This is a genomic window from Thalassospira sp. NFXS8 (assembly GCF_040148805.1).
Classification (GTDB): Bacteria; Pseudomonadota; Alphaproteobacteria; order Rhodospirillales; family Thalassospiraceae; genus Thalassospira.
Genome location: NZ_JAGEMF010000003.1, coordinates 519,044 through 573,785 on the forward strand (window position 1 = coordinate 519,044; position 54,742 = coordinate 573,785).

Genomic DNA, 54,742 nt, shown 5'->3' on the forward strand with positions numbered 1-54,742 from the left:
TGTCGGGTTATACTGCAACTGGCACCGAAGGACGATTGCGCATTAAATCGGTGCGGGTTAATCCGGTCGTTAATGGCAAGGTTGGAACTGCGGAAACACTGCCATGTGATTGCCTGTTAATGTCGGGCGGCTGGACCCCATCCTTGCATTTGTTTTCCCATACCAAGGGGGCACTTGCCTGGAATGACGACATGCAAACCTTTTTGCCCGACCGTAAAACCGAAGATTGCGAAATTGCCGGGGCAGGTCGTGGTCTTTGGGGTATTGCGGCAGCCTTGAATGACGGCGCACAGATGGGGGCGACTGTCGCCCGCCACCTGGAAAAGGAAGCCAGTGCCAATGAATTTGGTGTTGAAGGCGACCGTCCCGGAACCGGTGTTAGCCACAAGGAACTGCCAACCGACCTGAACCCGGGCAAGGCCCGCGCCTTTGTTGATTACCAGAACGATGTCACCGCCAAGGATTTGCGCCTGGCTGTACGCGAAGGTATGCATTCGATTGAGCATGTCAAACGCTATACCACCAATGGCATGGCGACCGATCAGGGGAAAATGTCTAACATTAACGGGTTGAACATTGCCGCCGATGCCTTGGGCAAACCGCAACCCAAAGTGGGGCTGACAACATTTCGCCCGCCTTATACGCCCACAACATTCGGGGCCTTTGTCGGCTATCATCGCGGTGATCATTTTGAAATTACGCGCAAAACCCCGATCGATAGCTGGGCCGAAGAAAACGGTGCGATCTTTGAACCCGTCAGCCTGTGGCGCCGGGCGTGGTATTTCCCTAAAAACGGCGAGGATATGGAAGCCGCCGTGTCACGGGAATGCAAAACAACCCGATCTGCCGTTGGTATGTTTGATGCATCAACACTGGGCAAGATCGAGGTGGTTGGTCCTGATGCGGTTGAATTTATGAACCGCATGTATACCAATCCCTGGACCAAACTGGCACCGGGCCGCACCCGCTATGGCCTGTTGTTAGGGGATGATGGCTACATTCGCGATGATGGTGTTATTGGCCGCCTGAGCGATGACCGGTTCCATGTCACAACGACAACGGGTGGGGCCGCCCGTGTGATGAACATGATGGAAGATTACCTTCAGACCGAATGGCCGGATCTGAAAGTATGGCTGACATCAACAACGGAACAATGGGCAACAATTGCGCTTAACGGCCCGAATGCCCGCAAGTTGCTGGAACCGTTTGTGGAAGGTCAGGACTTATCTGACGAAGCCTTTCCGCACATGTCGATTGTCGAATGCACAGTCGCCGGTTTCCCCGCCCGTTTGTTCCGTGTCAGCTTTACCGGCGAGCTTGGCTTTGAAGTAAACGTCCCCGCCTGTCATGGCCGCGAACTTTGGGAAATTTTGTGGGAAGCCGGCCAGAAGCATGGCATTTGTGCCTATGGTACGGAAACCATGCATGTCCTGCGTGCTGAAAAAGGTTACATCATTGTCGGCCAGGATACGGACGGCACAGTAACCCCGCATGACGCCGGGATAAGCTGGGCAATTGGCAAAAACAAACCCGATTTTGTGGGTAAGCGCGGGCTGGAACGGCCCGACCTGGTCGCCGAAGGGCGCAAGCAGCTTGTTGGCCTGTTAACGCAAGATGGCAAAACAAAGCTTGAAGAAGGGGCGCAACTGGTGCTGGACCCGAACCAACCCATTCCCATGAAAATGGTCGGCCATGTCACGTCGTCCTATCACAGTGATGCTGTTGGCAGGCCGATTGCCTTTGCCTTGCTGGAGGGAGGACACAGCCGCATGGGCGAAACAATTTATATTCCCATGCCCGACGGCGTGATTAACGCCGAAGTTACCGGGACCGTATTTTACGATCCCAAAGGCGCACGACTGAAACTTTAACCCCGGGGACTATTTGATGATGGCACTTACACCTGCATTTACGCCGGGGCCGCTGGTTTCAGGCAATGTTGTTTCAGTTGCATTAATGGCACCGGCGGGGCGGCTTTCGCTACGCCTTGGGCAGGCAGATATACCTGTTATATCCGCCGCCATCGGCATTGAATTGCCCACCCGGATTGGGACACGCGCCAAGAACGGGCCGGTAGATGTTATTTGTCTGGGCCCTGATGAATGGCAAATTCAAACTGACGCAACCGATACGCAGCGATTGACAGATGCCTGCGCCGCTGTGTATGCGCAGGCCCCCCATAGCCTGACCGACGTTTCAGCCCGCGAAATCACCGTGCAGATCGAAGGACCGGGAGCCACGGACCTTTTAACGATTGGCTGCCCCCGCGACATAGACAAAATTGCCATAGGCGAGGGATGCCGTACCATCGTTGACGGGGTATCCGCGGTTTTGTGGCGGGATGGTGCAAACAGCTTCCGACTTGATATATGGCGGTCCTTTGCGCCACATGTGATCGGTCTTCTTCAAACCGGCGGTGCCGAACTGGCTGCGGAATAACCCGGGTTTTGCCCCGTACGATGGAAAAGGAAATACAAATGTCTGACTCTATGGTCACTGCGGCGATTTCGGATACAGCAATTGCCGAGGCAATTGCCCATGAACTGGACCGCCAGCAAAATCAGATTGAACTGATTGCATCAGAAAACATCGTTTCCAAAGATGTATTGGCGGCACAGGGATCGGTTTTGACCAATAAATATGCCGAAGGGTATCCAGGTCGTCGTTATTATGGCGGCTGCGAACATGTTGACGTGGTTGAAACCATCGCCATAGATCGGATCAAACAGCTTTTTGGCGCCGAATTTGCCAATGTACAGCCCCATTCCGGCGCGCAGGCAAATCAGGCGGTTTTTCTGGCGTTGTTGCAACCGGGCGACCGGATTATGGGCATGTCGCTGGCGCATGGCGGGCATTTAACCCATGGTTCTCCGGTTACCATGTCGGGTAAATGGTTTGATGTGGTTTCCTACGAGGTTGAAGAAGATACTCACCTGATTGATATGGAAGCCGTACGACGTGTTGCACTGGAAACCAAACCAAAACTGATTGTGGCCGGAGCGTCGGCCTATCCGCGCCCGATTGATTTTGCCGCATTCCGGGCCATTGCCGACGAGGTTGGCGCATATTTAATGGTCGATATGGCCCATTATGCCGGTCTGGTTGCGGCAGGCGAATATCCAAACCCCGTTCCTCATGCCCATGTGGTAACATCGACCACTCACAAAACCTTGCGTGGCCCTCGTGGCGGGTTCATTTTGACCAATGATGAAGCGCTGGCAAAAAAATTCAATTCTGCGGTATTCCCCGGCAATCAGGGGGGGCCGCTTATGCATGTAATTGCCGCCAAGGCGGTGGCGTTTGGCGAAGCATTGCAACCGTCGTTCAAGGATTATGCCAAACAGGTGATTGAAAATGCGCGTGCCCTGTCTGACGTTTTAATCAAAGGGGGCGTCGATATTGTTTCGGGTGGTACGGATTGCCACATGGTCCTGGTCGATTTGCGGCCCAAAGGTGTAACCGGCAAGGCAAGTGAGGCCGCGCTGGAACGGGCGGGCCTGACATGCAACAAAAACGCCATTCCTTTTGATCCGGAAAAGCCGTTTGTGACCTCGGGCGTGCGTCTGGGAACATCGGCCGGAACGACCCGTGGCTTTAAAGCTGCCGAATTTCGTAAAATTGGCGAATTGATTATTCAAGTTATTGACGCCCTTGCCGCGAACCCCGATGGCAATGCCGAAATTGAAGCCGCTGTACTTGCCGAAGTTCGCAGTCTGTGCGCTGCCTATCCCATCTATTCGGCTTGATCCATCTTTGAAATTATGACGGCCCCATACAGTGAAATGTATGGGGCCGTTTTTGTTTGGGCACATTTCATTAAAGAAACGGGGCAGACCTTGCGGTCTGCCCCGTTTAACTTTTAAGACTAAAACGCAGCCGGTTAACTACGGGGTTTCAGATTTTCCGGGTCATAAAGTGGTTTGTAACCAACACCTGCGACTTCGACGGGATAAATTTCGTCAAAATAGGAAATGGTCAGTTTGCGGCCTTCCTGGCAATAAGCGTGCGGCAAATAGGCCAGGGCGATGTTTTTACCAATGCTCGGGCCATAGGCAATTGAGGTGGTATAAGACCGACGGCCCAACTCATCGATCAGGGTTTGGCCGGTTTCCGGGTCCATGACGGGCAAAGATCCCAGCGGGTAGCGGGCTACGCCCTGATGATCGATATTATCGGTCATAACAAGGGTGCACAGCATGGCGGGCTGGTGGTCACGGTTGCGATATTCTTCGTGCTTTGCTTTACCACGGAAATCTGCTTCTTTGACCTTTGGACGGGCCAAAGCGGCTTCGAGCAGATTATACTGGGTGTGCAGATCGGCATTTTGCAAACGCAAGGATTTTTCCAGCCGACGGGAGTTGGCATAGGTTTCCACCCCAACCGCCATCACGCCAATTGCGCGTAGCGCATCCCAAACGGCAAGGCCATCTTCGTAGCGCATATGCAGTTCCCAGCCTTGTTCTCCGACATAGGAAATGCGAAAGGCGGTAACGGTTTTACCCGCAATCTTGATTTGGCGAATTGCGGCAAATGGAAAGTTTTCAAGGCTGAGGGCGTCCGGGTCTTCGACCACTTTTTGCAGGTTAACACGGGCATTTGGCCCCCAGATACCGACGGTGGTGAAATTTTCGGTCACATCGGTAATGGTGACGTCAAACCCTTTGTCCTGGGCAACGCGGCGCATATAGGTGATGTCGCGTGGGCCAGCATCGGCCCCGTTAACCATGCGGCAGCGATCTTCCATGCGAAATACCGTGAAGTCGGCACGGACATTGCCGTCATCATCGAGCATATGGGTATAAATACCTTTGCCAATATTGGCATCGCCACCAATTTTTGCGGCACATAACCATTCCATCAGGGCCACATGGTCTGGCCCTTCAATATCGGTCATATGAAAGTGCGACAGGTTGATGATGCCGCAATTCGCGCTCATTTCCAATTGCTCGGCGTTGGACACACGCCAGAAATGACGGGTATCCCATTCGTTTTCACGTATCGGCACCTGATCGGCGTATTTTTCAAGCAGGTGTTCGTTGGCGGCATAGCCATGCGCGCGTTCCCAGCCACCCAGTTCCATGAAATAGCCGCCCAGTTCGACTTCCCGATCATAAAACGGGGAACGGCGAATGTTACGGGCATTGCCAAAGGGTTCGCGGGGATGGACCGGCGGGTTATAGATTTTTTTCGCCGTTTCCCAGCAACGATCATAAATATATTGTTCGTTTAACTGAAATTCGTTGAACCGGGAAAAATCAATGGCGTGATGGTCAATATGGGTACGGTCATGGGTCATCCAGTCGGCAAGTAATTTGCCCATGCCCGGCCCGTCTTTGATCCAGATGCCCACAGCATACCACAAGCCACGTAATTTGCGGCTTTCGCCCATTGACGGCCCCCCGTCAACCGATGCCTGCAACAGACCGTTAAAGGAATGGCTTTCATTAAAACCAAGTTCCGTCAGGATCGGGGTCAGTTCCATTGCCCGTTCCAGCGGTTCAATCACATCTTCGAGTTCCAAATCGCGTTGCGAGGGCGATAAACGGGCCTGATGTTTTTCAAGGATGTCGCGTGGATGCACCAGACGCGGGTTTTCTTCGTAATAATAACCCCACTCGATTTGGCCACCTTCGGTGCTTTTGGGGTCGCCCGTGTCGCGCATATAGGCCGAATTGCCCTGATCGCGCAAAAGAGGCATTCCGATTTCAACGCCGGTGCCTTCAAATTCGTTATACGGGCCAAAAAATGTCAGCGGGTGGTCAACCGGCATTACGGGCAGGTCTTCGCCTGCCATTTCGGCAATCAGACGGCCCCAAAGCCCGGCACAAACCACAACATAATCGGCGTGGATGGTGCCACGTTCGGTAACAACGCCGGTGATACGACCGTTTTCGCTGATCAGTTCCAGGGCTGATGTGTTGCCAAAGGCATTAAGTTTGCCTGATGCAATTGCCTGATCGACCAGCTTGCCGGCAACAGTTTGCGAACGCGGGGTAACAAGGCCGGCGTCCGGGTCCCACATGGCACCCTGTATTTGGTCTTCTTCAAGAAGGGGGAATTTTTCCTTGGCTTCGGCCGCACTGATGATTTTGACATTGGTGCCAAATGCCTTGCCGGAATCAACCCTGCGCTTAAGTTCGGCCATGCGTTCGTCATCGCCAACACGGGCCACTTCAATGCCGCCAATGCGGGCGTAATGCCCCATCTTTTCATAAAAATCGATGGAATACATCGTGGTCCAGCACGATAAAAGATCGTGGCTGGTGGCAAAGCAAAAATCAGACGCATGCGCCGTTGATCCAATATCGGTAGGGATACCGGATTTGTCGATACCAACAATATCGTCCCAGCCATTTTCAATGAGGTGATGTACCACCGAGGCACCCACGATACCGCCGAGGCCAACGATTACGACTTTAGCCTTGTTGGGAAATGCGGCCATTTCGCTCATTCCTTCTTTTCGAGATGATTTTATGTTTTTGGCAGGGAAAGACTACATATTGTGCGGCTTTCCGGGAACGACAGACGGGGACCGGTATACCGGTCCCCTGTGATGGCAAAAGCGTTATGACGTGAAAACCACTGTTCGATGATTATTCAGCATGACGCGCCCTTCAAGATGATATTTTACCCCCCGGGCCAAAACACGGGCCTCGATATCGCGGCCGGTTGCCACAAAATCATCGGCCGACATGGCATGGTTCACCCGTTCGGTTTCCTGTTCGATAATCGGGCCTTCATCCAGATCGGGGGTAACGTAATGGGCGGTCGCCCCAATCAGTTTCACCCCGCGTTCATACGCCTGATGATAGGGCTTTGCGCCTTTGAATGACGGCAGGAACGAATGGTGGATGTTAATGATCATGCCAAAGAATTTGTTGGAAAATTCGTTGGTTAACACCTGCATATAACGTGCAAGCACAATCAGTTCTGCATTGGTTTCTTTCACCAGGTCGGCGAGGGCGGCTTCCTGTTCTGCCTTGGTTTCCTTATTCACCGGCATATAGTGAAAAGGGATGCCTTCCTGATCCGCAATTTTACGGGCGTCTTCGTGGTTAGACACAATCGCGGCGACTTCGGCGTCAAGCCAGCCAACCTTGATTTGGTACAAAAGATGCAACATCGCGTGATCGAATTTCGACACCATGATGATGATCTTTGGTCGACGGGATGTGTCCTGAACCTTTAACTTCATGTTGAAGCGGTCAACAGCCGGGCTCAGGGTAATTTCGACCTGTGATTTGTCAAAATCCTCGGGCGTGCTTGTTGCGATACGCAAGAAGAACTGGTTTGTCTGGCGGTCCCAGAACTGGTTGGATTCAATAATATTTGCGTTGCGTGCCGCCAGTGCCGAGGTTACAGCGGCAACGATCCCGGGCCGGTCATCACAGGCAATGCGCAGTATGTATGAAGAATCGCTCACTGGATCTGTTCCATTTCAACAAGATGAAAAACGTATCAGAGCTGACGCTCCATTTCGGGAAGAATTTCAAACAGGTCACCAACAATGCCGTAATCCGCGACCTGAAAGATCGGGGCATCTTCATCGGTATTGATGGCGACGATCACCTTTGAATCTTTCATACCTGCCAAGTGCTGAATGGCACCGGAAATACCGCACGCAATGTAAAGATCGGGTGCGACAACCTTACCGGTTTGGCCAACTTGCAGATCATTGGCGGCATAACCCGCATCAACAGCAGCGCGCGAAGCCCCGACAGCAGCCCCCAGTTTATCGGCCAGCGGTGTGATGACTTCCTGAAATTTCTGTTCGGAGCCCAGGGCACGGCCACCTGAAACAATAATTTTGGCGGAGTTAAGTTCAGGCCGGTCATTTGCCGACAAAATGTTTTCCACAAACCGCGACAGACCACCGTCCGCACCATCATGATCAATAACCGTGACCGATGCTGGCGTATCACCGTCTGGCGCAACCGCGAAACTTGATGTACGGATTGTCAGTACTTTTATGGCATCGGATGCCTGGACAACCTCGATCGCGTTACCGGCATAAATCGGATGTTTAAAGGTATCGGGTGCGACCACCTCGGTCACGTCGGAAACCTGCATGACGTCAAGCAGGGCGGCAACACGTGGCAACACGTTTTTGCCCGTTGTGGTGGCCGGGGCAAGGATGGTGTCGTAATTACTGGCAAGACCGACAATAACAGCGGCGGTTGGTTCGGCCAGCTGGTTTTCAAGCAAGTCGCCCTGCACCAGAAGCACAGTGCGCACGCCCGCCAGTTTGGCGGCCTGTTCTGCTGCCGGGCTGGCATTTTTACCCGCGATCAACACATCAATATCGATGCCAATTTGGGTGGCGGCGGTTAATGCCTTCGCTGTCTGTTCGGACAGGGACAGATTGTCATGTTCTGCAAATAGAAGAATGGCCATTTAAAAAGTCTCCCCTTAACCCTGTCAGATAACGCTGGCTTCGGCTTTAAGCTTGTCGATCAGCGCGGCCACATTGGCAACCTTGACCCCGGCCTGACGAACCGATGGTTCCTCCACCCGAATTACGGTTAACCGGGATGACACCGTTACGTCGAAATCGTCGGGTGTTTTTTTATCCAGCGGCTTTTTCTTGGCCTTCATAATATTGGGTAGAGACGCATAGCGCGGTTCATTTAACCGCAAATCGGCTGTGACAATGGCCGGAAGGGTCACGTTAATTGCCTGAAGCCCGCCATCAACCTCGCGGGTGACAGTGGCCTGACCTGCATCGAGTTCAAGGGCTGATGCAAAGGTTGCCTGCGGCCAGTTCAAAAGGGCGGCAAGCATTTGCCCGGTCTGATTGGCATCATCATCAATGGCCTGTTTGCCCAGAATGACCAGATCGGGTTTTTCATCTTCGACCACAGCCTTTAACACCTTGGCGACGCTTAAGGGTTCAATCCTGCCATCAACAGTAACAAGAACGGCGCGGTCGGCCCCCATGGCAAGGGCTGTACGAAGGGTATCCTGTGCCAATGCCGGGCCAATAGAAACAACGACGATTTCGTCGGCTTTACCTGCTTCCTTTAACCGGACAGCTTCTTCAACCGCAATTTCGTCAAACGGGTTCATCGACATTTTAACATTGGCAAGATCAACGCCTGAACCATCCGCCTTAACGCGGATCTTCACGTTGTAATCAACCACGCGTTTGACAGGTACAAGAACCTTCATATTTTTCCCCTTTGTCGCCCCCGCCAGGATGCCTGTTTTAAAATTCGGAAAACCACTTTGCCGCAGCAAGTACTTCCGGGGCACCTTCAATTAACAGCCAGTTTTCATGACCATATTTACGGGTTCGTCATTTTGCCAAATCACCTGATGGCGCGAATCTTCTGTTCGGTCGCCTTTACAGCCTTGCAATTTTTTGCACCACACAAGTAATGATTACCCTGCGTGGGATAGGCTGGTTTTTAGTATCTTGATAAATAATCTGGCGACTTTGCGCGCCGAAAAATAGAATGTTTGCGTCAAAGTGAGATTACCGCTACGACAAATGCAGCAACCTTGTTTGTATCGGAGGTCCAATGGCCGTTCGTTCCGAATTTCACAGCCCCAATACGCTGTCAAACCAGACATCCGCGACGCGGACATTAAAGCCAAAACCCGAAGCTCCGCGCCTGTCGGTTGGCTTTATTCTGGCGAACCGTTTCACGCTTTGTGCATTTGCAAATTTCGTTGATGTTTTGCGACTGGCCGCGGACGAGGGGGACCGGAGCAGACCGATTCTATGCAAATGGACTATTTTGTCCGACACGATGGACCCCGTACCATCAAGCAGTGGCATTATCGTTCAGCCAAAGGAACGGCTGGGTGACCCCCGGCGATTTAATTACATTGTGGTCGTCGGCGGACTGATGGATGAAACGCCGAACCTAAGCAAAGCCTATCATCATTTTTTGCAGGAAGCCGCCGCCGCAGGCGTGCCTCTGGTAGGGGTATGTACCGGCGCTTTCTTACTACACCAGGCAGGCCTGCTTGACGGATATCGTTGCTGTGTCAGCTGGTTTCACCATTCCGACTTTATGGAACAGTTCGATGGCCTTGATCCGGTTGCAGATCAGATTTTTGTTGTCGACCGGGATCGATTAACCTGCTCTGGCGGGGTGAGTTCAGCGCATTTGGCCGCTTATCTGGTTGATAAACATGTTGGACGCGCACAGGCCAATAAAAGCCTGCACATCATGATCATAGATGACGCGCTACAGGCGGAAAAACCACAACCGGGCATTCCCCTTGATCTTAAAACCCGCGACCCGATCGTGCAGCGCGCCTTGTTGATCATGCAGCAAAACATAGACACGCCAATATCAGTACAGGAGATTGCCCGCCGCATGGGCAACAGTAAACGCCAGGTCGAACGCCATTTCAGGCTTAGCCTTGATACATCGCCGCAGGTCGCTTTTTTAAATATCCGCCTTGATCTGGCCCATCACCTGATTGAAAAAAGCCAGAAATCGGTTGCACAAATTGCCGTTGATTGCGGTTTTTGTGACTCATCTCATCTTAGCCGCATGTTTCGCCGCCGCTATGGCGGCACCCCACAAGCCTTGCGCCATACCACCACGATCCCGGAAGAATAACGGTTAGTTCAAAGCAAACGAAGCAGCGACAGAAACAGACAGAACAAAAATTTACATCGCCCGACACGATAATGCCGGGCGATGTTTTAGCAGTATGCTGTATCCGGTATGGGTCAAGACCTGCAAAAGACGGTCACAAGCCCGGCGTTATGTTATGACACCACCGCGACAGGATCATTTTTCTGTGGTGGCATTTCCTGCATATCAATCATAGCCCCTGCAAGCTGACGGAAGTCAACGCTGCCCAATCGTTGACCCGCGGACGACACCACAGTCCCCGCACCATCTGCCGTGTTTGCCAGCACGCGCATGGCATCCTCGATTGTCGTACCCGCGACAATTGCCGGGCGGGCAGGGCTTGTTTCGGGTGCAAGGGGCATCATGACGGCTTCGACATGCACAACGCGACCGCGGTTAACCTCCTTGACGAAGTTGGCGACATACTCATCTGCGGGCCGTAGAACAATATCCTGGCTGGTACCTTGCTGGATGATCTCGCCGTCACGCAAGATCGCGATCTGATCACCCAGGCGCAGAGCTTCGTCAAGATCGTGGGTGATGAAAATGATCGTCTTTTTGATTTCTTTCTGAATATCAAGAAGAACAGTCTGCATATCCATGCGGATCAACGGATCGAGCGCCGAAAAGGCTTCGTCCATTAATAGAACAGGTGCATCATTGGCAAGTGCCCGCGCCAAACCGACACGCTGTTGCATCCCGCCGGAAAGCTGATTGGGATATTTTTCCTCGAACCCTTTCAAGCCAACACGCTCAAGCCAGCGCATGGCAACATCAACTGCTTTGGCGCGGTCCAAACCTTGCACCTCAAGCCCGAAAACGGTGTTGTCAAGCACACTGCGATGAGGGAGGAGGGCAAATTTCTGAAACACCATTGCGGTCTGATGCCGACGAAATGCCCGTAACTCATCCCGGTTCATTTTGACAACATCAACACCATCAACCAGAACCTCGCCGACGGTTGGATCGACGAGACGGTTAATGTGACGGATAAGGGTTGATTTTCCCGATCCTGAAAGGCCCATAATCACCTGGATACGGCCCGACGGGATTTCAATATTAATGTCGCGCAATCCAAGGATATGACCAAATTTTTCGTTCAGTTCGGTCTTGGTCATACCCTTTTGAACGGCATCAACATGAAGTTTCGGATTATGACCGAAAATCTTGTAGAGATGACGGACTTGAATACCGCCAAACTGATGATCAGCCATGGAATATCTCCCGATGCTTCTGGAGCTTTTTGCCATAGGCCTGGCTTACCCGGTCAAAAATAATCGCGATACCGACAATGGCCAGGCCATTGAACATGCCCAATGTGAAATACTGATTGGCAATCGCTTTAAGAACCGGCTGACCAAGCCCCTGAACACCAATCATTGCGGCCACAACGACCATGGCAAGCGCCATCATGATGGTTTGGTTTATACCGGCCATGATTGTCGGCAGGGCCAGCGGAAGCTGGACCTTGAACAGCTTTTGCCAACCCGATGTTCCAAAGGCATCTGCCGCTTCAAGCACATCCTTGTCGACCAGTCGAATACCAAGGTTGGTTAGACGGATCATTGGCGGAATAGCATAAATAACAACAGCGATCAGACCGGGCACCTTGCCAATCCCAAGCAGCATCACAACCGGGATAAGATAGACAAAACTTGGCATCGTTTGCATGACGTCGAGGATCGGATTGACGATTTTCTGAATACGATCCGAACGCGCCATCAAAATACCAATGGGGATACCAATGGCGATGGAAAGCACGGTACAGACAAAAATGATGGCGACCGTCCGCATCGTGTCTTCCCACATGTCGAAATAACCGATGAGAAGCAACGTCACCAGACAACCCAAAACAGTTTTCACGCTGCGGCTGGCAAACCACGCAATAATCAGGATGATCGCGGTAATAATCGGCCACGGGGTATGGGTCATAAAGTGATCGGCAGCGATCAGAAATTGCTTTACCGGATAAAAAAGGCTTTCAATTGTCCCGCCAAAGGTGCGGGTGAAATTCCTGAAACTTTCGTCGATTGCCTTTTTCAGGTTACGCAGGACAGTGTCGTCCATATGCGGGAATTTATAAAACCATTCCATTAAATTCCACCTTTTCAAGGGGTGCGACACGTCTTTTTGATTTTATCGGCGCATGGAAGGCGGTGCGTCAAAAGCGCACCGCCCGACTTGATACATTTGCTTACAAGGCAGCTTCGATTTTTTCCGCTGCTTCGGGTGTCACCCACTTGGTCCAGATGTCTTTATTCTCTCTCAGGAAATGTTTGGCTCCGTCTTCACCGCTGGCCTGGTTATCGGTCATCCAGGCCATTAATTTACCAACGGTTTCGTTGCTCCAGGACCGTTTCTCAAGGTATTCCAATACCTCTGGCCCTGCTTTTTCGTGGAACGGTTTGGCAACGAGCGTTGCAATCGTATCAACCGGCCATTCATTTGGTTTGGGGTCCGGGCAATCTTCTACTGTATTGCAGCGTTTCCATTCTGCGGCATCATGCGGGACACCGAAGCCAAGCTTGACCATCGGATATTTGCCAAGCAACGCTGTCGGCGCCCAGTAGTATCCCATCCAGGCCTCTTTTTTTTCATATGCCTTGGCAATCGACCCGTCCAGCCCTGCCGATGAACCGGTATCAACCAGCTTGAAACCTGCATCCTGCGCTTTATAAGCCCAGTAAAGTTGCGAGGTTACAACGGTGCCACCCCATCCCTGAGGACCGTTAAAAATCGCCCCCTTGCTGGGGTCTTCATCATAGGGGAAAAGTTCCGGGTGTTTTAATGCATCCGGAATGGTTTTGATATCGGGATGGGCATCAGCAAAATATTTCGGGATCCACCAGCCTTGCTGCCCGCCGTCAGGCAGGGGAGACCCGACTTTAACGATACGGCCTTCTTCGGTGCCCTTTTTTACAACTTCCGGCAACAGGTCAATCCAGGCTTCCGGCGCGATGTCCGGTTCGCCTGTTTCAGTCATAGAGGTAATGGTGGGTACCGTGTCACCGATGGTGACCTCGGCGTCACACCCATATCCTTCACTAAGAATGATTTTATCAAGGTTGGAGAGAACCTCGGCACTTTGCCAGTTCATGCTGGCAATCGTAACGCTGCCGCAATCTGCGGCTTGAGCCGCAATGGTTCCTCCGAAAAAACTTAACGACAGGCATCCTGATACAAGTAGTTTTTTCATTTTATTTCCCTGTTTTACACGGCTGACCGTTACCGGGCGAGGGCACCGCATCTCCTCGCACCAGTGGCCCTAAAAGGGGCGTCTCCCATTGTTTTTTTTCAGATTTCGACTTCAATATCGGATAGCGGCGTTGAGCAGCAGATCAGAATTTTGCCCTGATCAATTTCGCGCTGCCGAATACCGCCACCGTGTTGCATGTCGACTTCACCTGTAATCAGCTTTGATTTACAAGTGCCGCAAATACCACGCTGGCACGAAGACATCGGCATAAGCCCAGCCTCACGCGCAGCGGACAGGATCGTCATGCCAGGGCCACATTCAACCACATGGCCCGTTTTCGAGAAGGTAACGCGGAAAAGCTGATCACTGATTTCCGGCGCGACCGAGGCTGGTTCTTCAAGTGTTCCAGCTGTTTCCGCCCCAAAATCAAAACTTTCCTCGTAATACTTCTCCATGTTGAAACCGGCCTGTTTCAACATGTTGCGCACCCCTTCCATAAACATGGCCGGGCCACAGCAAAAAATTTTGCGTTCCATGAAATCCGGAGACATCAGGGAAAGCATAGGGAGGCTAAGGCGCCCTGTATAGCCGCTCCAGCTATGGCTGGCTGACGAGGTTTCACAGGTAAAGGCAAGTTTCAGCGAAGGGTTTTGTGCAGCAAGCAGGGCCAGTTCGTCGCGGAAAATAATGTCAGAGGGCGTCCGCGCTCCATGAATGAAATGCAGATCGGACGGTTCTGACAAATCGCAGGCCGTGCGTGTCATTGACATCATAGGGGTAATGCCGCTGCCTGCGGACAGGAACAGAAGTTTTTCTTCCGAGGTGGCGTCTGTTGTAAATTCGCCAGACGGGCCGGAAACCGTAACTTCCTTGCCCGGAACCATATAATCATGAAGCCAGTTGGACCCCGGCCCCCCAGGCACACGCTTAACCGTGATTTCAATACGGTAGGGGCGGGCCGCCGATGCCGAGATCGTATAACTGCGCGTGACCATCCCTTCGACCGGAAGTTCAAAGGTCATATATTGCCCGGGATAAAACCGAAATGCGCGTGGCTCCCGCCCGGAAAAGACAAATGTTTTTACATCGTGCGTTTCCTGGCGTACCTGCCGACAAACAAGCACGTCGTCCTGCTCGGGGTCCCATGTCGGCACTCGCGTTATTTCGGTATATTTGTCTTCGGCTTGCAAGGCACGGTTTTGCTCGGCCTCGGCTGGGGTGTTACGGCTCATACGGCTTCGGTTCCCGTCTTACTGGCAGCGAAATGATCTTTTAGCCGGTTAATATACCAGTCGCAGAACGCTTCAACATGCGGTTCCGTAAAGGTAGAGTAGGGGCCGGGCTCGTACGCGGGCTGTTCACTGCCAAGCTGGGCAAGGCGCACAAGCATAGCGTCTTGCAAGTTGGTCATGGTCCATACCTGGGTCAGGTTATCCAGCGAGTAATCCTCGCCCTCGATCGCATCTTTATGAACCAGCCAGGTTGTTCGCACCAATGTGCGGTCGGGTGAAATTGGCAGAACAGAAAAAGTGACAATGTGGTCACTCATGAAATGATGCCAGGAATTGGGATGTGTCCAGAAACTTAACCCGCCCAGTTTTGGGTCAGTGAAATTGCCCAATAATTTCTTCGATGCAACCTTGGTATCAAGTGTATGGGATTCACCGGCCCACATCAGGGGCAGGCGCATGGTACGGAATCCCGTTACATTCGAAAGGTGTTCTGCCTCGGCTGAGGGCAAACCACACGATTCCCAATGTTTATGGTCACGTTCGATTGAATCGGTGTATTTTTTAACATCAGCCGAGCGCCGTTCGTCCAACTCGTCAGGCGAGAACCCAAAGCCAAATTCAGACAACGGAACCGTTAATTGCGGATGGTTTCCCTCGCAGTGATAACACTCGCGATTGTTTTCCATCGTCAGCTTCCAGTTGCCTTCCTCGATCAGTTCCGAGCTATGGGCGATTTTGCAATTTGCCAGATCATGCGGTGCCAGATATGGCTCCATCACCCGCGCCATTTCTTCAATGTCGGCAGGTGCATTTTCAGCCAGACAGATAAAAATCAACCCTGCAATTGAACGCACATGGACAGGTTTAAGGCCATGACAGCTTTTGTCAAAGCCAGCCCCCATATGTTCAGCCAGGATAAGATCGCCATCTTCGTTATATGTCCAACCGTGATAGCGACAAACGATATTGCCAATGGTGGTTGTACGTTCATCAATCAAACGTGCCCCACGATGGCGACATACGTTATGGAACGCGCGCACCTCCATATCGTCCCCACGCAGGATAAGAATAGAGGCACGCCCCACCTCAACCGTCACACAGTCGCCAGGCTCGGGCAATTCCGGTTCGACAGCAACAAAAATCCAGTGCTGACCAAATATCGCGCTTATATCAAGCTCAAGTATTTCCGAAGAATGATAAAATGGCGCTTCCAGGCTTTTGTCTTTTTCGCGGCGATTGACAAGTTTTTGAAGATCAGAAGAAGAACGCATGTTCGGATACCTCGGCTTCTACGGGGTGCCTGGCGCATAGACCCTTGTTCGATCCGGTTCGTATTGCATTACCAATAACAAAACCTGAAAATAACGGGACATTTGCAGTGGTTTGCAGGCGGGTCATTGTCAGAGGCGAACCCCCGTTACCACGCCTGATGCGAGGTGTAGCCAATGTCTGATTTCCAATGCGGAAACAAACCCGGCGTAAATGTTCAGGATGGGGTTGATGCGATATACGCACCCGGTCGATAGCGAAATCTGTTTCTGGTCGGGGACCCGCGCGCAATTTGCCATTTCCTTTGCCAGCAAGGCAATAAGACCGGCTGATATTCAGGCCATTACCCAAATATATATGATCAGTCCCGCACACAGCACGGGCTGTATTATGGGCTGTCAATTGCACCCGAAGTCTCCCTCTGTAAATCGTTGGCAGATTGTCTGCTCTTGGTGCGCCTTGTATGAAAACCGGCGATTGGAAAATCTATTGCGGATTGAACTGCATTTGGCAGAAATGTTAAGTCAAATAGGCAGTAGAAATGCGACGACGTTACGCAAGAGCTGTAAACCGGGGGTTTTCAAGGCTTTTTCGAGGGTTCAGGGCCTCAATTTATGGCATAATAATTCCTGTGTCCGGCCCCGGTATAAATCCATGGAAAATTCATGCAATACCGTTGGACGACGCCTTTTTGCATTCATGCTGCATGGATGTATCTTTGGCACGGTTAACAAGGCAACTGGTCGAACTTTAAAACCATAAACCCAAATGGAACAATTGCAGCTTTAAAATTACCCGGCAAGACCGGCAGTCAAGCACCCCGTCCTTACCCATTGTTATCATTTTTCATTTGATCCACTGCCCGAATACCACCCGCACAAAAACTGACAATCGTCTCACGGTACGCAATCGGTAATGGTGGAATTACATCTGTTCCTGCCAAACCGGCAATGCGTGACCGACTGGCAACGATGGACAATAGACTTGCCACGCTAAGCGTTAGCAATGTGGCGAGTGTTTCCCGGCTAAGACCAGGGCTTAGCGGCAACAATGCATCCAGAAATTCAATCGCAACCGGATCGTAAAGTTCCCGAATGTGAGGATAGTACCGGTCGTCCGATGCAATCCGGGCGATTAATTTAGCATATGCCCGCCATTGCGCATCGCCGCCAGACGCATATTCCAGATAGGGCGCCACATAAGCATCAACAATCGCCTCGATCGTCATGCTGTCAGACGTTTCTTTCAATTTTTGTAACCGGCTCTGTCGTGCAGCATTCAGGGTTTCAACCCGTCTTGCCAGTACAGTGCGAAACAATTCATTCTTCGAACCCCCATGGAATCCGACCACACCCAATGTCACGCCTGCTTCTGTTGCGACCTGACGGATCGAAATACCGTCAAAGCCGTCCTGGGCGAAACATCGCTCCGCCGCATCCAGAACGCGATCCCGTGTGGCTTCTCCCCGCAGCAATCTGCCATCCACGGTAGGGACCGGTTTTTGCGATGTTGCGGCAGGTTCTTTTGTTTCTCTTGACATTTTATACATACGTCCAGATAGTTTTGTTGTCAGAACAAGTTTGCCCAAAGTTTCTTGCTGACGCAATGGGAGGAAAAAATAATGCAACGAACACCAATACGTGCCGCAATTGCGGCACTTGCTTTCACCTTGATGCCGACAATTTCCTACGCCGAAGAAATTAATGTCACAACGGTTGCCGGTCATCCTCCGGTTTTCCTATGGGTCAAGACTCTGTCGGAAACATTTATTCCCTCGGTCAATGCCGCCTTGGAAGGCACCGATTATACAATCAACTGGAACGAGGCCTATGGCGGCACCCTCGCCAAACCAGGGGGTGCACTTGAAACAATTGAATTTGGCCTGGCCCAGGTTGGCATTGTTTCAACTCTGTTTGAACCATCCAACCTTTCGCTACAAAACGTAACCTATGTTACCCCGTTCGGCTCAGATGACGTTGACCTTGTCTTAAAAACCGTCGACCAGATGCATGATGAAATTCCGGGAATGCGTACCCTTTGGGAAAACCATGATCTGGAATATCTTGGTGGTGCCTTTGGCCTTGAAGATTACCTTTTAATGACGAAATTTCCCGTCACGTCGTTGAAAGATATGGAAGGCAAGAAAATCAATGCTCCCGGTTCTGCCGTTACCTGGTTGGAAAATACCGGTGCAGTCGGAGTTTCGGGCAACCTGACCACCTATTATAACGATATTCAAACCGGCGTTGCCGATGGCGTCATTGTGTTTCCCACTGCCGCCTCTGCTGCCAAACTTTACGAAGTGGCCCCTTATGTCACGCGCACCCATTTCGGCGCCCAATATGCCGGTGGTATTGCCGTTAGCAAAAGCTGGTTTGAAAGCCAGCCAGAGCCTGTACAGGCTGCCTTTCGCACAGGGGTCAAGGCTTTCGCCGCGGCCTATCGGACCGGGTTGGAGGAACGCGTTAAAAACGCTTTTGCCACGATGGAAAAAGGGGGGGCGACAATTACCGAACTTCCTGCGTCCGAGCGCGAAGCATGGGCCAACGCCTTACCCCCTATTGCCCAAAACTGGGCCCATGAACAGGATGAGCTGGGCCTTCCGGGAACAGAAGTTATCAACACCTATATCCAGCACCTGAAGGATGCAGGTGTAAAACTGCCACGGGACTGGTTGGTAAAATGACATCCGTTGCCCATAACAAGGCAAACGGGGATAGGGACGGTGACTTGTCTCCGTCCCTCCTGGTTCGTTTTGCCGACAGTTTAATGATTGTTACAAATATCATGGCAACGGCATGGATCCTGTTATTGGTGGTTCTGATTCTTGCCGATGTTGTCGGTCGCAACCTGTTTCTGGCGCCGATTTCGGGGGTTCCGGAAATGGTCAAATATTCCATTGTCGGGATCGTATTTCTGCAGATTGCGCACACACACCGGTGCGGAGAAATGATCCGGTCCAACGGCATCATGCTGATGGTTGCCGAGAGCTTCCCGCGCATATCCATTCTGATGGATATGCTTGCACAGCTATGCGGCATGGCATTTAGCATAACCCTTGCCTGGGCGATTTGGCCGAGAGTTCTGCTTGTCTGGAAAAGTGGCGAGACCGAAGGAATTTCCGGTCATTTTCAGATGCCGGTCTGGCCTTTTCTGCTGATCATAGCACTAGGTGCCATGCTGTTGGCGCTGTCATTTGCGCTGGCTGCCGTCATTGCCGCTCGCCGTTTGCCGGGAGGTCGCTGATGGACCATCTTATGATCGGCTATTTATCCCTGATCGGGATCGGCATTGCGATTTATGCAGGTATTTACGTTGCGATTGCATTGGCGGGCATTTCCCTTCTTGGGATGTGGGCCCTTACCGGACAATTAAAGCTGGCGCTTAACTTTGTCGCCCTTTCTGCAAGTGACAGTATCGCCGAATATACGTTCGGTGTTGTCCCGCTATTTGTTCTTATGGGGCTTACGGTTGCGGAATCCGGGCTGGGAAGGGATACATTTGCCATTATCGCCCGTACATTGCGGCGCTGGCGTGCCGGGTTAAGCATCGCAACTGTATTGTCGAACGCAATTTTTGCCGCAATCACAGGTATTTCCATTGCTTCGGCAGCGGTCTTTGCCCGTGTTGCTGTTCCGGAAATGGTTCGTGCCGGAACAGATCGTTCACTTGCAGTTGGTCTTGTTGCAGGCTCGTCTGTCCTTGGAATGCTTATTCCCCCTTCATTATTGCTTATTCTTTTTGCAATCCTGACGGACAGCTCAGTTGGCGATCTGTTTGTCGGTGGCGTCGGACCGGGGCTACTGCTGACACTGGCCTATATTATTTACCTCAATTTGCTAGGGAAATTCCGCCCGGAAAAATTCACGCAAATTGTTTCTGACGATGATGCCTTTGCCCAGGACCAAACTGAAACAGAAACGTCGGGGTGGTTGATTTTACCGGTTCTTCTTCTCGCGGGGATCGTCCTTGCCGGAATTTACCTTGGCTTCTTTACCCCGACAGAAGCCGGTGCCATCGGTGCCTTTATGGCGCTGGGAATTGGTATTGCAATGCGCCGGATCGGGTTGCGTGCGGGATGGAAAATCGCCCAGCAAACCGGCCACGTTACGGCGGCAGTGTGTTTCCTTATTGTCGGGGCATCAATTTATGGACGCATGTTGGGATTTTCCGGCGTGCCGCAATCCATCACCCAATGGGCGATTGGAGCAGGGATCGGGCCGCTTGGATTTCTGTTTCTTTACAGTCTGTTGCTCATGTTCATGGGCACTGTACTTGATTCTTCCTCCATCATGCTGGTGACAGTGCCACTTGCATTTCCCATTACCCAGCAATTGGGCATTCAGCCGGTTCATTTTGGTCTGGTCACGGTCCTGGCTGTGGAAATTGGCCTATTAACACCACCGCTTGGTTTGTCGGTTTTTGTCGTACAGGCAACCCTGCGCGACAAGGGGATCAATCTTGGCCATGTATTTCGTGGTGCTGCACCCTTTGCCGCCATTATGGCCCTGGTGCTGGTGCTGGTCATCCTGTTCCCGTCAATAACACTTGCCCTGCTTAAATTTTGAAAGACCACGTCATGCGTATTATTGATCTTGCCCGTCCACTTGAAAACACTACCTATGCAGACCCGCCGGGCCTGGCACCACAAATTGAATATTCTCGCCACGATGAAACGGCAAAGGATCTGCTGGAGTTTTTCCCCGGCGTAAGCCAGGACCAGCTTCCGGGAGGCGAAGGCTGGGCCGTTGAAATGGCCCATATCTCCACCCACAATGGCACTCATGTCGACGCACCCTACCATTATCATTCGACAATGGATGGCGGCGCACGGGCAATCACAATCGATGAAGTGCCACTTGAATGGTTCATGGGGGCGGGCGTCAAACTTGATTTTCGGACCAAGCCGGATGGCCATGTTGTGACAGCCAACGAGATTAAAGAAGAACTCAGGCGGATTGGTCATACGTTATCCCCCGGAGATATTGTTTTGGTAAATACCGCGGCCGCTGCTGCCTGGGGGACGCCGCAATATGTTCCTTCGGGGTGCGGTATGGGCCGGGAAGCCACCCTTTATCTTACGGAACAGGGTGTTCGTATTTGCGGAACCGACGCCTGGAGCTGGGACGCCCCGTTTGTTCATACTGCACAGCGTGTTGCAAAAACCGGCAATGCCGACCTGATTTGGGAAGGGCACCGCGCTGGCATGGAACGCGCCTATTGTCAGATCGAGAAGTTGGCCAATCTTGAAACCCTGCCTGACACCGGGTTCGAGGTAATCAGTTTTCCCGTAAAAATTACCGGGGCAAGTGCCGGTTGGTGTCGCCCCGTTGCAATTATTCGAGATTAAAGGAGAAAGTTATGAAACTGGCAACATTTGATGCCGGAAATGGCGCCCGGCTTGGATTGGTAACGAATGACAAACTGCTGGATCTGACTGCGTCAGGTGCGCCTGAATTGATGTCGATGCTTGCATTGATTGATGCCGGAGAAGCTGGTCTGGATCGTGCACAACACGCCGCAAAGACAGCACCACAGTATACTGTTTCCGACGTTAGACTGCTTGCGCCATTGCCAGAGCCCCGCCAAATTCGCGATGCTTCCAGCTTTCCGCGCCACATTGCCAATGCACCTAACGGAATGCACCGCCTTGGTGCTGTATTGGCAGGCGAACCTGATCCCGGCTTTGCAGAAGGCGAAGTTACAGAGGTCTATCGCCGGCACCCGATCTTTTATATTACCAACCGATTTTCTGTTCTTGGCCATGATGCCGATGTGATCTGGCCCGGTTATAGCGACTATATGGATTACGAACTTGAAGTTGCCGCAGTGATTGGCAAACGGGGACGTAACATTGATCGCGCGGAGGCCCTTAACCACGTATTTGGCTATACAATATTCAACGATTTCTCAGCCCGGGACACACAATTACGCGAAATGGCCGGGTGGCTCGGCCCGGCAAAGGGCAAAAGTTTTGATGGCGGGAATGTGTTTGGTCCGGTGATCGTCACACGTGATGAAATTCCCGATCCGCATAATCTGCGCACCGTCGCGCGTATCAACGGCAAAGTTGTGACCGATACATCAACGGCACCCATCTTGCACGGTTTTGATGAAATGATCGCGTTTATTTCACAGGACGAAACACTACATCCTGGCGAGATCATTGGTTCAGGGACGGTTAATGACGGCTGTGGCCTGGAGCGTTTCGAATTTCTTGAAGATGGCGATGTCGTCGAACTCGAAGTCGAAGGAATAGGTATCCTCAGAAACCGGGTTCAAAGGTCATCCAGGAACAAAACATAACCATAACTCTATGCCCGATCCGGTTTGTCGCAAAACCTTAAATCTATGTTGGCATAAACCGGATCGGGCATTTTTTCGATTTTACAAAACCTTACTGCATCCATATTGAAAAGCTGCCCGTAAACAGCAATAAGGATATTGATAATCAATATCATTTGCGATAAGCCTCCTGTCAGAAGGAAAAGTCCCGGGGACTGGCCCCGTTACCTTCGTGCAGGGCAGGCGCAGTTTGACTGGTAAATCAACATCCTTGATGCTTTTTATGCGCCAGCGCCCGGCGTTGATCAATTATGCCCGCACAATTATTGGCAACGCGATACATGCCGAAGACCTGGTGCAGGAAGCATGGCTTCGTTTTGACGAGGCATCAAACAACCGCCTGCTAGAGGATGCGACCGGATATCTTTACAGGATTGTTCGTAATTTGGCGCTTGATAGCAAACGCAGCCATGCCCGCGAATGTCGTATGACCAAAGCAGGCGATTATGACGATGCTATTCGATATTTACCCGCCGATGCCCCCGATCCGGAAACCATCGCCCTTTATAATGATGAATTTACCCGTATGAAAGCGGCATTGGCCGAACTTCCCGAACGCACACGCATCGCCTGTGAAATGCATCGTTTTGGCGGCGCCAAACTGCGCGAAATTGCGACATATCTTAATATCTCGGTGCCATTGGCGCACAAACTGATCGCCGAAGGGGTTGCACATTGCAGGGAACGGCTGGAATGGCCGTAAAACAGGCGCCCCGGTTAAAAAATTTTCGCCGTAACCCGAAACAATATTGTAGAAAAACATCAACGCCAAACGTCTATAAAGTGTGGGGCATTTTAAATCATCAAAGTAATGCAGCCTGGCTATCGGTGGAATTAGGGTAAAGAGATGACAGGCAAAGATGATGCAGTTATCCAGGATCATGTGCAAAAACGGATCTTGAAAGAAGCGACCGACTGGCTGATTTTGTTGCAGGAAGACCCGCAAGATCACGCGCTGCATGCCCAATTTGATGAATGGCTAAACCAAAACCCGCTTCATGGTCAGGCTTGGCAATCCATTCAAAAAACGGCAGGGTTAATGGCCTGCATCCCGCCGCAACCAGATAGTGACTGGCAAAAATATCTGGACCAATCGCGCGCATCTCGCACGGAGAACGCACCAGAACAACAAAATGCAATCGTCGATGCAAGCAGCCGTTTTACCCGGAAAAAAGAATCCCGCTTGCGCAAATACGTGCTTGTCGGTGCGGCAATCGCGGCAACCCTGGTTACCGCTGTTATGGCACCCGACCTTATAACCCGAATACAGGCAGATTACAGAACCGGCAGCGGTGAAATTGAAACTGTTTCGCTGGCAGATGGCAGCCAGGTTGTACTGGCACCTGAAACAGCCATTCGCGTGAAATTTGAGGCCGGGAAACGGCATGTAACACTGTTAAATGGTGAAGCATTTTTTGAAGTAACCCACAACCCTGACCGCCCGTTTCAGGTTCGATCCGATGCGGTAAATGTGACCGTGCTTGGCACCGGTTTTGATGTCAGCGATAATATTGGCAGTACCACCGTTTCCGTTGCTCATGGCTTGGTGCAGGTTGATAATATGCGTGCGCAACCAGCCATATCGGAATTACTAAAATCAGGCCAAAGTGCGCGGGTTGGCTGGGCAGGGGGCGTAAAGCGCCACGATGTCAGCAAGGGAGATATTGCACCCTGGCGTCGTAATCAGCTTATCGCGCAGGATCAGCCACTGGGTGAAGTCGTTGATCAGTTAAGACGTTATTATAGCGGCAAAATAGTTGTCACCAGTAATGAGCTTTCGATGCATCCTGTAACCGGGGTTTATAACCTGCACAACCCGGTCGCGGCCCTTCGGGGTATCGCACGGGCGCAAAATGCGATTGTACGCGAAATTACTCCGTGGTTATTGGTCGTTTCGCCGTCCTGAAACTCCCTGAATTCGTAAATTTTGAAAATCTGAAACTTTTTTTGAAAAAAGCCGGGTGGGTTCCGTTTTGTATTTTATACAGCAATGCGACGCATTTTCATTCGCAGTCGCGTTGCCATTTGACAAAAGACCACAAACGGAGACCGGAAATGAATATTGGGGGAGCCGTCATGACCTATCGTCGTGGCTGCGTGGCAATGATCGCCAGTACACTTTTAATGACGACTGCTTTGGTACCGGTAATGGGCATTGGCCCGGCATTGGCCCAGGTACCGGTCGGGCCACAAAAAACGAACCTTTCAGCCACACATGTATTTGCTATCAAAGCCCAGCCAATGACCAGTGCACTGACACAGTTCGGGGTACAGTCCGGTGTGCAGGTAACGGTAGACGGGGCGCTGGCACGCAATATTAATGCCCGGGCCGCCGCTGGCACCATGACAGCAGAACAAGCCCTTGAAACATTGCTTTCGGGAAGTGGGTTAAGTTACGACATCACCAGTGATGGTACGGTTGTGGTGGTTGCGGTATCAGGGGCCACCAATGGCGACGGCATGGTACTGGATCCGGTACGGATTGTTGCCAATAGCGACCAGGATACCGGCCCCAAAAATGCAATTACCGATAGTTTCGTGGCCCCGCGCAGCCTGACAGGTTCCAAGACCGACACGCCGGTTCTCGACGATCCGGCAGCCGTTTCTGTGATTACGCAAAAAGAAATGGAAACGCGTAACGTACAGGATGTGCAGCAAGTCGTGGCTTATAGCGCGGGCGTGCAATCGGGTGAATACGGATCGGATGTGCGTTATGATTATGTGCGTCTTCGCGGGTTTTATTCTTCGTTATCAACCTATCGCGACGGATTATCATCACGCACCTATAACTTCACGACAGCCCGCCAGGAACCCTATGGACTTCAGCAGGTTGATGTCCTGAAAGGGTCAACATCCAGCCTGTTTGGAATGAACGGGCCGGGGGGACTGGTGAATTTGGTAACCAAACACCCGCAAGATGAAGCCGGGGGTGAAGTTTTTACCACATTTGGTAAAAATCATTTACGGACAGGTGGAGACATAACCGGACCAGTTGCGGAAGATAGCAAATGGACCTATCGCCTGACGGGGATGTGGCAGAATGCGGAGCGCAACCAGGACTATTCGCAAGATGATCGCATCTATATTGCGCCTGCCTTTACCTATAAGCCAAAAGCAGGCACGGAATTAACCATTCTGACCAGTTACAACAAGCGCAAAAGCAATTTGGGTTACGGCTTTCCGGTCGGGATCGAAACCAGCCGGGACGCTTTTTTCGGAGAACCGGATTTTAATAATTTCGATACCGAAGAAACCAATCTTGGCTATGAATTTTCCCACCAGATTACCGACAAACTGCAATTTCGGCAAAATGCGCGCTATACTCATGTCGATCTGGATTACGAAACGGTTTATCTGAACGATACGGCCCCACTTGGCAACCGGAACGCTTTTGCGATTTATGGCAAGCTGGACCGTTTTGCCATCGACAACCAGATGCAGTATGACACCGCGATCAACCAGGATCTTGGCAGTAAGACGCTGATAGGATTTGATTTCAATCGTGATGTAAACCGTGAAAAACGATATGACGGGACGGCATCACCGATTGATCCCTATAATCCGGCCTATTGTGGCCTGTCCTGCATCAACATCAACTTTACCTCGGATACGGAAATTACCCAGGCAGCCTATGGGGTTTATGCACAGGAACAGCTAACGATTGCAAAAAACTGGATCGCAACCGTGGGTGGACGTTTCGACTATGTTCAAAGCGATGTCGATACACTTAGCAGCGGGACAACCGAAGAAAGAGACGACCACAAATTCACGTCGCGCCTTGGCCTGACCTATAAGGCAACAGACGAGGTTTCGGTTTACGGTAACTATTCTGAATCGTTCGAACCGGTTTACAGCAGTACCTCGTCGCTTCCAGGTGGAGCCAAACCGCAGTTGGGTACGCAATACGAAATTGGCATGAAATATCAACCCGCCGAAATGGACGCATTATTTACTGTGGCGCTGTTTGACTTAACACAGGAAAACGTTTCGCAGTGGAATGAAGATTATTCCAAACATACCCAGATTGGCGAAATCAACTCGCGCGGGATGGAAGTTGAAGGCAAAATATCGCTTGATGCCCGCACCAATCTGACTCTGGCCTATACATATCTTGATGCCGAAATCAAAGACGATGTCGTTACCAGCAACATTGGTAACCGCCCGGAAATGGTGCCGGAACATGCTGCAGCCGCCTGGATTGATTACACAATTCCCGAAAATGGCGCGCGCGGAGACTTAACTTTTGGCACCGGGCTCCGCTTTGTCGGGTCGCGTTACAATAACAATGCCAATGGCGAACTATTGGGATCGCATGCCGTGGTCGATGCACTGGTGAACTACAAGGTAACCGATAACGTCAATCTCGCGGTGAATGCAACCAACTTACTGGACCGGGAATATGTATCGTCGAACACATTTGGCAGCCGGTTTTATGGTGAAGGCAGAACGGTGCTGGCAACGTTGAAATACAGCTGGTAGGTCCGTCTATCCAACACATCCCCATTCAACAACAGGAAAGCCCGTCACACAAATGACGGGCTTTCCTGTTTGTATAGGCAGGTTGGGGCGGGGGCCAAATGCCGTGTATTCAGGGTTTGGAATTACGAACAATGGCATCCGCAAATTGTTCAGCAAAACGCGCACCAGATAAAACACTACCGAAGGTCCAGCTTGATGGAATGGCATAAACCTGGTTATGGCGTACAAAGGGCAACGTTTTCCATAAAGGGGACTGAAAAAGTTTGGCTTTGATAGTCGGCGCAACCGGTTCGATATAAGCAAGCTCGATATCCCCCATACTGGCAAGGTCGGCCACAGTTCCATTATGAAAGGACCAGCTATTCACACTTCCTTGCCAGGCATTGTCAAATCCCATGCGGGCCAGTACCGACCCGAACAAGGATGTCTTGCCATGAATGCGAAAATTTGTTTCATCAATAATACGAACAATGGCAAATTTCCTGTCTGTGCTGCTCACCGCACGAATGCGCTCGGCGGCGGCGGCGATACGGGCATTAACCTGCTTGATCACATCTTCGGCTTTGGCTGATTTGCCGGTTAATTTACCCAGATTGCGCAACAAAGTCTCTGCCCGGTCCATTGCCGCGTCATTTGAATTGTATATCGAGTACACCAGCGTTGGCGCTACGGTTGAAAACTTGTCATATGCCATCACTGAATCGGAACTGATCAGAATTGCATCAGGATTGCTTTGACGCAGGGCTTCAAAATTCGGCTCCATACGTGTTCCAAGGTCAATAAACTTTTCAGGCAATGGGGGGGCAACCACCCATTCGCGATATGCATCCACCTCGGGAATAGCGACAGGATCAACACCCAACGCCAGCAAACTTTCCGTTAGGGCCCAATTTGAAACGGCGAAGCGGGTTGGTGGTTTATCAAACTCTGCCTGGCCAAGTTCGTGGGTAACAGTATTGGCAGTTGCGGGCAGGGCCGCAAACGGCGCAAATGTAACAATACATCCCAGCGCCACCCGGCTAAACCAATGTTTTTTCATAATGTTATTCCTATACGACACCTTAATGTCGCGTAATTTGGCAATCAATGCCTGGAGATGACGTTTCCCAGCCTGAACGATATGCCGTGTTAATGCTCGCTGCCAAAGCACCCGCCACATGAGAATGCCTATCAATTACCAGCGCACAATGCAACCGCGTAGCAATTGCATTGTGCGCTTTTAACACCCGGTCAACCCGAGATATGATAGGCATTTGTTTCTGAGCTACCCGCTTTGCCCATAAGCCGTGGAAATGCAATGTTTCAGAATGCCGTATTATTTGTCATAAGATATATTATAGATCATTATGTGATCTGCGGCACGGCAAGAACAACCTACTTCTCAACATCATCAAACCACGGATTTGGTACAATTTAACGCGGTTACACACACCGAATGTGCAATCTGATCGTACAGAACATAATGGCATGGCAGGAATGTCAAAGGCCCGGCTCGCCTGCAACAGATTTCTGCGCCGGTAGGTCATCAATAGTAAAGGTATAACTTTTCAAGCATACGTAGATTGTGCCGTTCTTCATCCAGTACGTGTCGTCCCGCTAACCGGTAGTACATCACCCAAGCGCCCCACCCAGCCGAAAGCAAGATAAAGAAAGACGCAGCAAAACAGGTTCGCAGCTTTCTTGTATTAAACATGGACCGGATAAACTGTGAAGCAGTAGCCAAGTGCCATTTTATCATGCCACCTTCTGCTTAAAATTACAGACTAGAGTTTATCCTCAGATACAGGGCCAATGGCTGATTTTAACCGGTCCCTCACCCAGGCCATACCGGCATCCATTTCGGCTCGATCGTGCCAGATCATACAGTAGGTGATTGGATCCGCTTCTGGAAAGTCTACAACGGCCAAATCATTCGCGGTGGCCATCAGGTGGGCCATACGGCGGGGCACACACAGGACAAAATCGGACCCGATTACCGACAAGGGAGCCGACAGGAAATGTGGTGTCCGCAGATCACCCGGGCCGAATTGACGGCCATATTCCGCCAGCGGATCGTCCACTCCCATTTTACTGCCGTCCGGATATAACAAGACCACGCGAGGAAGCGTTGCGAGTTCCGAGGGCGCGATATGGCCGGAATGATCTCTTGAATCGAGGATGGGGTGGTCACTGCGCAGCAGAAGCGCAAAACTCTCGTCGAACAGCGGCGCGTAGTGAAAGCCTTGAGGAAGGATCTCGTCGGTATATAAAGCAAAATCTGTCCGCCCCTCCTCAAGATCGCCCAGCGTCTCAACGCTCCAGGCGCACAACTCAAGTGATATGCCAGGCGCTTCAGCACGCAAAGCGCGCACCAGTGCCGGAACGACAACTGCGGCACCATAATCGGTCGTGGCGATACGGAACGTCCGTGCCGACTTTCCCGGGTCGAACCCAGGTTGCGCAAACACCCTGTTCGTCGCCGCAATCGCCTCGTGCAGTCGAGGGAGTAGCTCTATTGCCCGAGTGGTCGGAACATAACCGCCAGTGCTCGCACGAACGAGCAAGGGATCACTCCCAAGCGCATGCCTTAGCTGCGCGAGCAACCGGCTAGCGGCCGGCTGACTTAAGCCAAAGGCCTCCCCAGCCTGCGTGACGCTGCGACGCATCAGAACTTCCGCAAGAAAGCGCAGAGCGCGAATATCGATATGGCCAAAACCAGGCTCATTCGTTTTTTGCATGATAACCAACCATACTTCGTCATTCCTCGAATGAAAAGCCACTCGTATCTTGAATTTCGAAAAACGTTCTTTCGAAAGATGGAGTTACCCCATGGCCGATGCCCCAAGCCACCCACAATCCCTTTCCAACGATAAGATCGCAGAACGTCTTAAAGCTATCGCGCAGGGATGGAGCCATCCGCTCCGTTCTCCTATCCTGCGTACGCCAGCAGACGAGGGCCTCGATTACGAAGACATCACCTTTCCATCACAGGACGGTGTAGGATTGGAAGCATGGTTTATCCCCTGCTCCGGCTCAAATCGTCTCGTCATCGCCAATCATCCCATGATGTTCAATCGCTATGGATGCCCAACACATTTAGAGCCATGGCGGTCTTTCGGTGCGGCTACCGGCAACACATTCGAGGTTGATTACGTCGCCGACTACCGCCTCCTGCACGAGGCAGGGTACAATGTCCTCACTTATGACGAGCGCAATTTTGGCCTGAGCGGATCCGGCAATGGCGGCCTGAATAGCGGCGGTCGCTACGAGGCACGGGACGTGATCGGCTCCCTGCTCTATGCCCGAGGCCGACAGGACCTCAAAGATATGGCTATCGGCCTGTTCTCAAGATGCAACGGCGCGAACGCCACCCTCTATGCCATTCACACGCAACCGGATTACTTCCGGGAGGTCCGCTGCTTGCTGCTTTGCCAACCCTTGTCTATCCGCTCGGTGATGACCCGCGAATTGGCGGCTATGGGACTGGAGGATCGTGTGGATCAGCTTGACCGCGAAATCCGGCTCGCAGCAAGCCTCACCTTCGACCAGATGTCACCCAACTCGTGGGCACGCAGTGTGAACACACCGACCTTTTTATATCAGGTGCACGACGATGTTCTGACCACTCCGGCTGATGTTCAGGCAACGTTCGATGCCATTCCGATCTCGCAAAAAAAGCTGCACTGGATCGAAGGCACGTCTCTGCGATGGGACGGATATCTGGAGTTCCAACGCCGCCCCGAGCCGATGCTCGCCTGGCTGAACGAGTACATGGCATGATCACGCTTACAACAAACGCAAACGAGCTTGCCCGCTTCGACGCGTTGCAGGCCGCCACACGCAGCCATCGGCGCCAGCACGGATGCCACGCCTACACATTCGAGGATGGTCCCGGCCTGTTGGCGATCGCGCGAACTGACCCCGCCATTCGGATACTCGAGCTGGGAACGGCAATCGGTTACACAGCATGTGTTCTGGCGACTGCGACCGAACACACCCGTGTCGACACCATCGAAGGCGATGCTGCGCATGTTGCGCTGGCCCGCGAATACATCCGTAATCTTGGCCTCGACGAACGCGTGAAGGTTCATTCGGGAGACTTCTTCAAGGTTATGGCCGAACTGGACGGGGTTTATGACCTGGCATTTTTCGATGGGCTCGGACCTACGCTTCGTCTCATCGAAAGGCTTGGAAACCTTTTGCGGCCAAAGGGCATTTTGGTCTGCGGTAACCTCGCCCACGCTGATCGCACCGAACATCGGGCGATCACCGCCGAGTTCGAGCAGTCGGGTCGCTGGCAGTACATTGGCAGCATTGAAGGGGGTGGAACGCTCGCGTTTCGCAAGATCAAACCCGCGACATTATTTCAAACCGCATAAATCAAGGAAAGGAAATAAGCATGAAAAATGACGAAGAACAGATCCATGCACTCAGAGCCGAATGGCTTGAAGCAGCCCAATCGCGTGATCTTGATCGCATCATGGCAACCTACTATCCGGGGCCTGATTACCTCGCCTACGACGTGATGCCGCCCTTTATTTTCGAAGGTTGGGAGACGTTCCGTGCGCACTGGAAAAGATTTTTCGAAATGTTTGATGCTGACCCGATTTTCGAACGGGGTGTAACAAAAATTCATTGCTCCGGCGACGTGGCCTTCTCCACAGGGCTCACTCGTTTCGCCGGTTCGATCGCAGGAAAAGGGTTCGACATGTGGTCGCGCGAAACGCTCGGCTATCGGAAGTTTGAAGGAAGTTGGCGGATCATCCATGACCATGTCTCGGTTCCGATTGATCTCGATACCCATCTTGGCGTGACCGACTTCAAGCCATAGAACATTTCGCTTAGCTAAAGCGGTTTTCAGATAATGCCGCAGGGCCAGCCCCTGCGGCATTCAAGCGCTAAGAAAAAAATAAACCAATTATTTTGCAAAATTCTTTTCTCTGTTACCAAGTCGCTGAGATAACAATTGAGAAAAAACATGTGCTCCCAGAACATTAAGATGCACAGGGTCCTCAAAAAGACGGTAAGCCTTATGAAAACCTGGATCATTATCAAAACGAAAAACTTCCACCCCCATCTCTGAGCATTTCCGAATAGCACCATTCCAATATACTAAAGCATCTGGCAAAAATGGAGCTCTTTGTTCGTAATGAATATCGGCAATAGGCGTTGTATAAATTACGAGTTTAATGTTTACAGATGTCACCGCCTGGCAAATTCGAATTAACGCTGCCTCAGCCCTTTCGGGTAAATCATGATCATAATAGAGATTTTCTTCCAAACTCGACAACAAAACAGTAAGGCTATTGTTACTGGCCCTCAATCGTTCTTGACTATCTGCAACAGATGGAGGCGCCGGGGGCGCCGGGCTATTATATTTACGATTCCATCCAACAACGGAAACATCTTTTTTTTTGTTACTTATAGTCTCAAATACACCCCGCCACCGATCCTTCCGAGCTAAAGGAAGTAATCGACCCAAGATCAAGTTTGACCAATCATCTTCTATAGGATGCCACCCTCTATAAGGTGCCAAGATGCGATAATAACTTCGACGTATAAGATAAAAAATATCTGAATTATCCATCATCATACTGAGAGGCCCAGAAGCAAGAAAAACTGTCTTCAAATTATGAGATTTTTTTAATATTATCTTCAAAAGGGCTTCATTTTCGAATATATCTCGACCATCATATGCTAAATTTAATCCGTTAACGCCAATATCATTGAAAAGCAATGCCTTTCCAACTGATCCTCCTATATTGACAGCATCAATATTTTCTTTTTCCAGAACAGAAAAACCTGATTTTAAGAATTTTGCTTCCAAATAATCTTCTGAAGCCACATTTAAACTCAAAAAATTCAACCCAAAAATAACACCAATCGAAATAATAATCGACACGAAATAACGCCAAAGCGGGTATTTATTTTTGAAAACATTCATATCTTTAAAACTTAAAATAAAGGAATCCAGGTTGACTTAAATCAGAAAAAATGACAACAAAAACTCCAAATAATGTCGCTAGCAACCAACGCACCTCGAGAAACATCGAGGCGGAAATTCTCTCCGTAACTCTCCTGGCACTTAGCCACTGCCACGTCTCAAGAGCGATAATGGATATTATCAACAACACTAGAGTTTGCGAGTTTGTCTCAAAATTTATGGAAACAAATTCCAGTTCATTATCTTGTAAATTAATAATATGCACTATAACCTGCTTTAAGATCGAAATATCGTTCCAAGTTAAAGGCAGACCAATAAGAAAAAAAACTACAATCCAAACATATAGACGCCCCATCCACGACCATAAAAATCTATGAATACTATTACGCGGCTTAAAATCGTGCCGAACGCGCCAACGCAGCCATTTTCCTTCCGGTATTGCAAGTAGCCCAACGGAACAACCAGCAACTATCCAACCCAAAGAAGGACCATGCCATAAGCCTATAACAAGGCCCGTAATCATTAAGGCCAAAGGTCTACTTGCCGCAACCGACCCTCCTTTTACAAGTGGGCGCAGTAGGTAGTCACGGAACCAGGCAGTGACGGTGATATGCCAGCAATACCAAAATCGCATAGTTGAACTAGCAGCAAACGGACGATCAAAATTACGATTGAGCTGAATTCCAAGCAACATAGCAGACCCCAATGCTATGTCCGCATACCCTGACAAATCACAATAATATTGGTACACTGTAGCTGCTGGCGTCAGCAGTACTTCTAGTGGGCTATAATGCAGGGGATCTGCAATAATTGGCGCTAAATAACGCCCAATCCGATTTGCAATTACTAGTTTTTTAGCTAGCCCCATAACAATCATGAAGTATGCCGGTGTAATCCACCTCACGTCAAATGATCTGTTAGCACGTATTTCACTTAACAAATGCGCGGCGCGCTCGATAGGTCCAGCCAACAATTGAGGAAAGAACGCAACATATAATGCAAAGTATCCCAAATGCCTTTCCGCTTTTATACGTTTACGATAAACATCAATAGTATAACTGATTGTCTGAAAAGTATAAAAAGAGATCCCAAGCGGAAGAATTATATCAAATTCCGGTAAACTTGATGGATCTACACGAAACAAAAAAGAAAGAACACCTGATATTGCGACCCAAATAGAATCAACATACTTGAATATGAACAAGAGACCTAAATTAACAAAAAGACTGACACCAAGAACAAACTTTCTTATAATTTTATCTTCTATTGTGTCCAAGCATAAACCAGCAATATAGTCTGTTAAGGTCGACGCAACGAGTAACACAATAAAATCAACACGCCAAGATGCGTAAAAAAAATAACTCGCCGCCAACAATAAGGCCCAACGAAACCGAAACGGCAATAAAAAATGCAATATTACAACAGATGGTAAAAAAACAAGATATTGGAGGCTGTGGAATTCCATGTACGAGCAATCTTGAAAATTTAAAATATTATTAAGTGTTTAATCAATCAAAAACTAATCAACAACAAGTCCACCGTCACGCATTCCACTCGGTGCCATCATGGTATCCAAGTCATCTCCACGACGGCTTCTACTAACACGAACAAGGCGCCGAAAATGTTCGACGTCTTTCATTTCAGTTAAATCAAATTTAAAAAAACGCGGATTAGAGAAATAAAATGTTAACTCTTTTTGAGAAATTCGGTGCGGATTGTATTTTTCCATCCAATCCTCCGTCATAGGTGGAGGTGTAAAATACTTTCTAGCTAACCGAACGTGCACGCGACGAAACACATTTTTTGCTTCGAGCTTGGCAAGTTGGATACGCTTCCCATTCAAGTAAACAACTTCAACACCTTTTTCCAATGCAAATTCAATAGCTCGTAGAGGATCATCAATAATCGGCTCATTCTTATCGTTTAAGGAAGTATTACATAATATCGGCACACCAGTTTTATTGGAGAACTCTCTGATAATGCTAGAAAGCAACAAATCATCAAAAACTTCTAATGTTTGCACACGTGCTGAACCATCGAGATGAGAAACAGCGGATATCCGATCTGCAAATTCTTTATGAATCGCTACGGCCTGAAGCATAAAGGGAGACCCCCCGATTAATTCAAACCAGTCCTTTGCGCTTTCGGCCAATACAATTGGCGCAACCGGACGCCACCATTCTCGTTGTTTAATTAAGTTAAGGCGCTCTTTATGAACCCTATTCCTTGGATCAGCAAGCAAACTACGATGCCCTAATGCCCTTGGTCCTATTTCAGCCGCACCATCGAACCATATGATCGGGCCACATATAATGTCATCTACTACTTGACTGATCACTAAATCTTCAACTTTTAATACCCAGTCTGCAAACATTGAGCTTTTTATTCTTTGTTCCGAAATCTCATGTTTCCTACCATGAAAAGCGGTTTCAATTTTAAATCGAAAAAAATCAGAACTTTTTGCCACATGATAGAGCCCCATACCCAGCGCTATACCTGAGTCATTCACCACTGGGGGCGCAACAAGTCCTTTAAACCCAAATTTTTTTAGTAATTTAGCATTTATCGGGCAATTTAGAGCAAAACCTCCAACCATCGATAAATACATGTTATCAGCTGCAATATTAAACTTCTTCAGCGCTAGCTCAACTTCGTTGGCAACCATATTAAAAGACGTTTCTTGTATAACTTTAACCAACAATGCAATTTTGTTTTCAGCCAAACTGAACTTTCCTTGCGGACAGTAAAATTTTTCAGGATCATATTCAGCAGCTTGTTCAATTATACTCATAATTTCGTCGATCCAGTCTGACGCCGCAAAGCGGTCTTCAACTGATCGAATAGCCGGAGCCGGTGGAAATGGTAGATCGATTCTGACTAAACTTGCCCCTCCCAATGCCATTAAGGAACCTTCCGCGAGCCCGCTTTTTTCACGCATAATGGCCCAAAAAAGAGCGGGAGATTGCACAGAAAATAATGTGACCGACCCTTGGCAAGCAAGCGCACCAACATAATGTGGTTTCGCCCACGAATCATAGTCTATGACGTGATCAGGGCCCGCATCCATAGATAAACAAAGGATATTTTGTTCATAGAAAACATCAGAGTCCGTTAGGAGCCCGCTATAAATGTGACAAAGGCTATGATAAGCAACAGGTAAATCAAGATTGTAGTCTGTATTGTTTATTTGGGTTGGCGCAGAAAGTCCCGGTGTTCCAATAATTTCATTTAGATCGTTCAATGTTAAGTTCTCGGAGAGCAGCGCCTCTGCTATAAATTCATAGGCTGAGTTTTCATCCGGAAAAGACAATGCGTGCCCCTTAATTCCGGTTAACCGTTCAAACTCCCAATATCGACAAAGCACAAGACTTTCTCCAGAGCGACACCACAGAGCCATTGCTTGATCGTGCCGCCGAGGAATGGAGTACATCGCTGCAATAGAGCAAATATGGGCGTAAATTGAAAGAAAATACCCGTCTTTCATAAGATGCTCTTTCTTCTATGAAATTCGATTAATAATATTAATAATTATTGCAAAATAATAAAATACAGAAATTTAATTTATACTAAAAAACACACCCCATCATTATTATTGCTATTTAATGAAAAATATCACACCTCACACCGATCTCTTGATTTATATATATTTCTTATAGAATATAATTCTATTTTTACTCTGTCTCGGCAAACATTTAAATGATTTTGAAAATATTCCCGGCCGCAAATGACCCTAATAGCGGCGCATGAAGTTCAACAAGATAGGCCGGTCAGGGCGCAAGGTATATCGTGCAAGAGGCTTGGCAACATCACCCTTCAAAGTAAATTTCATATCACGCAACGTGTTTGCCAAGACAAGCATGGCCTCAGTCCACGCCAAATGTCCACCAAGGCAACTGTGCGCACCTGCAGAAAAAGGCATAAATGCTGAGGGGTGGTAAATTCTTTTGTTAACTGGGTCAAAACGCCCAGGATCAAAATCATCAGGATTATCCCACCAACTACGATGCCGATGCATACCATAAAAACAGATCGCAACTTGGGTTCCAGCACTAACTGATAGATCACCCAAGAAAAGATCGATTGCAGCTTCCCTGTTGACGACAATAGCGGCCGGATACAACCGCATTGTTTCATCTAAGACACGGCCCAACTGATGCATCTGACGCAACGATTGTAAAGTAATAGGCCCAAAGCCTGCTTTGTTGCGAACTTCAGTTGCAATACTTTCTTGAAGTTCAGGATGCAGGGCTAACATCAGCATTGCCCAAGAAATAGTTAATGCGGTGCTTTCATGTCCTGCCGTTATCAGAAATCGAACATTATCGACTTTTTCTTGTTCTGTTAGTTGCAATCCCTCCGGCGGCACACGGCTGAAAGGTGTCCCGGGTGCTAAAGGGTAATCGGGTAAAAACTGTAAGCTTGTTTTAGTTGCGTATTCAATCGCCTCCGATGTTGCACGGAGTCGATTGGTGGCACCAGCGTTAAACAAGGATTCGGCCAAGGAGAACACAATGTTTGGGGGAGTCAATTTACCTGCCTCACCAAACATGATCTGCCAAATTACTCCGAATGTAGCGTGAACCGATCCTCGGATAACATCAACAGAGATATCAGTATCAGCAGCTTGGAACCAAGGATCAATAGCCTGCTTTATGGTTTGTTGAACAAAGGAAAAATATCCGGGGAGCATTTGTGCCTTAAAAAGAGGCGCCAAACTTCGGCGATGCACTTGGCTACGATTTCCCGTATCCGTAATTACGTTTTCACGCCCCGTACCATTACCTGCAAACCGTTGCTGCAGACGCGAGCGGGGCAATCTACTTGACGGTTCCATTATAGCCGCTTGGACTAAATCTGGCCCAGTCAAAAATAATAACGGACCGGTTGTTGTTTCCAATTTGACATACGGCTGCTCAAGAATTTCACTTGGCCAAAAAGATTCTGCATCCAACATAGAACGCAAAGCTGACACACGGCGAATTTCGGACTGCTGTTTAAGCTTTAGCGCTGGTACAATGGACATCTTGCCATCTCTTAATTCATTGTTTCCATGGCCATTTTCGGACGATTAGAGCCGCTTACAAATGCTTCGGGGTCCGTTTCCTGTAAGAGAAAGATCTTACCAATCGTAAGTACTGTTTCGAGCCAATCCACAAAACCCGCCAAACTTTCAATCTGTTTGGGTGCTGGAGAAAAATGACTTGACCATCCCCCTGAGTACAAACGACAGTTCTCACAATCCACTGCTGCGGTGCAGCATTTAACAGGTTGTGTTTGAAGATTCATTCCATAGTAACGAAAATTACCAATGATTCGAGAGCCGCAATCTTCAGCAATATTAGTTTCAGGATTTAATGTATACAGACGGCCTTTCCGGGTAGACCAATGGTTATAGGATTGAGAATAAATAACTGTATCTGGAAAGTCATAGATCACTTGGTCTAAAGTGTCGCGCGTCCGTTGAAGATCATAGTCATCAAACAACAAAGAATTTTCAGGAGTGCTTATTCGGAAAAACTCATTATCGTTTCCATTGAATGACGATAGACGTGACAATATACTTTCTGTTGGAGACCATAGGTTAAAAGTAAGCGGCAAGCCATGATCGCGAGCAATACGAGCCATTATTGAAACTTGATCAATATTTGTCGGATTTACAGTATAGAGTAGGATTGCACGCTTATCTCCTTGGTAAAGGCGAAGAGCTTTACGCAACGCACTCGCACCGCGCAGCCAGCTGTCGCTTTTCTCGTCAGCGGCCCAAGCCGAAATACTAATTCGAAAAGGAATTTCTGGATCTAAACGTATTGTTCCGTTGGTTCCAAGATTTCCCCTACGGAAATAACGCTTGGCAACGAGCAGACGTTTTTGTTCGAGAGCTGGTTCCGCCCCTAAAAAATAGGGCATAGTCACGCCACGTAATTTCTCTTGCGCCAAAAGCGCATTCCATTTCTCGTCAAATTCAGAACTATCTAATTTTTGGGCGTGAAGAGTGCCTGGGTCAAAAAAGTAACATCCTTCGCATTTCAAATTACAGGAGTCGGACATCTCATAGAAGGCTGGGCGCGCAAAAATATGACAAATATGGTTCACCGCTGCGTAAGCAGGCTGTAAACAGCTATTGTTCGCCATATGTTCTCGAATGAGACGGAGACTCTCTCGAGGGTAGCTTGCCCGTTTAGTGGGATTTTCCTTCATCTAAACGACTCTCTCATTCCTTAAATGTTATTATTCACTTTAAAACGTATTAATCAAAAAAAAACAAAGGTATAAGTAACGTAGATACACCACGCGATAACAATTTAAAAGTAATTGGTTACAAACTTAGCCAACACCCTGCCAAAGCTCTTGATATGTCTGCGCCGCCGCTTTTCTGATCAGCGTCTTCAGCTTCGAAAAAACCATTTCAAAGCAAATGAGATCGGGAGTGCAAAGCAGGATGAAAAAGGAAGCAGGCACTGATCTCAAGCCACACCAGAGTTCTTGTGGCCGGACAGGTTATCGAGCGCCTTTGCAAAATTTCGGGACCAACTGGGTCACAAATATAGAAACCTACCATGCATCAGAGCACCAATAAAGGTTTGAGCGTGCAAGCGCCCAAAGGGGGATCGACCAGCCTTTACCCGCACGGCGTGCCCAACCCGTGCTCCTGCCCGAGGTTTTGTCGATGAAGGCCAATTTTTGACGGCAGTAAGCTTGCCATACCCGGAATTGCCTTGCCGCGGTGGTACCAGCACACCTGTCTCCCGCCTGAGCCGCTCCATATTGTTGACGAATTTGATCTAAACTCAAAGCCGTCCGGCTGTTTCGGTGTGCATATACTCCTTTGCTCGAAAAACATAACAGCGCGTTTCCGTAGCTCAATAAAATGTTGCCAGTTTGATCTTTTCAGGTATGTCAGGAACTGCGGTTGCCCCCAGAAGCTCGCAGACTTGCGTCCAAACGTCGAACATGCCCTGAGTACCTTCGACTTGAGCTGTGACACCAACGAGCTAAAAGCCTGATGCGAGGACAATACCGAACAAATACGCTTAACCCGGCTGGAGATTGACCGGGAAAAACACACTCTGTCGGATCTGTAACCGCCCGCCAATATCCGCGAAATTCATGCATGTTTTGTCAAAAACATTGAAAAACTGCGGGTCCGGAGCCGTGATCCAAAGGCTGTTACTCAATTGCACAATACCATGAAAAGCTACACCATCACCACCCATAGGGACCCAGACGGCAAACGCTGGTATCGGACTTGCGAGATTGAATATGACTTCCCGGCGATAGTCCGCATCCTCGGCCAGAAGAAGTAAACCGGCAAAATTTTGCCGGTTTCCATATCAATAACATGGCCGCTTAAGACACTGCCAATCACAATTGAAACCCGATTTGACCTTTATCGTTTGTCTCTGCGAGTACACCCGGAAATGTGGTGCCGGACGCTTGCACAAAATCAGGTACTGAGGCCACCCGCCTCTGCCGATATTCCATTCCGATATTTGTCCTCACTTCGGCCCCGGCATGTTCCTCCTATAAGTGAGTGTCAGGTAGATTTTTATAAATCATATTTTTCTGATGTTTTGTTTTATGACTTTATATCAATCATTTATCGATAATTCTAAAAAATTTGACAAAAAAAGTGTTTTTCTAAAGGATATACTCAACCCTACATGGTAAAAATCTTGCCAGTTTTGAAGAACTGATTTCGGGAGCCGGTGCAGGCTGGTCTTCAGGGAACTTTTTGTCAGCAAGGAAACAAATAATGAGTCCTTTAAACAAGAACGCCGTTCCCTGGCTGGGGCATTGCCAGTTTTTAGATCCAGTGTCGGAAACTGGAAACGATACTGGTGAAGAAATCGCAAAATCAGGCAAACACGGATATGTAGCAGTCTGGACTGACAACCGGGAAGGATTTGATGCGGCTTTGGGCGCACATCTTGCCGAAGAGCAAGTGGGTGGCCGACTTAACCTGCTGTGGTCCGAAGATGTGATGCCTGCCACCGGATGGATGGCCCGCAATCCCGGCGCCAAAGAAGCCATTGATCTGGCCCGGCAGGTCCATGACGGACATCCGGTAGAGATCGGTCCGCTTGCTGCGGTCCCCCTTGCAGTACCGGAACCGGTCGATTGGCTTAAAATCGAAGACATCGACAATATCGAACCGCTTGGTATGCAAATGGGGACCCGTTCGCCGATGAATGTGCCTGGCAAACTTGAAAACCCATTATTCGGTCAACCCACGCCCTCGGCGGTCGAAACCAGGGCAGCGGACGGCGACATCGCCCGTGTGCCACCTATGCGGACCTATGCCATTCTTGACGCGGCCAAAATGCCGTATTTGCTAACCGGTCATCTCGAAAATTCCGGGCTTCGCTATCAATCCCTATTTCAGGGGGCCGCGCAAAAGGAACTGACCGAACAGGCCCCCTATCTGGTCGAACTCAAAGAAGACAGCCGTCTGACCAGGACCCTGTTTACCGGCCCAAATGGGATTTGTGGATTATGGGACAAGGATCCCGGCATCTATATCCGTTCACGTGCGCCGTTCGACGATATTCGTCGCCATTTTCGCAAATTCACCCGTATCCGCGACGCAACCGACAAATGGTACTATTTCAGGTTTTGGGAAAGCGGAAACCTTAGCGGCCTTGCCACGCGCGACGGAGGCAAGGCTGTGCTTGGTGGTCTGCTGCGCTCCCCGGTATCAGCTATACTTGCCAGACAGCACGGCCGTCCTGTGTTCAGAAAATTATCACTGGCCCCGCACACGGCACCCCAGATGCCGGAATTCCGGCATCTGGATGCATCTCTTCTGGCCGCTTTGGACGATGTGAGAGAAGAAAACATCCGCACCAGCCTTGCCACCGATATTGCCGCGACCGGACCAAACGGGCTTGATCTTGCACAAGCGCAAGCACGGATTGATCAACTCTGGATATGGTTAAAGGAAAATGGCATGCGGGATTGCGACGCGATCAGGCAGGCTGCGTCCAACCTTGCGGCAATATCGCCTGAAGAGATGGAAGCCGATCACAGAATTGCCGACATCCTGACAGAGCGTTCCCTCAACGATAATGCCAAAGCACGTCTAATCGGAAGGATAGCAGCCTCATGAGATACCCGTTTGTCATTCTGTTGGCAGTTTTATGGATGGGCGGCACAGCACATGCGCAGAAGGAAAACCTGACAATGAAAGAGAAATGGTTCGAAACACGTCCGGTCTGCTTCGGGCGGTATGTCGCCGATGTTCCAAAGGTTTTGCAGCCAAACATGCTAAATACGACGATTGATGATTTTACCATCACCAATCTTGGTCCGGCAACCCAACGCGATCTGGAAAAAAATATTGCTGAACGCCAAGTCCTGATGGAGAAAGGAGGACCAATAGAGGATTCTTCTTTTGTCCGTTTTCGGGGAGTAGAGACGGATGAAGACGTTACAATAATTTTGTACGATTTCTTCGATGAGTTTGATCCAAAATACATCCCCCCGTCGGATGATTCCGAAACCTATTTCCTAGCAGATGGGCATCTTTTCGAAATCACGGGCAAGATTAAAAAGAATGAGCGCGAATCCCGTTTGACCCGCCTGTTCCGCATTGCCCATGCCACCCGTCCACGGGATATGGCAGCGGTTCCCAAAGAGGCAGGATATTGCATTAAAGATGGTTTTGTTGCCTTGCCGCCGGAGTTTGACTTCGGAACAACATTTCGTCTTACAAATGTGGACATAGACCAGAATTTCGGGTTTTCCATTGATATTTGGAAAGCTATGTCGGTACAGGAGGCAACATACAGATGGCCTCCGCAGGCAACCAAACGGAGTATCGTGGGCCTTTCTGGTATCGAGGCGTATGGCCTCAACGACAACGGCGATCCTCAAACCGATGGTTATCGGTTTGAGTTCTATGGTTTCCGTTCTCCCGAACAGGAAAAGCGCGGCCTGTCTATCAGGACAGAGTTGTCACGGCGCGGCCCCCGACCTGATCAACCTCCATTTTCATTCGAGGCAGGACGCGAGTTCTGGAATCTGGTCACAAACAGTATGCAGGTGAGATAAGGAGCACTCATGAAACATCCTTCCATCGCCTATTGTCCGCCGCAAGCTGTTTTGCCCATTGTTTTTGTTCCCGGCATTATGGGAAGCAGGTTGCGTATTTCCGGCACGACAGATGATAAAGCCATAGTATGGGATCCGCCGCGCGGCGGAAGCCTGCCACGCGACGCAACAAGGGCAACTGACCCGGTTATTCCTAAAGATGAATGGCAACGTCCCCGCGATGTCCTCAGCGGTATGCCGATGGGCGGCCCAAACGAAGCCTATACCCGTGATCAATTTGCTCACAATGCCAATGACGAGGTTCAGAACCCTGGTGCCGGGGCGTGGGAGTGGGGCAGAATGGGTGGTTTGGAGAGAAGAGAGAGATTGATCGGTCCTCGCGGCACCGCTTTTAGCGAAACCTATCTAACCGTCGATTACGGACAAAAGGAAAATTTTGCCAACCGTCTTGGCCCTGACATTTTGGACATGGCGCTGGAACGGGGCTGGGGCGGTTGTGTCTGGGAGTATTACGGCGGATTTCTACGCTGGCTGCATTACAATGGCAGCGCCGCAATCTGCCCCGGCGGAAATGTGAAGCTGGAGGTCTGGGCGCATCCCTATAACTGGACGGATGACAATAAAAACGCCGCGCACGATCTGGCCAGAACGGTAGACAAAGCCTATAGCGAGGCGCAGAAAAAATATGCTGCCAAACCCGACTATCCGGTTCGCAAACCGGTGGTGATTACCCATTCGATGGGCGGTCTGGTCGGGCGGGCCTATGCAAAACATTTCGGCGGTGAGAGTACCTGTCAGGCCATCATCCATGGAGCAATGCCGACCCATGGTGCTCCTGCTGCCTACAAACGGATGCGCGCGGGATTTGAAGGGTTGGCCTCGGTGGTTCTGGGTTGGAACGGAGAGGAAGTTACAGCCGTCCTCGCCAACGCGCCCGGCGGGCTGCAACTGCTGCCGAACCAGTTTCACAAAACAGCCGACGACAAGCGGCAGTGGTTGTTTGCCGAGGATCCGCCTTCCGGCTATGGCCAAGCCGCAAATTCTCTTGCCCTGCCCAAATCCGATCCCTATGGGGAAATCTATCGCAATACGGACAATTGGTGGCGATTGCTCAATACCGACTGGGTCAATCCCGGCAAGCCAGGTGGTTATGAATTATTCAGGAAAGAGCTAAGAAAAGCACAAAAATTTCACACTGAACTTGGTGAATATTTTCATCCCAATACCAGGATGTTCTGGTCAGATGATCATGATAGCTGGGACCGGGTGGAAATCACGGCCTTAAATACCAACTTTGATCAGGGTTTGGTAACGACTGATTACGAGTTTGCATATATTGCATCGCCTGCGGCACCGGGGGACGGAACGGTTCATGCCGGATCGGGAAAATATGTTCCGCCGGTAGTAGAAAGCGTCAATCGGGATATCAAAACGGACGAAGATCTCGAATTTACCCATGAATCCGCGTTTTCCGGGCAGACAGCCCGGTCCCTGATTGCCTTCTGGCTCAATGAACTCACTGAGGAATATTCAGATTAACAATCGCCACCTGATGCTTTGGATGCCCGACCACGGCTTGGATACAACGCCAAGGCACTTGCGGAGCACTGGGCAAATAATAACTGCTAATTCTGATGGAGGCTGTGCTGGCGGCAACCTTGCGGCTTAAACCCGGCGACATTGCTGATTAATATGAAAACGAAAAAATGCATCGCAAACGCCAGCGCATTTCAAGCCGGATCAAAAAGGCGCAACAGAAACTTGAAGAGCTGCGCCATCGGGCAGAACATGCGCTCAACACCTTTGGCCTGGGCAGTGACACCAACGAGCTAAAAGCCTGGTTCGAGGACAATACCGAACAAATGCGGTTAACCCGTCTCGAGATTGACCGGAAAAAACGGGAGCTGTAGGATCTGTCACCCCCCGCTAATATTCGGGAAATCCATTCGCGTTTCGCCAAAAACATAGAAAAACTTCGGGTTTGGAGCCGCGATCCAAAGGCTGTTACCCAGTTACGCAACACAATGAAAAGCTACACCATCACCGCGCACTGGGCCCCGGATGGCAAACGCTGGTATCGAACCTGCGAGATTGAATATGACGTTCCGGCGATGGTCCGCATTCTCGGCCAGAAGAAGTAAACCGGCAAAATTTTGCCGGTTTACTTTATTGGTAATCTGCAAATTTTGGGATCTGGCGAACTACGAAAATAGGCAGTGTTTTCACTTAAAACTTACCTCTCTCGTGTTCATGATCTTTTGTGAGCAACATAAATCACGTTAATGTCACTTAACAGCCCAGCATTTTGTAAATCAAAAAAATTTAAGCTACATAATATGCCTCAAGAAAGCCCAAAAGTCTTCCTAATACCAGAATCTACGGGACCGAAAGGCATGAACCGTCGTAATCTGCGTAGCAGGGAGGCTTCTCCTTTTGGGGTCCATCGCATTTTCCAGGTACCAAAAGCTGCGTTAACAATCGTATTGGCGACTTCATCAGGCTCTGGGGCTTTACGAACATTCTTTTGAATGGCCAGAGAGACGATGCTGCGCTCACTGTCATAGTCCGGGATTTTGGAAATTGTTTGAGGTGCGTTAATGTCCAAATTGGTTTTAGTGAAAGACGGTTCGACGAGCGACACCCGAATTCCAAATTTGCGCACTTCATGATCCAACGTCTCCGAAAGACCTTCAACGGCATGTTTCGAAGCCGAATAGAGACCCATATATGGTGCAGGAAGAAAACCCAATACTGAACTAATATTAACGATACGGCCAGAATGTTGTTCACGCATATGCGGAAGCACAGCATTTACAATACGCAAGACACCAAAAACGTTTGTATCGAACAACAACTGTGCCTCGTCGATTGAGGTTTCTTCTATAGCACCGATCAGGGTCGTCCCGGCGCTATTGACAAGTACATCAATGCGATTTGCCTGCGCAATAATGGTTCGCACACCATTTTGAACTGATGTTTCATCACGGATGTCCATTTCGATCAGTTCAACACCTTGTATGGGTTGTGCCTTTTCAATATTTCGCACAGTCCCAAATACCTTGTAGTCCTTCCGGGCAAATTTGATGGCGGTTACACGTCCAATCCCCGACGATACGCCGGTTATGACCACAACTTTAGATTTCGACATGGCTGTTCTTTCCTGTCTTGGGAAAATGAAATGGCAAATGGATCTGTTAGCGAAAAGCAGAAAGATCAAACCTTGGGCATGTTTCCGGCGAAGTCTCCGTCAGGAAGCTCTCGGGAGAGCAAGCGTCCCGCAATCTCAAAGTTTTGCTTACGAGTCAGATATGCTCAGGGGATTAATCCGCCCGAGTTTGTCCGTTATGCGACCTGAACCGTGATGTCAGGCAATTTACAAGGAATTGAGATGTGCGATGACATCCCGGTCAATATCAGGTCGCCACGATAGATTTCGATCATACTTTATAAAATACATAGATTTCAATCAGAATCTAAACGGACCCCTATGATCTGTCGGATTAGATTCTATCAAATCTGGAATATATAAAGATCAATGACGCATTTGCAGCTTGCCGCTACCCGCCATGAAGAAATTAGGATTATTCAAATAGATTATGAACGCAGCAACAAGTGCACTCGCACCGGGCCATGCCGCAGGCGCGACAGGAGTAGCCGTGGTCACGCGCCTTTTACACTTCAGATGGTGGAACAGTGTGAGATAGGGAATTGTCACACTTTGCATTGGCCCCAGAAGCTCAATAATCAGGAACTTTCACGACGTCTGGGACTATCTGGCTTTCAAGAGGCCTTTATGGTCCGAAACATTCTTTTTATTCATATGCATGGTCTTCAAGATCTTAGGCAATTTCCCGTACCTTTTGCGTGGCAACATCCAGGAATGATTCTGCCATTTCCGGATCGTTAACAACACGGGCTAATGTAAGTGCCCCAACCATTAGCGCCAGAATTGCAATCGATTTTTCCTCCCGCTCAGCCTCGCTGGTTGCAGAAAGCATTCGGCCAAGCAATTCAATATGCGCCTTCACCCCGGATTCAAATGAAGCTTTCACGTCAGGACCTTGACGCGCCGCATCTGCACTAAGCGCCACGATCGGACAGCCGTCCATTCTTGCGTCGAGATGTTCTTTGCTAAGATAGAAAGAAAGCGCAGCCTCAAGCGGATCATCCGGCTCTCTCTCATAAGCTCCGGTCCATCGTTCTGTTGACCCTTCCAGCGCGCGTTGTGATGCCTGCACAACAAGATCTTCTTTTGAGGAGAACTGTTTGTAGAACGCGCCCTGGGTCAATCCGGCATTTTTCATCAGATCCTTGAGGCCAATCCCATCAAAACCATGCTCCCTGAACAAACGGCTGGCCACGTCGATCACATTCTGGCGGTTTCGGGTGGCTTGTTCGCGAGTGACACGCATTGCTTGACATCCTTTTTTAGATTTCAATTAACATCTATATCTGCTTTTTCCTCTCAGAGCAAGCGTTCGAACCATCCTTTGTTTTGCTTTCGAGTTCACAGCGCGCATAAATAGATTGCGATTACCATCTAATTGAATTAATGATGTCGAATGAAATCTAATTTGTTTTCCAATGAAGGGCTCGAATATGAGGCGCAAACGGCTTTTTCTCTTTGGAGCGGTTGCACTAGCAACTGTTGGCGGCATCGGAATTGTTATTCGCTCACAATCAGTACCGGGAGAAGCTTCTGCGGCGACAGACCCGCGCGGGGCACCAATTCTCGTGAAGATTGCGAGAGCAACTGGTGTTCATGATGCCAATCGTTCTTTTACCGGTAGCATTGCTGCGCGGGTTCAGAGCGATTTGGGATTCCGTGTACCGGGCAAGATTATCAAACGTTTTGTCGATGTCGGACAGCAGGTTGAATCCGGGCAGCCTTTGATGCAGCTCGACGAGACGGATTTGCGTCTTGCTCTGACAGCCAAGCGCAATGGCGTTGCTGCCGCCCGAGCCGCTTTTATTCAAACGCAAGCTGACGAGAAAAGATATGCTGCGTTGGTCAAAAGTGGAATCGCAGCAAGTCGACAACGTTACGAACAGGTCAGGGCTGCACGTGATACGGCAAAGGCCCAACTGGCCGCAGCACAGGCGGATGCGGAAGTTGCCGAGAACGAAGCAACCTATTCCACATTGCTGGCGGATGCTGATGGTACAGTGGTCGCGACACTTGGCGAACCAGGGCAGGTTGTCGTTGCAGGGCAAACTGTTGTTCAACTGGCGCACGCAGGGCCGCGCGAAGCTGTTATTGCCCTTCCCGAAACGATCCATCCGGAAATCGGATCAATGGCCGGGGCCAGTATCTATGGACAGAACGAAAAACAATGGGCTGCACGCCTACGACAGATATCAGATGCTGCCGATCCACTGACACGTACTTATGAGGCGCGTTACGTATTGGAAGGCGAAGCCGCCTCGGCACCGCTTGGAGCAACAGTAACAGTCACGTTTCCGAACCATAACCAACAATCAGGTGTCGTTGTACCGATTGGTGCGATTCTCGATGATGGTCGTCGAACGGGTGTCTGGACGGTCGCAAAAGATTCTGCATCTGTACAGTTTGCTCCGGTACAGATCCAGAAGCTCGGCGAAGAAACCGCAATTGTCTCGGGGATCGGTGAAGGAGAGACGATTGTTGCCCTTGGAGCTCATCTTCTTACAGAAGGCACCGCAATCCGAACGGTCGTTCAAACAAAGGCAGCGAACTGATGCGTTTCAATCTTTCCGCGCTCGCCGTTCGCGAGAGAGCCGTTACATTATTCTTCATCATTCTGCTTGCCGCTGCCGGTGTCTACGCCTTTCTAAAGCTGGGTCGGGCGGAAGATCCATCCTTTACCATCAAGACACTGACGGTAACAGCCGCGTGGCCCGGTGCAACGGCACGTGAAATGCAGGACCTTGTCGCTGAACCGCTGGAAAAACGTGTTCAAGAACTTGCATGGTACGATCGGGTGGAGACGACAACCCGCCCTGGATATGCCTATCTTACTGTCACATTGAAAGACAGCACCCCGCCCTCCGCCGTTGAAGATGAGTTTTATCAAGCGCGAAAGAAACTGGGAGACGAGGCGCGAAATCTCCCTCCTGGTGTTGTTGGTCCATTCGTTAACGATGAATACTCGGATGTAAGTTTTGCCCTCTATGCCTTGCAGGCCCAGGGCATGCCAATGCGCGATCTGGTTCGCCACGCCGAAGTTATTCGCCAGGACCTGTTGCATGTTCCCGGAGTCAAGAAAATCAATATTCTTGGCGAACGTCCGGAGCAAATTTTTGTTGAATTCTCGTATGCGAAACTGGCAACGCTCGGCGTATCCATGCAAGATATTGCAGCAGCTTTGCAGCGACAAAATACGGTTACACCGGCTGGCTCTATCGATACACGTGGCCCCCAGGTCTTCCTTCGGTTTGCCGGTGCCTATAACAGCATTCAGGCCATCGCGGATACCCCGATTGTTGCAGGTGGACGCTCGTTGAAGCTCTCGGATGTCGCCGAGATTCGCCGCGGATATGAAGATCCACCGACCTACATTATCCGTCACGATGGGGAACCGGCACTTCTGTTGTCTGTTGTAATGCAACAGGGTTGGAACGGGCTGGATCTGGGCGAAGCACTGGAAGACAGGTCTGCTGCCATCGCAAAGACATTGCCGCTTGGCATCAGCTTCGATAAGGTCAGTGACCAGGCTGTGAACATCACCGCAGCCGTGGGCGAATTCATGATGAAATTCGCCATGGCGCTTGGGGTTGTACTGCTGGTGAGCCTGATCAGTCTTGGCTGGCGAGTAGGCATCGTTGTTGCCGCCGCAGTCCCCTTGACCCTTGCCGCTGTCTTTTTAATTATGCTGGAAACCGGCCGTTTTTTTGATCGCATTACACTCGGCGCGCTTATTCTCGCACTTGGCCTGCTTGTCGATGATGCCATCATTGCCATTGAGGTCATGGTGGTCAAAATGGAAGAGGGCATGGACCGCATTAAGGCAGCCGCCTATGCCTGGAGCCATACTGCAGCCCCAATGCTTTCCGGTACACTGGTGACGATCATTGGTTTGATGCCGGTCGGTTTCGCCCGGTCCAGTGCTGGCGAATATGCGGGCAATATCTTCTGGATTGTCGGTTTTGCACTCATTGTCTCCTGGCTCGTCGCTGTTATTTTCACACCCTATCTTGGCGTCAAGATGTTGCCTGCAATCAAGCCGGTCGAGGGTGGACATCATGCGATTTATGATACACCGAATTATCGGCGTCTTCGGGGAGTAATCCATTACGCAGTACGCCATAAATTCCTGACATGTGCTGTAGTTATCCTTGCATTCGTTCTCTCTGGCGCTGGAATGGGGCTTATCAAGCAGCAATTCTTCCCGACCTCGGATCGTCCTGAAGTATTGGTTGAAGTCCGTCTCCCCGAAGGTACAAGCATTGAAACCACAACTGCAGCCGTCGAGAAGATTGAAAACTGGTTGCAACAACAACCCGAGGCGAAGATTGTTACCAGTTATATCGGTCAAGGTGCGCCACGCTTCTTTTTTGCCATGTCACCGGAACTCCCCGACCCTTCCTTCGCCAAGATCGTCGTATTAACACCGGATGCAGAGGGGCGGGAGGCATTGAAGCACCGTATCCGAAAAGCAGTATCGGAGGGGCTGGCACAGGAAGCCTATGTACGTGTCACGCAATTGGTATTCGGACCCTATACCCCCTTCCCGGTAGAGTTCCGGATCATGGGACCAGACCCCGAGAAGCTATACGAAATTTCCGGGCAAGCGTTGGACATTATGCGCAAGGTTCCTGACGTACGGCAGGCAAATCGCGACTGGGGAAATCGCTCCCCCGTACTTCGCTTTGTTCCTGATCAGGACCGCCTTAACCTCATCAGTCTGTCCTCAGCCGAAGCCGCGCAACAGATGCAATTCCTGCTAAGCGGCATTCCGGTAACACAAGTTCGCGAAAACATTCGTAACGTGCCGGTCGTGGCTCGCAGCGCTGGCGAGACGCGCCTTGATCCGTCTCGACTTGCCGATTTTACTCTCTTGAGCCGCAACGGTCAGCAAATTCCACTCGATCAGATCGGAAAAACCGAAATACAGATGGAAGAGCCGATCCTGAAACGCCGTGATCGTATACCGGTGATAACGATCCGTTCGGATATCAACGAAGCGACTCAGCCGCCAGAAGTTTCAAAGCAGATTATGAAGGCTCTTCAGCCTTTGATTGCTTCTCTTCCTGCTGGATATCGTATTGAAATGGGCGGGAGTATTGAGGAATCAGTCAAGGCGAACACGGCCCTTGCTAAAATTTTCCCGGTAATGATCGCAGCAACCTTGATTGTTATCATCTTGCAAGTTCGCAGTTTGTCGACCATGACCATGGTCATGTTAACGGCACCGCTTGGGCTTGTCGGAGTAGTCCCGACGCTGATTGCATTCAATCAGCCCTTTGGCTTCAACGCCATTTTGGGCCTGATAGGATTGGCGGGAATTTTAATGCGCAACACCTTGATCCTGACAGAACAAATCAAGGATAACCGTGCTGCCGGCCTTGATGACTATCATGCTGTAGTCGAGGCCACCGTCCAACGGGCGAGACCGGTCATTCTGACGGCCCTGGCTGCTATTCTAGCCTTTATCCCTCTCACCCATTCTGTGTTTTGGGGTTCTATGGCTTACACATTGATTGGGGGCACCGCCGCAGGAACTGTTTTGATTCTTCTCTTTTTACCTGCGTTATATGCAGTTTGGTTTAAGATTACGCCGAAAGAAAGCAACATGTCTTTGTCCTAACGCTTTTAGTACGTGAGTCGATGCGTCAACTGTATCATTTCAAAACGACATAACGAGGAAGTTCAACCAGAAACCGGGGTACAGGGGTCATCCTCCAATGCAGCCCGGTTTCTGTTTCAAATACCAACGGGCTGCATCACTGCCGCTTTGCAGGCGTTTTCGCCACATAACAGCTTCATTCCGGGCTTTCCCCAAACCTGTGCCGCACAGGACGGGCAGCGATATTTGACACGATGGGAACGGTTTTCCGCCTGAACCGGCGTCACCCGTGCCAATGCCGCCGCACTGGTCGAACCTCCTGTCAAGGCTGCCGCCAGCGCGTGGCCCGGTTCCTGCGGCGGAAAACGATCCAGCCAGGACAGAGTAAATTCCCGGGTCATCAGGTCCCGACATGCGCGGTCAAACGGCCCGTCCTCCAGGATGTAATGGGTCATTTTCTCGCCCACGCGCCGCCCGCCCGGCTTTCCTGTGTTGCTTGGCATCAGGCCAATCACTTCCATACGGTCGGCCCATTCCCGGTTGTGATAGGCACGCCTGCCGGGATCACCGAAGTGATACTGCCAGAGATGCACCATCTCATGAACCAGCGTAGAGAGCGTTTGCGGAACGGTTCGCACCACGAACCAGGACGGGTTCAAGGCAATTTGTCCTCGCTTCGCTCGTTCAGCTGCGCAAACATCTATACACTCGCCCGTTTCACTGCTGACAAACCGCTCGGACGAAAAATAACCGTAGATATTCTTCTGACGCTGCAAGGTGAGCAGGCCTTGATTGAGATGGCTGAAAGCCTTTTGTAACTCGCCATAAAATTCGACACTGGGGAAGGCTTCGGCCAGTTTGTGGATTGCACAATCCATTTTTCAACCCTCCCATGCCGGAAACAACCGTTTCGCCCGATCCAGGAACTGCGCCTCGGCCTTTTGCGGGCTCCAGGGCAACAGATAATCCGGCAAAGGAGCCACATCGTGCGGCATAAAACCGCGCACCAGGCCCCGGTCAACTGCATCGCGATATTCCGTCACCTGCAAACACTGGTCGATGTCGGCAACTTCTGCCACCACGTCGGCGGGCCACGGCCAGCACAGCCCGGCCAGTTCCGTATAAGATCTGCGGATCGGCAGCACGATGCTGGTTTCAAACCGCTCCCAAATCCCCAGTTCGCGCATTCGCTGCTTGACGGGGGTGAGCAAATCGCCGGTTTCGTCTTCCTCGATGTCATGGATCAAGGCATAGGGCGCGGCCCGACGTGAGACGTGGTCACACGCCATCACAGAATGCTGGGCCACCGTAACCTCGCAGGCCCCGTTCCAGCGCCGCAAATGCGCCAGTCCCCGGGCCTTGCGGGCGAATAAAAGCTGACAGTCTGAAGATTGTTTGACGGCAAGAGAATAATCACGCATGACCGCTCTCCTGCTGCTCGACCGCGCGCAGATTATGGCGGACAGTATCGCGCAAACGGGCCGATTTGAGCATGGCATACAGATAACTCGCCGGGTCACGCACGCCTTGCCGGTCGACCGCCACCATCACAGCGGCCAGCGCCGCCCAGCCATGTTTGGCCAAAGCGAATTGCCAGGCGGATGGTCTGAGCTTGATCTGGTTGGACAAAGTCCAGCGCACCGACGACACAACCGCCTGTATCGACGCCGCAGCCGGAGCTGGCCCGACCAGGTCGCACAGTTCTGCCGCCGTAAGCTGCTTTTGCAAGGTTGGCGACGCCTGAACCATCAAGAACAGGATCTCACTGTCCACATCAATATCAGAAATTGCAGGCTTCGATCTTTGCCCAGGCGTTGCCTGCGAAGCCCTGTCTTGTACAAGGTTCGTAGAACCGGGATTTAACTTGTAGGATTTAAGGCGGACAGAAGTGTCCCCCACCCCGGACTCTTTGTGTTCTGAGGTTTCGTCCAGCAAAGTCTGTTTGGCTGTTTCCAGGCGCGCCAGATCGTCGCGTTCAGCTTTGGCTTCTTCTCGCGCAGCAACGATCTTCTGTTCGAGGAACGCAGCTGCTTGCCGCAAGTCATGCAATCGGGCAGCCAGCGGACGCAAATCAATGCCCGCATTGCCATCCGAGCGCCGGTTGGTCGCCGAATAACGCCGGACAATCCAGTGATTGGCTTCCAATAAAGACAATGCCCGTCTTATTGACCGTTCGTTTTTGCCGGTCAGTTCGGCCAAACGCCGATTGCCCGGCCAGACGGTCAGGCGACCACTGCGCCAGGCACGCACATCATAAATATGCTCGATCAGGAGAATGAGCACACGCACCGATAAATCGGTCAGACAGGGGGATAGACAGGAAATGCCTCGGCTCACGAGCCCGACGACCGAAGCCGAGGTCACATCATTGCAGCCGGTAAAGCCGTCACATAAGGCGAGCAAATCGCCATAACTTTCCGTCCGTCGGGCAAGGCCCGGGACGGATTTGGGCCCCGAAGGGCAGACAACAGAGTCGTCCAGATTCATATTTTTGTCGGCACAGGCCGGTTATTTGCTTTTGTTCTTGACAAAGCAATCCCGTCGCCTAAACTGATCCCATCATTACACAGGGCAGTTTAAGCCTTTTCAAAGACCCGTTGGTTGCCGCCGACGGGTTTTTTGCATTTATAAGCTATTGAAAAGTCAGGAAATAAATAGCCTCGGAAGTGCCGCCTCCTCTGTTAGAGGCATGCACCCGAACTTTTTCTCTTGTTTCGCGAATCCGTCGAGTCTATATCTCAAAAATCAACGGATCGGAAAGAGTGGTTGCGGGGGCCAGATTTGAACTGACGACCTTCAGGTTATGAGCCTGACGAGCTACCGGGCTGCTCCACCCCGCGATTGTGGGTATATTGTATCTATTTAAGGATAAATAGATAACGCCGCAT

43 protein-coding genes and 1 tRNA gene (1 of these 44 only partly in view) are annotated in these 54,742 nt (G+C 50.4%); 21 read left to right on the forward strand and 23 right to left on the reverse strand.

Features of this window, described 5'->3' with window-relative positions:
- The 3 genes in view from J4E05_RS18690 to glyA are tightly spaced (at most 38 nt apart) and all read left to right on the forward strand, a layout consistent with a single transcriptional unit that may run on beyond the window.
- Nucleotides 1-1,871: the 3' portion of a sarcosine oxidase subunit alpha gene (locus J4E05_RS18690; protein WP_349598752.1), read on the forward strand. 1,123 nt of this gene lie to the left of the window's left edge; only the last 1,871 of its 2,994 coding nucleotides appear in the window; its start codon lies beyond the left edge, outside the window; the stop codon is at nucleotides 1,869-1,871.
- A gap of 16 nt (nucleotides 1,872-1,887) precedes the next feature.
- Entirely contained in the window at nucleotides 1,888-2,439 is a 552-nt protein-coding gene (gene soxG, locus J4E05_RS18695) for a sarcosine oxidase subunit gamma family protein (protein ID WP_349598755.1), read from the forward strand.
- A gap of 38 nt (nucleotides 2,440-2,477) precedes the next feature.
- The gene (gene glyA / locus J4E05_RS18700) at nucleotides 2,478-3,746 is read left to right on the forward strand and encodes a serine hydroxymethyltransferase (protein ID WP_085590242.1); all 1,269 of its coding nucleotides are present in this window, start codon (nucleotides 2,478-2,480) and stop codon (nucleotides 3,744-3,746) included.
- A gap of 134 nt (nucleotides 3,747-3,880) precedes the next feature.
- Here glyA and J4E05_RS18705 read toward each other — a convergent pair whose 3' ends face one another.
- From J4E05_RS18705 to J4E05_RS18720, 4 genes are all read right to left on the reverse strand, one after another.
- The gene (locus J4E05_RS18705) at nucleotides 3,881-6,451 is read right to left on the reverse strand and encodes a GcvT family protein (RefSeq protein WP_246832912.1); all 2,571 of its coding nucleotides are present in this window, start codon (nucleotides 6,449-6,451) and stop codon (nucleotides 3,881-3,883) included.
- 114 nt (nucleotides 6,452-6,565) lie between these two features.
- The gene (gene purU, locus J4E05_RS18710) at nucleotides 6,566-7,423 is read right to left on the reverse strand and encodes a formyltetrahydrofolate deformylase (protein ID WP_085590239.1); all 858 of its coding nucleotides are present in this window, start codon (nucleotides 7,421-7,423) and stop codon (nucleotides 6,566-6,568) included.
- 35 nt (nucleotides 7,424-7,458) lie between these two features.
- Nucleotides 7,459-8,394, reverse strand: coding sequence for an electron transfer flavoprotein subunit alpha/FixB family protein (locus J4E05_RS18715; protein WP_349598760.1), 936 nt, complete (start codon nucleotides 8,392-8,394; stop codon nucleotides 7,459-7,461).
- A gap of 24 nt (nucleotides 8,395-8,418) precedes the next feature.
- Complete coding sequence (locus tag J4E05_RS18720) at nucleotides 8,419-9,168, reverse strand: electron transfer flavoprotein subunit beta/FixA family protein (RefSeq protein WP_349598762.1); 750 nt, start codon at nucleotides 9,166-9,168, stop codon at nucleotides 8,419-8,421.
- Nucleotides 9,169-9,521: 353 nt separating this feature from the next.
- Between J4E05_RS18720 and J4E05_RS18725 the strand changes: the two genes are divergently transcribed.
- Entirely contained in the window at nucleotides 9,522-10,577 is a 1,056-nt protein-coding gene (locus J4E05_RS18725; protein WP_349598765.1) for a GlxA family transcriptional regulator, read from the forward strand.
- A gap of 152 nt (nucleotides 10,578-10,729) precedes the next feature.
- Here J4E05_RS18725 and J4E05_RS18730 read toward each other — a convergent pair whose 3' ends face one another.
- From J4E05_RS18730 to J4E05_RS18755, 6 genes are all read right to left on the reverse strand, one after another.
- Complete coding sequence (locus J4E05_RS18730) at nucleotides 10,730-11,809, reverse strand: quaternary amine ABC transporter ATP-binding protein (RefSeq protein ID WP_349598768.1); 1,080 nt, start codon at nucleotides 11,807-11,809, stop codon at nucleotides 10,730-10,732.
- Nucleotides 11,802-12,689 (reverse strand): ABC transporter permease, encoded by an 888-nt coding sequence (locus tag J4E05_RS18735; protein ID WP_085590231.1) that lies wholly within the window; start codon nucleotides 12,687-12,689, stop codon nucleotides 11,802-11,804. Before J4E05_RS18735 ends, J4E05_RS18730 begins: the two co-directional genes overlap by 8 nt.
- A 100-nt stretch (nucleotides 12,690-12,789) precedes the next feature.
- Entirely contained in the window at nucleotides 12,790-13,791 is a 1,002-nt protein-coding gene (locus J4E05_RS18740; protein ID WP_085590229.1) for an ABC transporter substrate-binding protein, read from the reverse strand.
- Between the two features lie 98 nt (nucleotides 13,792-13,889).
- The gene (locus J4E05_RS18745) at nucleotides 13,890-15,023 is read right to left on the reverse strand and encodes an FAD-binding oxidoreductase (protein ID WP_349598771.1); all 1,134 of its coding nucleotides are present in this window, start codon (nucleotides 15,021-15,023) and stop codon (nucleotides 13,890-13,892) included.
- Nucleotides 15,020-16,294, reverse strand: a complete 1,275-nt coding sequence (locus tag J4E05_RS18750; RefSeq protein ID WP_349598774.1) for an aromatic ring-hydroxylating oxygenase subunit alpha — start codon at nucleotides 16,292-16,294, stop codon at nucleotides 15,020-15,022. Before J4E05_RS18750 ends, J4E05_RS18745 begins: the two co-directional genes overlap by 4 nt.
- Before the next feature lie 824 nt (nucleotides 16,295-17,118).
- Nucleotides 17,119-17,832: a TetR/AcrR family transcriptional regulator gene (locus tag J4E05_RS18755; protein ID WP_349598777.1), complete on the reverse strand. Its 714-nt coding sequence runs from the start codon at nucleotides 17,830-17,832 to the stop codon at nucleotides 17,119-17,121.
- 81 nt (nucleotides 17,833-17,913) lie between these two features.
- Here J4E05_RS18755 and J4E05_RS18760 point away from each other — a divergent pair, with 81 nt between their 5' ends.
- The 8 genes from J4E05_RS18760 to J4E05_RS18795 all read left to right on the forward strand — a co-directional run bounded on the left by J4E05_RS18760 (nucleotide 17,914) and on the right by J4E05_RS18795 (nucleotide 27,116).
- On the forward strand, nucleotides 17,914-18,978 hold the full coding sequence (locus tag J4E05_RS18760; RefSeq protein WP_349598780.1) for a C4-dicarboxylate TRAP transporter substrate-binding protein: 1,065 nt from the start codon (nucleotides 17,914-17,916) through the stop codon (nucleotides 18,976-18,978).
- A 44-nt stretch (nucleotides 18,979-19,022) separates the two neighbouring features.
- The gene (locus J4E05_RS18765; RefSeq protein WP_349598783.1) at nucleotides 19,023-19,538 is read left to right on the forward strand and encodes a TRAP transporter small permease subunit; all 516 of its coding nucleotides are present in this window, start codon (nucleotides 19,023-19,025) and stop codon (nucleotides 19,536-19,538) included.
- Complete coding sequence (locus J4E05_RS18770) at nucleotides 19,538-20,860, forward strand: TRAP transporter large permease (RefSeq protein WP_349598785.1); 1,323 nt, start codon at nucleotides 19,538-19,540, stop codon at nucleotides 20,858-20,860. Before J4E05_RS18765 ends, J4E05_RS18770 begins: the two co-directional genes overlap by 1 nt.
- Nucleotides 20,861-20,871: 11 nt before the next feature.
- Nucleotides 20,872-21,642, forward strand: coding sequence for a cyclase family protein (locus J4E05_RS18775; RefSeq protein WP_349598788.1), 771 nt, complete (start codon nucleotides 20,872-20,874; stop codon nucleotides 21,640-21,642).
- An 11-nt stretch (nucleotides 21,643-21,653) separates the two neighbouring features.
- Complete coding sequence (locus J4E05_RS18780) at nucleotides 21,654-22,598, forward strand: fumarylacetoacetate hydrolase family protein (RefSeq protein ID WP_349598791.1); 945 nt, start codon at nucleotides 21,654-21,656, stop codon at nucleotides 22,596-22,598.
- A 229-nt stretch (nucleotides 22,599-22,827) separates the two neighbouring features.
- On the forward strand, nucleotides 22,828-23,340 hold the full coding sequence (locus J4E05_RS18785) for a sigma-70 family RNA polymerase sigma factor (RefSeq protein WP_246832911.1): 513 nt from the start codon (nucleotides 22,828-22,830) through the stop codon (nucleotides 23,338-23,340).
- A 144-nt stretch (nucleotides 23,341-23,484) separates the two neighbouring features.
- Nucleotides 23,485-24,543, forward strand: coding sequence for a FecR family protein (locus tag J4E05_RS18790; RefSeq protein WP_349598794.1), 1,059 nt, complete (start codon nucleotides 23,485-23,487; stop codon nucleotides 24,541-24,543).
- Between the two features lie 149 nt (nucleotides 24,544-24,692).
- Nucleotides 24,693-27,116, forward strand: a complete 2,424-nt coding sequence (locus tag J4E05_RS18795; protein ID WP_349598797.1) for a TonB-dependent siderophore receptor — start codon at nucleotides 24,693-24,695, stop codon at nucleotides 27,114-27,116.
- A gap of 109 nt (nucleotides 27,117-27,225) precedes the next feature.
- On the opposite strand, the gene J4E05_RS18800 is transcribed toward J4E05_RS18795, so the two are convergent.
- Nucleotides 27,226-28,155: an iron-siderophore ABC transporter substrate-binding protein gene (locus J4E05_RS18800; RefSeq protein ID WP_349598799.1), complete on the reverse strand. Its 930-nt coding sequence runs from the start codon at nucleotides 28,153-28,155 to the stop codon at nucleotides 27,226-27,228.
- A gap of 724 nt (nucleotides 28,156-28,879) precedes the next feature.
- On the reverse strand, nucleotides 28,880-29,833 hold the full coding sequence (locus tag J4E05_RS18805; protein WP_349598862.1) for a LysR substrate-binding domain-containing protein: 954 nt from the start codon (nucleotides 29,831-29,833) through the stop codon (nucleotides 28,880-28,882).
- A 91-nt stretch (nucleotides 29,834-29,924) separates the two neighbouring features.
- On the opposite strand from J4E05_RS18805, the gene J4E05_RS18810 reads away from it, so the two are divergent.
- The 3 genes from J4E05_RS18810 to J4E05_RS18820 are packed head-to-tail and all read left to right on the forward strand — an operon-like array spanning nucleotide 29,925 to nucleotide 31,926.
- Entirely contained in the window at nucleotides 29,925-30,875 is a 951-nt protein-coding gene (locus tag J4E05_RS18810) for an alpha/beta hydrolase family protein (RefSeq protein ID WP_349598801.1), read from the forward strand.
- Nucleotides 30,872-31,474 (forward strand): O-methyltransferase, encoded by a 603-nt coding sequence (locus tag J4E05_RS18815; protein ID WP_349598803.1) that lies wholly within the window; start codon nucleotides 30,872-30,874, stop codon nucleotides 31,472-31,474. The genes J4E05_RS18810 and J4E05_RS18815 overlap by 4 nt, the downstream gene beginning before the upstream one ends.
- A 20-nt stretch (nucleotides 31,475-31,494) precedes the next feature.
- Nucleotides 31,495-31,926 carry a YybH family protein gene (locus J4E05_RS18820; RefSeq protein ID WP_349598805.1) on the forward strand — a complete coding sequence of 144 codons (432 nt, stop codon included), beginning with the start codon at nucleotides 31,495-31,497 and terminating at the stop codon, nucleotides 31,924-31,926.
- 87 nt (nucleotides 31,927-32,013) lie between these two features.
- Here J4E05_RS18820 and J4E05_RS18825 read toward each other — a convergent pair whose 3' ends face one another.
- The 5 genes from J4E05_RS18825 to J4E05_RS18845 form a co-directional block, all read right to left on the reverse strand.
- Nucleotides 32,014-32,997, reverse strand: a complete 984-nt coding sequence (locus J4E05_RS18825; RefSeq protein ID WP_349598808.1) for a hypothetical protein — start codon at nucleotides 32,995-32,997, stop codon at nucleotides 32,014-32,016.
- 46 nt (nucleotides 32,998-33,043) lie between these two features.
- Nucleotides 33,044-34,504: an MBOAT family O-acyltransferase gene (locus J4E05_RS18830; RefSeq protein ID WP_349598811.1), complete on the reverse strand. Its 1,461-nt coding sequence runs from the start codon at nucleotides 34,502-34,504 to the stop codon at nucleotides 33,044-33,046.
- A 54-nt stretch (nucleotides 34,505-34,558) separates the two neighbouring features.
- Nucleotides 34,559-36,523 (reverse strand): carbamoyltransferase C-terminal domain-containing protein, encoded by a 1,965-nt coding sequence (locus J4E05_RS18835; RefSeq protein WP_349598814.1) that lies wholly within the window; start codon nucleotides 36,521-36,523, stop codon nucleotides 34,559-34,561.
- 246 nt (nucleotides 36,524-36,769) lie between these two features.
- Entirely contained in the window at nucleotides 36,770-38,062 is a 1,293-nt protein-coding gene (locus J4E05_RS18840) for a cytochrome P450 (RefSeq protein ID WP_349598816.1), read from the reverse strand.
- Nucleotides 38,063-38,073: 11 nt separating this feature from the next.
- The gene (locus J4E05_RS18845) at nucleotides 38,074-39,171 is read right to left on the reverse strand and encodes a hypothetical protein (protein ID WP_349598819.1); all 1,098 of its coding nucleotides are present in this window, start codon (nucleotides 39,169-39,171) and stop codon (nucleotides 38,074-38,076) included.
- Nucleotides 39,172-40,792: 1,621 nt separating this feature from the next.
- Here J4E05_RS18845 and J4E05_RS18850 point away from each other — a divergent pair.
- The 4 genes from J4E05_RS18850 to J4E05_RS18865 all read left to right on the forward strand — a co-directional run bounded on the left by J4E05_RS18850 (nucleotide 40,793) and on the right by J4E05_RS18865 (nucleotide 44,999).
- A complete protein-coding gene (locus tag J4E05_RS18850) occupies nucleotides 40,793-42,145 on the forward strand; it encodes a DUF4123 domain-containing protein (protein ID WP_349598822.1) in 1,353 nt (450 codons plus the stop codon).
- Complete coding sequence (locus tag J4E05_RS18855; protein WP_349598825.1) at nucleotides 42,142-43,089, forward strand: Tli4 family immunity protein; 948 nt, start codon at nucleotides 42,142-42,144, stop codon at nucleotides 43,087-43,089. The genes J4E05_RS18850 and J4E05_RS18855 overlap by 4 nt, the downstream gene beginning before the upstream one ends.
- A 90-nt stretch (nucleotides 43,090-43,179) precedes the next feature.
- Nucleotides 43,180-44,628: an esterase/lipase family protein gene (locus J4E05_RS18860; RefSeq protein ID WP_349598828.1), complete on the forward strand. Its 1,449-nt coding sequence runs from the start codon at nucleotides 43,180-43,182 to the stop codon at nucleotides 44,626-44,628.
- Nucleotides 44,629-44,795: 167 nt separating this feature from the next.
- Nucleotides 44,796-44,999: a hypothetical protein gene (locus J4E05_RS18865; RefSeq protein ID WP_349598831.1), complete on the forward strand. Its 204-nt coding sequence runs from the start codon at nucleotides 44,796-44,798 to the stop codon at nucleotides 44,997-44,999.
- A gap of 431 nt (nucleotides 45,000-45,430) precedes the next feature.
- On the opposite strand, the gene J4E05_RS18870 is transcribed toward J4E05_RS18865, so the two are convergent.
- Both J4E05_RS18870 and J4E05_RS18875 read right to left on the reverse strand, forming a co-directional pair.
- The gene (locus tag J4E05_RS18870) at nucleotides 45,431-46,237 is read right to left on the reverse strand and encodes an oxidoreductase (RefSeq protein WP_349598834.1); all 807 of its coding nucleotides are present in this window, start codon (nucleotides 46,235-46,237) and stop codon (nucleotides 45,431-45,433) included.
- Between the two features lie 691 nt (nucleotides 46,238-46,928).
- Nucleotides 46,929-47,501, reverse strand: a complete 573-nt coding sequence (locus J4E05_RS18875) for a TetR/AcrR family transcriptional regulator (protein ID WP_349598837.1) — start codon at nucleotides 47,499-47,501, stop codon at nucleotides 46,929-46,931.
- A gap of 187 nt (nucleotides 47,502-47,688) precedes the next feature.
- Between J4E05_RS18875 and J4E05_RS18880 the strand changes: the two genes are divergently transcribed.
- Together J4E05_RS18880 and J4E05_RS18885 are read left to right on the forward strand one after the other, a co-directional pair.
- Nucleotides 47,689-48,807 (forward strand): efflux RND transporter periplasmic adaptor subunit, encoded by a 1,119-nt coding sequence (locus J4E05_RS18880; RefSeq protein ID WP_349598840.1) that lies wholly within the window; start codon nucleotides 47,689-47,691, stop codon nucleotides 48,805-48,807.
- On the forward strand, nucleotides 48,807-51,875 hold the full coding sequence (locus tag J4E05_RS18885; protein ID WP_349598842.1) for an efflux RND transporter permease subunit: 3,069 nt from the start codon (nucleotides 48,807-48,809) through the stop codon (nucleotides 51,873-51,875). Before J4E05_RS18880 ends, J4E05_RS18885 begins: the two co-directional genes overlap by 1 nt.
- 116 nt (nucleotides 51,876-51,991) lie before the next feature.
- On the opposite strand, the gene J4E05_RS18890 is transcribed toward J4E05_RS18885, so the two are convergent.
- The 4 genes from J4E05_RS18890 to J4E05_RS18905 form a co-directional block, all read right to left on the reverse strand.
- Nucleotides 51,992-52,732: a SprT-like domain-containing protein gene (locus J4E05_RS18890; RefSeq protein ID WP_349598844.1), complete on the reverse strand. Its 741-nt coding sequence runs from the start codon at nucleotides 52,730-52,732 to the stop codon at nucleotides 51,992-51,994.
- A gap of 3 nt (nucleotides 52,733-52,735) precedes the next feature.
- Complete coding sequence (locus tag J4E05_RS18895; RefSeq protein ID WP_349598846.1) at nucleotides 52,736-53,275, reverse strand: hypothetical protein; 540 nt, start codon at nucleotides 53,273-53,275, stop codon at nucleotides 52,736-52,738.
- On the reverse strand, nucleotides 53,268-54,341 hold the full coding sequence (locus J4E05_RS18900) for a helix-turn-helix domain-containing protein (protein WP_349598849.1): 1,074 nt from the start codon (nucleotides 54,339-54,341) through the stop codon (nucleotides 53,268-53,270). The genes J4E05_RS18895 and J4E05_RS18900 overlap by 8 nt, the downstream gene beginning before the upstream one ends.
- A gap of 276 nt (nucleotides 54,342-54,617) precedes the next feature.
- A tRNA-Met gene (locus J4E05_RS18905) sits at nucleotides 54,618-54,694 on the reverse strand.
- Nucleotides 54,695-54,742 lie beyond the last annotated feature (48 nt).

Bases quoted from the DNA above. Each gene is read 5' to 3' on its own strand.
- soxG (WP_349598755.1), top strand. From the start codon at position 1,888: ATGATGGCACTTACACCTGCATTTACGCCGGGGCCGCTGGTTTCAGGC.
- glyA (WP_085590242.1), top strand. From the start codon at position 2,478: ATGTCTGACTCTATGGTCACTGCGGCGATTTCGGATACAGCAATTGCC.
- J4E05_RS18705 (WP_246832912.1), bottom strand. From the start codon at position 6,451: ATGAGCGAAATGGCCGCATTTCCCAACAAGGCTAAAGTCGTAATCGTT.
- J4E05_RS18715 (WP_349598760.1), bottom strand. From the start codon at position 8,394: ATGGCCATTCTTCTATTTGCAGAACATGACAATCTGTCCCTGTCCGAA.
- J4E05_RS18720 (WP_349598762.1), bottom strand. From the start codon at position 9,168: ATGAAGGTTCTTGTACCTGTCAAACGCGTGGTTGATTACAACGTGAAG.
- J4E05_RS18725 (WP_349598765.1), top strand. From the start codon at position 9,522: ATGGCCGTTCGTTCCGAATTTCACAGCCCCAATACGCTGTCAAACCAG.
- J4E05_RS18730 (WP_349598768.1), bottom strand. From the start codon at position 11,809: ATGGCTGATCATCAGTTTGGCGGTATTCAAGTCCGTCATCTCTACAAG.
- J4E05_RS18735 (WP_085590231.1), bottom strand. From the start codon at position 12,689: ATGGAATGGTTTTATAAATTCCCGCATATGGACGACACTGTCCTGCGT.
- J4E05_RS18740 (WP_085590229.1), bottom strand. From the start codon at position 13,791: ATGAAAAAACTACTTGTATCAGGATGCCTGTCGTTAAGTTTTTTCGGA.
- J4E05_RS18745 (WP_349598771.1), bottom strand. From the start codon at position 15,023: ATGAGCCGTAACACCCCAGCCGAGGCCGAGCAAAACCGTGCCTTGCAA.
- J4E05_RS18750 (WP_349598774.1), bottom strand. From the start codon at position 16,294: ATGCGTTCTTCTTCTGATCTTCAAAAACTTGTCAATCGCCGCGAAAAA.
- J4E05_RS18755 (WP_349598777.1), bottom strand. From the start codon at position 17,832: ATGTCAAGAGAAACAAAAGAACCTGCCGCAACATCGCAAAAACCGGTC.
- J4E05_RS18760 (WP_349598780.1), top strand. From the start codon at position 17,914: ATGCAACGAACACCAATACGTGCCGCAATTGCGGCACTTGCTTTCACC.
- J4E05_RS18770 (WP_349598785.1), top strand. From the start codon at position 19,538: ATGGACCATCTTATGATCGGCTATTTATCCCTGATCGGGATCGGCATT.
- J4E05_RS18775 (WP_349598788.1), top strand. From the start codon at position 20,872: ATGCGTATTATTGATCTTGCCCGTCCACTTGAAAACACTACCTATGCA.
- J4E05_RS18780 (WP_349598791.1), top strand. From the start codon at position 21,654: ATGAAACTGGCAACATTTGATGCCGGAAATGGCGCCCGGCTTGGATTG.
- J4E05_RS18790 (WP_349598794.1), top strand. From the start codon at position 23,485: ATGACAGGCAAAGATGATGCAGTTATCCAGGATCATGTGCAAAAACGG.
- J4E05_RS18795 (WP_349598797.1), top strand. From the start codon at position 24,693: ATGAATATTGGGGGAGCCGTCATGACCTATCGTCGTGGCTGCGTGGCA.
- J4E05_RS18800 (WP_349598799.1), bottom strand. From the start codon at position 28,155: ATGAAAAAACATTGGTTTAGCCGGGTGGCGCTGGGATGTATTGTTACA.
- J4E05_RS18805 (WP_349598862.1), bottom strand. From the start codon at position 29,833: ATGCAAAAAACGAATGAGCCTGGTTTTGGCCATATCGATATTCGCGCT.
- J4E05_RS18810 (WP_349598801.1), top strand. From the start codon at position 29,925: ATGGCCGATGCCCCAAGCCACCCACAATCCCTTTCCAACGATAAGATC.
- J4E05_RS18815 (WP_349598803.1), top strand. From the start codon at position 30,872: ATGATCACGCTTACAACAAACGCAAACGAGCTTGCCCGCTTCGACGCG.
- J4E05_RS18820 (WP_349598805.1), top strand. From the start codon at position 31,495: ATGAAAAATGACGAAGAACAGATCCATGCACTCAGAGCCGAATGGCTT.
- J4E05_RS18830 (WP_349598811.1), bottom strand. From the start codon at position 34,504: ATGGAATTCCACAGCCTCCAATATCTTGTTTTTTTACCATCTGTTGTA.
- J4E05_RS18835 (WP_349598814.1), bottom strand. From the start codon at position 36,523: ATGAAAGACGGGTATTTTCTTTCAATTTACGCCCATATTTGCTCTATT.
- J4E05_RS18840 (WP_349598816.1), bottom strand. From the start codon at position 38,062: ATGTCCATTGTACCAGCGCTAAAGCTTAAACAGCAGTCCGAAATTCGC.
- J4E05_RS18845 (WP_349598819.1), bottom strand. From the start codon at position 39,171: ATGGCGAACAATAGCTGTTTACAGCCTGCTTACGCAGCGGTGAACCAT.
- J4E05_RS18850 (WP_349598822.1), top strand. From the start codon at position 40,793: ATGAGTCCTTTAAACAAGAACGCCGTTCCCTGGCTGGGGCATTGCCAG.
- J4E05_RS18855 (WP_349598825.1), top strand. From the start codon at position 42,142: ATGAGATACCCGTTTGTCATTCTGTTGGCAGTTTTATGGATGGGCGGC.
- J4E05_RS18865 (WP_349598831.1), top strand. From the start codon at position 44,796: ATGCATCGCAAACGCCAGCGCATTTCAAGCCGGATCAAAAAGGCGCAA.
- J4E05_RS18870 (WP_349598834.1), bottom strand. From the start codon at position 46,237: ATGTCGAAATCTAAAGTTGTGGTCATAACCGGCGTATCGTCGGGGATT.
- J4E05_RS18875 (WP_349598837.1), bottom strand. From the start codon at position 47,501: ATGCGTGTCACTCGCGAACAAGCCACCCGAAACCGCCAGAATGTGATC.
- J4E05_RS18880 (WP_349598840.1), top strand. From the start codon at position 47,689: ATGAGGCGCAAACGGCTTTTTCTCTTTGGAGCGGTTGCACTAGCAACT.
- J4E05_RS18885 (WP_349598842.1), top strand. From the start codon at position 48,807: ATGCGTTTCAATCTTTCCGCGCTCGCCGTTCGCGAGAGAGCCGTTACA.
- J4E05_RS18890 (WP_349598844.1), bottom strand. From the start codon at position 52,732: ATGGATTGTGCAATCCACAAACTGGCCGAAGCCTTCCCCAGTGTCGAA.
- J4E05_RS18895 (WP_349598846.1), bottom strand. From the start codon at position 53,275: ATGCGTGATTATTCTCTTGCCGTCAAACAATCTTCAGACTGTCAGCTT.
- J4E05_RS18900 (WP_349598849.1), bottom strand. From the start codon at position 54,341: ATGAATCTGGACGACTCTGTTGTCTGCCCTTCGGGGCCCAAATCCGTC.